A 57,348-nucleotide genomic window follows, 5' to 3' on the forward strand; every position below is an offset into this window, starting at 1 on the left:
TGCTGGCGGCCTGGGCGTCGCTGACGCTCAACTTCGTCATCCCCCGGCTGGCGCCCGGCGACCCGGCCTCGGCCATGTTCGCCCGCTTCGAGGGCCGCGTGCAGCCCGAGGCCATGGTGGCGCTGCGCGCCGCCTTCGGCTTCACCGACGCGCCCTGGTACGTCCAGTACGTCACGTACCTGAAGCACCTGCTGCGCGGGGATCTGGGCCTGTCCTACGCGTACTACCCCGCGCGCGTGTCGGAGGTGATTGGCACCGGCCTCGTCTGGACGCTGGGGCTGGCCGGCTGCGCGGTCATCATCAGCTTCACGGTGGGCTCCTTGCTGGGCGTGCTGGCCGCGTGGAACCGCGGCGGCTGGCTGGACGCGGCGGTGGCGCCGGCGCTCGCCTTCCTGGGGGCCTTCCCCTACTTCTGGCTGGCCATGCTGGCCCTGTACCTCTTCGGGTTCGGGCTGGGCTGGTTCCCGCTGCGGCACGCGTACTCGCACGACCTGGAGCCCGCGCTGTCCCTCACCTTCGCGGCGGACGTGGCGCGGCACGCCTTCCTGCCCGCGGCCTCCATCGTCGTGGCGACGCTGGGCGGGTGGATGCTGAGCATGCGCAACACCATGGTGGCCACGCTGGGCACCGACACGCTCCGGCTGGCGCACGCGAAGGGACTGCCGCCCCGGCAGGTGATGCTGCGCTACGCCGCGCGCAACGCGCTGCTGCCCAACGTCACCGGCTTCGGCATGGCGCTGGGCTTCGTGCTGAGCGGCTCGCTGCTGACGGAGATTGTCTTCTCGTACCCCGGCACCGGCTACCTGCTGATTCTCGCCGTGCGCAACCAGGACTACCCCCTGATGCAGGGGCTCTTCCTGACCATCACCTTCGCCGTGCTCGCCGCGAACTTCGCCGTGGACCTGCTGTGTCTGTGGCTGGACCCGAGGACCCGCGCCCATGCGTGACCTTCTTCGACGGCTGCCGCGCCACCGAAAGGCGGCGGTGGGCGGGAGCATCCTGCTGGGTTTCATCCTCCTGGCCCTCGTGGGGCCCTGGCTCGTGAGCGACCCCACGGAGCTGGTGGGCCGTCCCCACCAGCCGCCCTCGGCCGCGCACTGGTTCGGCACCACGGGCCAGGGCCAGGACGTGCTGGCGCAGACGGTGGTGGGCGCGCGCGAGACGCTGGCCATCGGCTTCGCGGTGGGCGCGCTCGTCACGCTGATGGGCGCGCTCATCGGCGTGACGTCCGGGTACCTGGGCCGTCGCGTGGACGACGTGCTGACGCTCACCACCAACGTCTTCCTCGTCATCCCCGGCCTGCCCCTGGCCATCGTCCTGGGCGCCTACCTGCCGTCCGGCCCGTTCCGCATGGTGGTGGTGCTGTCGCTGGCGGGCTGGGCCTGGAACGCCCGCGTCTTCCGCGCCGAGGCCATGGCGCTGCGCAACCGGGACTTCGTCTCCGCCGCGCTCGTGGCCGGGGAGAGCCGCGCGCGCATCGTCGTCCGGGAGCTGCTGCCCAACATGGCCTCGCTCCTGGGCTCGTCGTTCATCGGCAACACGCTCTACGCGGTGGGCGCGCAGGTGGGCCTGGAGTTCCTCGGCCTGGGCGACGTGGGCTCGGTGACGTGGGGCACCAACCTCTACTGGGCCGGCAACGACGCGGCGCTGCTGACGCGCTCGTGGTGGGTCTTCGTGCCCACGGGCGTGTGCATCGCGCTGGTGGGCTTCTCGTTGACGCTGCTGAGCTCCGCCATCGACGAGCTGACCAACCCCGCCTTGAAGGCGCCGCCGGTGACGACCACCGCCGTGCGCTCGGTGCAGGCGGCTTCGGCGGAAGCGTCTACGCCCTCCGGCGCCCTGCTGAGCCTCCGCGACGTGTGCATCGAGTACGCCACGGAGCGCGGCCCCTCGCGCGTGGTGGACGCGGTGTCCTTCGACATCGCCCCGGGCGAGGTGTTCGGGCTGGCGGGTGAGTCCGGCAGTGGCAAGTCCACGCTGGGCTACGCGCTGCTGCGCCTGCTGCCCCCGGCCGCGAGCATCACCCAGGGCCGCATCCTGCTGGACGGCACGGACGTGACGGCGCTGGACGACGCCGCGCTGCGCGCCTTCCGTTGGAGCCAGGTGTCCATGGTCTTCCAGAGCGCGATGAGCGCGCTCAACCCGGTGCTCACGCTGGGGGACCAGTTCCACGACACGCTCGCGGCGCATGGGCGCACCACCCGCGCCGCGTCCCACGCCCGCGCGAGGGAGCTGCTGGCCATGGTGGGGCTGGCGCCGCAGCTGGTGGACGCATGGCCGCACCAGCTCTCCGGCGGCATGCGGCAGCGCGTGGGCGTCGCCCTGGCGCTGGCCCTGGAGCCGAAGCTGGTGGTGATGGACGAGCCCACCACGGCGCTGGACGTCGTGGTGCAGAAGGAGCTGCTCCAGCGCGTGCTGGAGCTGAAGCAGCGGCTGGGCTTCGCGGTGCTCTTCATCACCCATGACCTGCCGCTGCTGCTCGCGCTGTCGGACCGCGTGGGCGTCCTCCAGGGCGGCAAGCTGGTGGAGGTGGACACCGCCGAGCGCCTGCGCACGGACGCGCGCCACCCGTACACGCGCCTGCTGCTGTCCTCCTTCCCGCACCTGAGCGCGGCGGATGCGCAGGTGCCCGCCGACGTGGCGCTGGCGGCCTCGGAGCGCGCCAGGGCGCAGGCGTCCGCGCAGGGAGGTGGGCGATGAAGCGGCTCGCGTTGGCCCCCACCGCACCTTCGGGCGCGTCCGGCCCCCAAGGGGCAACCTGCCTCACGGTGGCGTTCCCCACGACGCCCAGCGCTCGCCTTGGAGGTGGACGATGAGCGCGCCCCTGCTGGAGGCCACCGGCCTGCTGCGGACAGTTCCCATCGGCGGGTTCCTGTCCCGCGCGCGCCGCACCCTCCTCAACCACGTGTCCTTCACCCTGGAGCGCGGCGAAATCGTCGCGCTGGTGGGCGAGTCCGGCAGCGGCAAGTCCACGCTGGCTCGCGTGCTGGCGCGGCTGGACTCGCCGGATGCCGGCAGCCTGCGCCTGGGCGGCGAGGACGTGCTCACCCAGGAGCGCGGCGGCGCGTCGCTCGCGTACCGAGGCCGCGTGCAGATGGTGTTCCAGGACCCCTTCGCCTCGCTCAACCCCGTCCACACCGTGGCGCACCACCTGGAGCGCCCGCTGCTGCGCCATGGCCGGGCCACGCGCGCCGAGCTGAAGGAGCGCGTCCACGCCCTGCTGGAGTCCGTGGGCCTGACACCCGCGGAGCAGTTCGCCCGGCGCCATCCGCATGAGCTGTCCGGAGGCCAGCGTCAGCGCGTGGCGGTGGCACGCGCGCTGGCGGTGGAGCCGGACGTCATCATCGCGGACGAGCCCACCTCCATGCTGGACGTGTCCACCCGCCGCGGCGTGCTCCAGCTGCTGCGGGGCCTGACGCGCGAGCGCGGCATCGGCATCCTCTTCATCACCCACGACCTCGCCAGCGCCAGGCACCTGGCCGACCGCGTCCTGGTGCTCTACGCGGGCAGCGTCGTGGAGTCCGGCAGGACGGCCGACGTGCTCGCGGCCCCACGGCACCCGTACACGCGGCTCCTGCTGTCCGCCGTGCCGGATGGCGCCGACTTCCTCCACACCCCGCTCCCCGTGCGGCCGGCCACCGGCCCCCTGCCCGCGAGCGGCTGCCCCTTCGCGCCCCGCTGTCCCCATGCCGACGCGCGCTGCCACGCCTCCCTCCCCCCGCCTCACGTTCACGCCGCGGACCACGCGGTCCGCTGCCACCTCGAATCCTCGAAAGGAGCCTCCGACAATGCGGCAGTTCCCCAATGACTTCCTGTGGGGTGTGGCCACCTCCGCCTACCAGATTGAGGGTGCCACCAGCGCCGACGGGCGAGGTGAGTCCATCTGGGACCGCTTCGCCGCCACCCCCGGCAAAATCAGCGATGGCTCGGACGGCAAGGTGGCGTGCGACCACTACCACCGCTGGCGTGAAGACGTGGAGTTGATGCGCTGGCTGGGCGTGAAGTCCTACCGCTTCTCCATGGCGTGGCCCCGCGTGCTCCCCACCGGGCGCGGCAAGGTGAACGCGGCGGGCCTCGACTTCTACTCGCGGCTGGTGGACGGGCTGCTCGAGGCGGGCATCGAGCCCTTCGTCACGCTCTACCACTGGGACCTGCCCCAGGCGCTCCAGGACCAGGGTGGCTGGCCTTCACGTGACACCGCGAGCGCCTTCGTCGAGTACGCCGACGCCGCCAGCCGCAAGCTCGGCGACCGGGTGAAGCGGTGGATTACCCACAACGAGCCCTGGTGCATCAGCGTGCTGGGCTACGGCAACGGCGAGCATGCCCCCGGCCACAAGAACTGGAGCGAGGTGCTGGCCACCGCGCATCACCTGCTCGTGTCCCACGGCCAGGCGGTGCCCGTCATCCGCGCCAACGTGAAGAACGCCCAGGTGGGCATCACCCTCAACCTCTCGCCCGCCTGGCCCGCGTCGCCCAGCGCCGAGGACGAAGAGGCGTGCCGCCGGCACGACGGCAGCTTCAACCGCTGGTTCCTGGACCCGCTCTACGGCCGTGGCTACCCGAAGGACGTGGTGGAGGACTACATCCAGGACGGGCACCTCGCCTCGCCCACGCTGGACTTCGTGCGCGAGGGCGACATGGCCACCATCGCCGTTCCCACCGACTTCCTGGGCATCAACTACTACTCGCGCGCCATCATGCGCAGCGACCGCATCCCCGAGTCGCAGAACGCGCCGCGCACCGTTCACCCCGAGCCGGAGCGCACCGACATGGACTGGGAGGTGTACGCCCCCGCCCTCACCCGGCTGCTCCAGCACCTGCACACGCACTACCAGCCCGGCCCCCTCTACATCACCGAGAACGGCTGCGCGTACGCCACCGGCCCGGGCGCGGACGGCAAGGTGCATGACGACAAGCGCGTGGCGTACCTGCGCTCGCACCTGGAGGCCTCGCTGGAGGCCATCCGCCAGGGCGTGCCGCTGGCGGGCTACTTCGCCTGGTCACTGCTGGACAACTTCGAGTGGGCCTTCGGCTACCAGAAGCGCTTTGGCATGGTCTACGTGGACTACGACACGCAGCGCCGCATCCCGAAGGACAGCGCCCACCTCTACAAGGCCCTGGTCGAGAAGAACGGGCTGGACGTGGAGCTCGCCGCGTGAACTCGCTCGCCCTCCTCACCAGCCTCGCGGTCGCGCTGACGCAGGTGCCACCGCCCTCCGGCCCGGAGACGGCAGTTCCTCCCGCCCAGTCGCCCACGGTGGCGGGCCCCGAGCCCGCCGAGCCCACCGCCGCCGAGCCGGTCACCGACAAACCCGTGGAGCAGGAGACACCGGTGCCGCCGTCGGACGCGCCGGTGGTGAGGGTGCCGCCCGTCAACGTCCACGCGGAGGCCCAGGCCGTTCGCGTCTACCGCGACGAGCGCGGCTTCAAGCTCAAGGTCAACGGCCGGGACTTCCCCATCTTCGGCATGAACTGGGGCTACACGCCCATTGGCGAGAACTACCGCTACTCGCTGTGGACGCAGAAGGAGGACTTCATCCGCGCGGTGCTGCACCGGGAGATGACGCTCCTGCGCGACATGGGCGTCAACGCCATCCGGCAGTTCGACGACATTCCGCCGCAGTGGGTGACGTACATCCACAAGAACTACGGCATCTACACCGTGGTGAACCCGCTGATGGGCCGCTACGGCACCAACGTGGACGGCGTCATGGTGCCGAACACGGACTACTCCAACCCGAACCACCGCCGGGCGCTGCTCAACGACCTGGCGCAGAAGGTGGAGAAGTACCGGGACGTGCCCGGCGTGCTGATGTGGATGCTGGGCAACGAGAACAACTACGGCCTGCACTGGACCAGCTTCGAAATCGAGGCCCTGCCCGGCCAGGAGGACACCGCCCGCGCCGAGCACCTCTACTCGCTGATGGGCGAGGCGGTGCGGACCATCAAGAAGCGCGACACCCTGCACCCGGTCTCCATCGCCAACGGCGACCTCCAGTACATCGACCTCATCGCGCGGCTGATGCCCGAGCTGGACATCCTGGGCTCCAACGTCTACCGCGGCCCCTCCGCCCGTGACTTGTTCGACGAGGTGCTGCGCAAGCTCGACAAGCCCGTCATGTTCACCGAGTTCGGCGCGGACGCCTATGACGCCAAGGCCGGCCGCGAGGACCACCTGGCGCAGGCCGAGTACCTGCGCAAGCAGTGGGAGGAAATCTACTCCCAGGCCTACGGCCAGGGCCGCGCGCAGAACGCGCTGGGCGGCTTCGTGTTCCAGTGGGTGGACGGCTGGTGGAAGTACAACCAGGAGACCAACCTCTCCATCCACGACACCACCGCGTCCTGGCCCAACGGCGGCTACGCCGCCGACTTCGTGCCCGGCCAGAACAACATGAACGAGGAGTGGTTCGGCATCTGCGCGCTGGGGCCGGAGGACGAGGCCGGCATCGCCCGCCTCCAGCCGCGCACGGCGTACTACGTCCTCCAGGCCGCCTTCCGCCTGGACCCGTATGCCCCCACCACGAACCCGGACACCATCCGCGAGCACTTCGCGTCCATCCGCCCCACGGAGATGTCGCGGGGCTACGAATCGTCGATGGCGCTGGCCCGCGCGGATGACCTGAGCGCGGTCCGCGTCTCCAACCTGCGCCTGATGATGGACAGCTCCCTGTCGCGCGGGAGCGTCGCCACGGTGCGGCCCAACCAGGTGGCCGTGGACCACACGGAGTCCATCTTCTTCGACCTCACGCTCCAGCCGACGTCCGGCGTGTATGGCCGCGCCTCGTTCAACGTCGTGGGCAACGTGGCGCAGAACCGCCTCAACAACATCTTCTACGAGAACCGCGGCATCCCCTCCGCTCCGGGAGGGGCCGGCAACCCGGCCGTGGGTGGGCAGGCACCGGTGCCCGGCGTCGGAGGCATCCCCGGTCAGCAGCAACAGCCGCTCGGCCTGGACCGGCTCGCGCTGTACCAGGCCGAGTTCAAGCTCGACCGCGCGGACTTCCAGCTGGAGGGCTTCTACCGCACCGCCCACTACCACTGGGGCGAGGAGGGCGACTTCTTCGGCCTGTACCGCGAGGCGAACTACGGCCCCGCGCTGGACATCTACAAGGGCAACGCGCCCTTCGGCGTCGTCTTCACCGGCAAGAACAACCTGGAGGGCCTCAAGATTGCCGTGGGCCCCGAGCTCTACTGGGGCGCCAACCCGTCCATCGTCGCCAAGTACCGCCGCAACGTGGGGCCGGTGACGCTGACGCTGATGCACCAGGAGGACATCGCCCGGGGCGCCACCCAGCTCACCGCCTCCGTCATCCGCGAGCGCGTGGCGCGCAGGTCCACGCTGTCACTCAACTGGGCGAAGGGCCCCATGGCGCTGGAGGTGGGCGGCATCCTCGCGGCCCCGCAGCGCGTGGGCGAGGAGTTCACCTGGACGCGCCCCACGGACGGGCCCAGCTACCTCAACAGCGGCTACGAGGTGCTGCGGGACGAAATCCGGGTGCTCGACACCCTGGGCGCCAAGGCGCGGCTCACCTACGACCTGGGCTCGGTGCGCACGTTCATCCAGGGGTCCTACCGGGGCCTGGTGGCGGACGGCGGCCCGGAGCAGGGCATCCTGCTGACGGGCTGGAGCCTGCGCGAGAGCGGCCGCGGCAACCACTTCGGCGGGCAGGCGGGCGCCGTCATCCAGGTCGGCAGCTCGTTCCAGGTGTCGCCCAACCTGCTGTACCAGAAGCCCCTCATCGGGCCCAATCCGCGCATCGAGGACGCGTTCGACCCGGAGACGGGGCGCTACTTCGCCGGCGTGCGGCCGCGCAACGTGCTGGTGGACGCCTTCACCGTGCTGGACAACCGCGAGACGCTGGGCGCCGAGCTGCTGCTCACCTTCGACCCCACGCCCGGCACCTGGTTCTGGCAGTGGGACCGCGACATGCGCGAGGACGCGCCCTTCGCCGCGGGCCTGGACCTGGTGTACCGGCGCCAGCCGACGTCACGCGACGCGGGCATCGCCATCCTCGCGGACGGCAGCATGGTGGCCTTCGGCAACGCACCCCCCGCCCGCGATGAATGGGAGGCCACGCTGCGCGTGGTGACCAACCCGATGCCGCGCCTGAAAGTCTTCGGCGCCGCCTTCGTGGGCAGCAACCAGTCCTCCGGCGAGGACGCGCGGCAGGTGCGGCGCTTCGGCGTGGATGCCTCCGCGCTGTGGGACACGGTGATGCTGACGACCCAGCTCCACTTCAACAACTGGGGCCCGTACGACTACCACCGCGTCTTCAACCTCACCTATCCCATCCAGCTCGGCGGAGACCTGTCCTACGGCCTCAAGCGCCCCATCCTGGGCACGGTGACGACGCGCTTCGGCGTGCGCGGCCTGGTGCGCATGCTGGACCAGTACTCGGAAGGCCTCAACACCATGGCCCTCGAGGAAGGACTCGAAGGCCGTGAATACGAACTGGGCGCCTATGCCATCCTGTCTCTCTAGTGGAGGACGTATGAAGACGTGGCTCCTGCTGGCCTGCGCCGGGGCTGTCACCGGCTGCTACGACCCCGCCAGCTTCGTGTATGGCGAATCGCTGGACGGGCTCACGCTCCAGCTCTACAGCGCGGACGTCGGCATCCATCCCGACACGTCCGTGCTGGAAGACCCGAACAACCCCTTCCGCCTCAGCACGCCGGGGGCGGAGACGAAGTGGGACATCCAGGCCCAGGCCGGCAGCGTGGCCGCGTTCTATTCCTGGGCCACGCTGCTCGCGCGGGAGCCGGGAGGCGAGGCCCAGTTCTACGTGGGCACCAACCTGCTCGCCGTCTACCAGAACGGTGAGGCCCCCCAGGAGACCCTGCCCCAGGTCCGCCAGCAGGCCATCCGCGCGTACCAGAACATGCTCGACGTGTTCCCGGACGCGGTGACGTACGACGCCACGGGCACCTACGCCTACGATCTGGCGACGCCCGCCTACAAGGGCATCGTCGAGATGGGCGGCATGGTGCAGGGCGGCTGGGTGCTGATGCAGACGGCCAACGGCACGGAAAGGGCGGTGCGGCCATGAAGCGCGCGAGCCTCGCGATGCTGCTGCTCCTGGCGGGCTGCCGCCCCGATCCGGGCGTGCCGGACTACACGGACCAGGGCATCGACAGACCCGACGCCGGCGAGGAGCCCGACGACGAGGTGCTGCCGGGCCCCTTCCCTTACGAACCGGGCCAGCGGCGGCTCGCCGTGGGGTTCTACGAGGGAGGCCGCTCCGAGGACGTGGCGGTGGACGGCGTCAACACGCATATCTACCTCTACGAGGGCACCCTCACCCTGGAGCCCTCCGGCACGCGCGTCGAGGGACGCCAGGCCGACCTGGTGGTCCACGCGGGCAAGACGTGGCTGGGCTTCGGCGTCCACTGGAACACGCCCCGCAACCTGGACGGATGGAAGACATTGCACGTGAGCCTCAACTCGGCCGACCCGGGCTTCGCCAATGTGTCCATTGGCATGAATGACGACGAGAGCGTCCAGCTCCCCGCGGCGCAGTATGGCTACGTGAATGACGGGCAGTGGCACCACCTGGCCATCCCCCTGGCGGACTTCGCCGCGGGCGGCGTGCAGCTCAGCGCGGTGCAGGCACCGTTCGTCTTCATCGCCGGAGCGGGCGCGGCCGCGGACACGCTGCTGCTCGACAACCTCTACTTCACCGCGGACTGAGCCTCCGATGGCCGCGAGGCTGCATCGCAGCCCGCGGCACGGCACCGCCGGGAACAGTGCCGCTCCGACGCACTGTCGAAGCGCCCGCTCCGCAAGGTCCAGCGGCGTTCCCTCCCACGCATGGGGGCGCGCGTACCTGTCGATGCGCCGGGCGCGGAGTGTGCCGAGCATCACCTATAGCCAGCCAACCTTCACGCCGGCCTTGGATCTTCAGCTCCGTTGCACTTTAGGCGTGGCTCTTATTCCGAGCACGCCTCGTGCATTGCGAGTCAGCCCGGGTCGGTAGGGTTGCGAGGTAAAGGCAAGTGAGGTGGTTTGAATCGCTGCGCGGCATGGGGTAGTTCAGCCTCCGCGAGGGCCGGAGGCCGCACCCGTTCACGCTGTCCAGCCAGCGCCCTGTCGTTGCGTTTCGAAGAGGGGGGAATCTCTATGAGTCACCTGTTGCCTGTGCACATCACCTCCCCCGAGGTGACTTTGGAGCCTCTTTGGGAGAGTCGCCTGGGGCGCATCGTCGGGACGGACGGCGAAGGCCGGCCCGTGGTGGACTTCGACGGCAACCCGGTGGGCCCTCGCGTGGCACGCAAGGCTGTGCGGTTGGACGCAGAGGGAATACAGGCGGCTGTCGAGTCACGTCAGCCGGTGGAACTCCGCTTCGAGGAGGGAGACCCGCGGCTTCCCATCATCACCGCCCTGCTGCCCGTTGCGCCTCGGGCCTCACATTCGGATGCAATTCCGGGCGCGCGGGTTGAGGCCGCCGAGTCGCCCACTCGCGTCATCCAAGGCAGGGACGGGCTCGTGCTGCGCTGCGGGGACGCTGCCGTCACCCTGCTGCGCAACGGGAAGGTCTCCCTGAAGGGGGCGTCCGTCGAGACTTCGGCGGAGGGCACCGTGCGCCTAAAAGGCATGGCGGTTCAAGTCCACGCGCAGGGTGCGCTGGGCGCCCGCGGGGGCCAGGCCGATGCAGAAAGCCATCCAGCGGCATGGCCCCACTCTGGCGACGACGCGGCGGACATCCAGGTCATCCAAAGCAGGGAGAGCCTCGTCCTACGGTGTGGCAGGGCGCGCCTGACGCTCCTGGGTAGCGGGCGAATCCTGCTGGAGGGGACCTACGTGGAGACGTGCGCTGAGGGCGTCGTCCGTCTCCAGGGCGGCTCCATCCAAATCAATTAGGGGGCGTGCCATGGTGTTGGAGGACGTGCTGGAAGAGCACCTGGACGAGGCAACTTTCCGGTGGCTGCAATGGGAAAGGGCCCTGGAGGCGCCGGACTTCACCCTCTCGGACGTGGCGCGACAGGAGGAGCAGTTGGCGGCACACCTGCATGGACTGGTGCTGGGCGGCGCGGAGGCCGCCGAGTCCTTGCTCTGGCCTGCACTGGACTCGGGAGAAGCGACGCGAATCACCGCCGCTACCTATGCACTGCTGGCCCAGGGGCACGTCGAAGCCCTCCTCAACTTCATGGCCGGTGACGCGCTCGAGGCGAGGGCGGCTGTCCGACGCGCGGTGGGGTTGACTGCGGCCCCCAACGTGGGTGAGCACCTTCTCCCGCTTCTGAGGCGGGATGACGTCTCCCTTCAGGCCCAGCTTCTGGAGGCGATGGCCTTCCGCCACGAAGCGCCTCCTGAATTGCTTGCGGAGTCCTTCCTCCACGCTGAGCCACAGGCGCGGATGGCGGCGTTACGCGCCTGCCCACCTCTTCCCGACGACACCGTGCGCCGGCTCCTCCCAGGACTCCTGGAGTCCGGGCACCCGGGGATTCGCGCCGCGGCGATGGAGGCTGGCCTCACCTCGGGCGCGCGGGTGGCCTGGGAGGCCTGCCGTCAGGCGGTGCGCGCGTGCAATGCCCACACGCCCCAGGCCATGGTGCTGCTCGCCCTCTTCGGCACCGACGCAGATGCGGCCTTGCTGGTGGACATGTTGGGGGCGCGGGACATGCGCCCGCATGCCCTCTGGGCCCTGGGCTTCAGTGGGCGCCTCGTCGCCATGGAAGCCTGTCTCGCGCTTCTGGAGGACCCCCTGGCGGCACGGCTGGCGGGGGAAGCCTTCTCCGCCATGACGGGCCTCCAGTTGGAGGGCCTCTATGCCCTCCCTCCCGGAGAGCGGCCCGAAGGAGCGCCGCTGCCACCCGAACTTCAAGAGGACCTGGACGCCGACCTGGTGCCCAAGCCCGAGGATGACCTGCCCTGGCCGTGCATTGGGGCGGTGAGGTACTGGTGGAAGGAGGCCCGTCCTCGCTTCCAGTCAGCAGGACGCTACCTGAATGGCCAGCCCCTTGAGGGGCCCGTGCTGCTGGAGGCCCTCACGCACGGCCCCATGCGGCGCCGGCACGTGCTGGCACGCGAGCTGGCCATTCGCAGCCAGGGCCAGCACCGCATTCCCACCCGGGCCTTCACCCCGCGCCAGTGGGCGGCGCTGGCTCAGGCCCGGGCGGGCTGTGCGCGCCTGAGCCTTCTGCCCCTGGAGCGCACGCTGCGCTGACACGAGGAGACGCCATGCAAATCAGCGAGAACACCACGGGCATGTCCGCGGGCCTCACCGTGGCGACGGACGCCCAGGCGCGAGAGCACTGCGTCGTCGCCGTCAAAGGCACCTTCCGCATGAACGGCTCCGGCGAGCCCCTACTGGCGGACGTGCAACGTCCGGTGGCCTACACGGACGAGCACCACGGGGCACCCGAAACGACGAGCCTCCTCCGGGAGAATGACTTCGCCTTGACGAAGCCCCTGGTGGACGTCCTCGTGTTGGGCCACGCCGTCGCCCCTCACGGGCGCGCGACGGAAGCAATGCTGGTGCGCGTGGAGATGCCGGGCCGGCAGAAGGACCTTCGCGTCACGGGGGACCGCCGCTGGGAGAAGGGGCTGACCGGCGTGAAACCCACGCCGCCCCAGCCCTTCGTCCGGATGCCGCTGCGCTACGAGCTGGCCTTTGGCGGAGTCGACACCTCCCACCCGGAGCCGAAGTACCACGGTGCGGAGCTGCGCAACCCGGTGGGCCGGGGCTTCCGGCAGAACCCGCGCGCCGCGGATGCGGTGGGGACGCCACTGCCCAACCTGGAGCACCCCCGGTACTTTCTGGACAGGTGGGATGGAAAGACAGTGCCGGTGGGCTTCGGCCCGGTGGGCCGTGGCTGGCAGCCTCGCCTCGCCCACGCCGGCACGTACGACGAGCGCTGGCTCTCGGAGGACTACCCCTTCCTTCCCCGGGACTTCAGCCCGCGCTACTTCCAGTGCGCGCCCGAGGACCAGCAACTGCCGGCCCTGCGCGGCGGAGAGGTGTTCCGCTGTCTGGGCCTGACCGAGTCCGGCCCGTGGTCGGTGACGCTGCCGCGCCTCCAGGTGCCAGTGGCCTTTCGCTTCCGCGAGTCCGACGTCAGCGCCGAGGCACGCATGGACACGGTGGTACTCGACGCGGATGCGCGCGAGGTGGTGGTGACGTGGCGTGCCTCCGTGCCGCTGGGCAAGAAGCTCTCCCATCTTCGCGAGGTGCAGGTGGGCCTGCCCCGCCCGAACTCGAAGGAAGGGCCGGTGAGGTACGTACGCGGCAAGCCCTACTTCCGGGGCCTGGGCGCCCTGGTCTCCTGGAGGCGGCGCACGCAGCGGATGGGAGGGGCGTCATGAGCGCCACGCCTCTGTACGTCGCCGCCGCGGGTATGGCCTGCCCGCTGGGACTGAGCGCCGAGTCGGCCGGTGCCGCCCTGCGTGCGCGGATGAATCGCTTCAAGCGGAGCAGCTACCACGACAACGACGGGGCGCCCATGGTCCTCTCGGAGTTGTCGACGCTCCCACCCGAGTTGCGGCGCGAGGAACGCGTCCTGGGACTGCTGGGCATGGCGGTGGCAGGCGCCGTGCGGGGCCTGGAGGACGCCGAACTCGCGCACCTGCCCCTGCTGGTGGGTACGTCCACCCCGGAGCGCCCGGGCGGTGTCCCGGAGGTGTTTCCCCGGGCCCTCGAGCACCTTGGGCAGGTCCACAGGCTTCGGTTGGAAGGCACCTTGTCCCGAAGTCTGGCCCTGGGGAATACGGCGGGACTCCGGGCGCTGGCCGAAGCCCGGCTCCTGCTGGCCCGTCACCCGCGACTTCCCGGCTGCCTGGTGGCCGCGGTGGACAGCTTCATCAACGCCTCGAGTCTCGACGGACTGCTGCGACAGGGGCGGCTGCTGCGCCCGGACAACTCGGACGGAGTGATTCCCGGCGAGGCCGCCGCCTGCCTCCTGGTGACGCGCAGGCCACGTCGCGACGACGCATGTCCGTTGCGACTGGTGGGCCTCGGCTTCGGACAAGAGCGGGCCACGCTGCCGTCGGACGAGCCGCTGCGCGGGCTGGGGCTGGCGCAGGCCTACCGGGAAGCCCTGGCCGAGGGCGGCGTCGACGTGGCCGAGGTGGACTTCCGCGTCGCTGACACCTCGGGAGAGGGCTATGGCTTCAAGGAGCTCTCCCTGGCCCTTTCGCGGCTGCTGCACACGCGCCGGGAGTCCACGCCGCTGTGGCTCCCGGCGGAGTCCCTGGGGGAGACAGGGGCGGCCTCGGGCCTGGTGGCCCTGGCCTGGGCCTCAATGGCCATGCGCCATGGCTATGCGCCCGGCCCCCGGGCCCTCATCTCCACGTCCGACTCGGCTGGAGGGAGGGCAGCAGCGGTGTTGCGCGGTCCTGACACGTACACTCCACGAGGGATGCCCTGATGAAGGTATTCGCCAATGGCAACGAGGTGGCCTGCGCCGACGGGGACGGGAAGGTGGTGGCGGCGTTCCCGGACGTGTGCATGAGTCCTCCCCCACCACCAGCGGGGCCAGTGCCGGTGCCCTACCCGAACACCTCCTTCTCCCGGGACATGAAGCAGGGCAGCAAGCGCGTCACCATCAACGGCAAGCCCGTCATGCTGAGGGACGAGTCCTATTACGCGACGTCCCCGCTGGGGAACGAGGCCGCCACCCGCAACTTCGGAGCGGGCATCATCTCCCATCAGATTACGGGGAAGACGCACTTCATCTCCTGGTCGATGGATGTCCATGTCGAGGGCAAGAATGTCCCGAGGCATATCGACCTCACGACTTCCAACCACGGCAGCAACGCGAACAACGCCGTCCCCACCCCCAACCTCGCGCAGAGCGCCACGGGCAGTCCAGGCCAGGTCACCTTCAACGCGTGCCCGTGTTGCCAGGGGCCGCTGCACGAGAACCAGAAGGACCCGGTGACGGGGCAACCCTTCGAGACCATTCCGGAGATGGAGTTCTACGGGCGTATCGCGCAATACCGGATGAATCGACGTGCGGAGATGCAGGGCATCCTCCAGCAGGTTGCGGAGGGAAAGATGCCGATGCCCTCCTGGGCGAACAAGCCCGACCCGAAGTTGGGCATCCCCGTCAAGGACAATATCATCCGCATGGGCGATGAGTGCGAGCGTGACTTCAAGAAGCTCCAGGAACTCCGACAGAAGCACCCCAACTGTCCCAACGTGCACAACCCTCCGGACCAGGGGTGCGGTGTCCATTTCAAGGTTCTGCAGCCTGGGTTGGCAGGCGACGTCAAGGGGGATGGCCGTTGGAGATCGGCCCGCAGGGAATCAATCAAATTGTGGCGAAATAAGGGGTATTCTATCGACGACGAGGATCAAGTGAATCACATGACTCCAGCAGACGCTGGTGGGTGCCCGTTCTCCATGGGCAATCTGGTTCCAAACTCAGTCCTGAAAGATGCGTGTCTGGAGATTGAAAATACTCAGACGCGGATTCAGAACATGATTCCTCCGAAGTCAGAAGAGCGTGTAAAGCTGTTCAGGTGACCCATGCGCCCCCCCTACCTTTGGAATAGCTTTATCGAAACAGGCGCCGGAGTGCATTTCACTACGCCCCCGCCTTCGGATGTCGCAGACCTGAAGCACCTTGCCAGCAACGATCCCTGGCGTATTCTCCCTTGCGTCCTCGCCAACCTCCAGCAGGGCAGGTTTGAGGTTTCTAAAAGACTTGTCGCGTTGATGCGCGAGGTCCGGGATGCGGAAGTCTGGGATGCCTGCGCAGTGCTGCTGTCCTATGCGGCTCCCTACTCTGTTATTCGCGAACTCGAGGCTTCTTCCGAGAAGTTGCTTGAGCCGAGGCGGAGTCCGTATACCCGGCGATACTTTTGCGAGGTCCTTGCTTGCTCAGGAGGCGTGTGGGGCGTGCCATATCTGATACGCCACTATCGAGAGCTGAAGGACAGAAAGGTCGAGGCTGAGGTTGAATTCTATATATCGCAGGTGCTTGAGACTGAGCCGGGACCTGTCGCACGTGGACCGCGAGTTCTGTGGGAATCGAATGGGCTGCCGCCGCCCTTTGAGGAGTCATTGCCGGTCTTGCTGACTGATGAGTATCTCAAGCAGCTTGAGGAGACCTTTCAGGAGCTAGTTTCCAGTCAAAAGCTCTACGAAAAAGAGGCGCTCGTCGAAGGAGAGCGTCTGAATATCCGGAACGTCGCCCGGCGTCTACTAAAGCGTGTGCAGACTGGCGAACGTCGAGACCGAATCGAGGATGGGAGGATGCTCCTCGAAGCCACCACTGGATTGGATTGCCGTGCGTTCTTCGACGATTCCGGCAGGCTGAAAAACCTCACTGCGGCGGCTATCGTCGAGGAGTTTTTAGAACGAGGAGACGCCGACAGGTACCAGCCAGGCGCTCGCTACTTCTTCGGCCATCGAATTCCAGATTGAGTGCGCTTGGTTGCGAGCACCGCACGCCGAGGCATCCCGAAACCGACTTCCGGAAGCGCGAAACCTTCGCCTACGCGTGCGAGGCGTACAGCCGCATCCTCGAGGCCGGCCGCAGCCCCCGAGAGCGCGTGGCCCTCGCCGAGGAGTATTCGGCCTGCGCGGCGCCTTCCGACGAGCGCGTGTCGGTGGCCGAGGTGGTGGAGCTCGTCCGAGAAGCCGCGGCGGCGAGGAATGGGTGGCAGTGCATTCTCGCGCGGTGCGCGCCGGCAGCACGGGATGCGACGCGTGTCGCGGCCGAAGGAGGGCTTTGTAGTGTTCCCCTCGGAGTCAAGACACGCGCGCCGGCGGAAATGGGCGGGTGAGAGCGGCGTGTCGGTGGGTTGCTGCTATGCGGCCTCGCGCAGGGGTGGTGGTCTGGCGAGCTTCTCCGCCCGCACCTCGGCGGGCGTCTTCCAGTCGAGCGCCTGGTGGGGGCGACGGGTGTTGTAGCGGCGCACCCACTCCTCGAGCGCAGCGCGCAGCTCGGCCGCGTTCTTCCAGTCCCGTAGCCACACCACCTCCTCCTTCATGGTGCGGATGAGGCGCTCCACCACGGCGTTGCCGGTGGGCCGGCCGACGGGGGCAAAGGTGTGCAGCACGCCCCAGAAGGCCAACAGGCGTGCGGCGTCGGCGCCGGTGTACTGCGGGCCGTGGTCGCTGCGCACCTCCAGGCCCTCGGGCACCTTGTCGGGAGTGCCGTACTCCGCCTCCAGCGCGCGCTCCACGGGAGCGAGCACGTCCGGCGCCTCCTGACTCTTTGTCACCCCCAGCGCCAGCACACTGCGGCAGCCGCAGTCGATGACGGGTACCACCGCCACCATGCCGTCCTCCTTCGTCCATGCCGTCGTGAAGTCCGTCGCCAGGCGACGGTTGGGCTCTGGCACCACCACGTGCCCGCGCGTCGTCTCTCCAGGCTCCCTGTCCCTGGCGAGCACCAGCCCGTGTGCATGCATGAGGGCCCACACGCGGCGGCGCCCCACGCGCAGCCCCTTCTCGCGTTTGAGGCTGGCCCACACCTTGCGCACGCCCCACGCGGGGTTCTCCTCCAGCACCTCGCGGATGGCCGTCAGCACCACCTCGGCGCTGGTGCCCCGAGGCGGCCTGGGCAGGCGCAGCACCTTGGCCCCGCCACCCTCCGCCTGCTCGGGCACGTCCTTGCTGGCCGCGTAGTACGCAGCCCTGCTGATGCCGAATGCCTTGCACACCTGCGGCACCGTGGCCACGCCCGCGTCAGTCTCGCGGCTTATCTGCGAGACTTCGCGGGCCGAGTAGGGCGGGGGCCACCCACCCCAATGGCCCGCTGCACCAGCGATAGCTGCACCGTCGTGTCCGCAAGCGCCTCGCGCAGATGCGCGTTCTCCCGCTCGAGCTCCAGCTCGCGCTGCGACTTGCCCGTGCCGCGCTTGAGCGCCTCGGCAATGCCGCCCAGCGCTTCGTCGCGCCACCCCTCCACCGTGGAGGGCAGTACCCCGTACTTCTTCGCCAGCTGGTCTACGCTGGCCTTGCCCGCCAGCAACGCGAGGACGGCCTGCTGCCGCTCCTCCACGCTTCTGCGCCCTGGCCGCCCGCGCACCGAAGGCGCCTCGGCAGCTGGCCCCTCCTCGCGTGCGGAGTGTGGCTCGCGTCCTCGCCCCTGCAAGGGCAAGCCGGCTGCGCCGGGCCTGTCGGCCCCTTGCACGGGCTGTGGGCGCTCGCCGTTGTTACCGCGCACCTTTATTGATGGAGCGATGAGCAGGCTGGTTGATAGCATCGGCCCCACGGTTCCCCAGTCGCGTCAAGGCCTTGGCCGCCGCCGGCGGTGCCCTCCGGGCAAGCCCCTCCGCGATTACCGCGACAGGCTCCTAGAACGTCGATCAGGTTACGGCGAGCGAGCAGGCAGGGACCAGGGGATCGACGCCAGCGTCAGAAGTGAGCAGGTAGGTCCATGGACACGGCAGGAGTGAACATGGACCGGTGGAGCCCCGAGGTCGCGTGTAGCGAGAGGGAAGAGCGGCTGCTGAAGCTGGCGGGCAAGAGCCGCAAGCTCTTGGTCTTCTTGCGGCGGCACCGCCACGAGCTATTCGACGAGGCCTTCCAGCAAGAGCTGGAGGGCATGTACCGACAGACGGGCCAGGGGGAGGCGCCTCAGCCCCCGGCCCTGCTGTGCATGGCGCTGCTGCTGCAAGGCTACCTGCAAGTCTCCGATGCGGAGGCGGTGCGGCTGTCGGCCACGGACCGGTGCTGGCGGGTGGTGCTGGGCACCCTGGAACCCGACGACGACGCGCCCGCCTTTTCGCAGGGCGGCTTGCAGCAGTTCCGCGAGCGGCTCATCCACCACGACCTGGACCGGCGCCTGCTGGAGCGCACGGTGGAGGTGGCCCGGAGGACGAGGGCCTTCGACTGGAAGAAGCTCCCAGGCACCCTCCGCCTGGCGGTAGACAGCCGCCCTTTAGAGGGAGCCGGGCGGGTTGAAGACACCTTCAACCTGCTCGGCCACGCGGGGAGGAAGCTGGCCGAGGGCGCCGCTCGACTGCTGGGCACGGACGTGGAGGAGGTGTGTCGTCAGGCTCGGGCGCCCGTGCTGCTGGGCTCCAGCGTGAAGGCCGCGCTGGACATCGACTGGAGTGACGCCGAAGCGAAGCAGGCGGCGCTGACTCGACTGGTGCGGCAGGTGGACCGGTTGGCAGCATGGGTGAATCGCCATGTGGACGGGGCCGAGGAGGCCCCGCTGCGGCGCTACATCGAAGCGCTCGTGCAGGTGAAGGCGCAAGATTTGGAGCCGGTGGAGACAGGCGGGGTGCGCCTGCGCCAGGGCGTCGCGCCAGACAGGCGTGTGTCCATTGAAGACGAACAGATGCGGCACGGGCGTAAGAGCAAGAGCAAGCGTTTCAATGGCTACAAGCAGCACATCGGCACGCACCTGGATGCCGAGCTGGTGCTGGCGTGTGCGGTGACACCGGCCAACCGCCCCGAAGAGGAGGCCACCCCGGAGTTGAAGGAGGACTTGCGGAGGCTGGGCCTGGGGCCAGTCGCGGTATTCATTGACCGGGCGTATGTAAATAGCGAGCTGACCAAGGAGGTGAAGGCGGCCGGTGGCGAGGTGGTGTGCAAGCCATGGCCCGGGCGCGGTGTGAAGCCAGGCCTGTACGGCAAGAAGGACTTCGCCGTGGACGTGAAGGCCGGCACCATTACCTGCCCGGCGGGCCAGGTAGAGACCTTCGAGCCTGGGCAGGTGGTGCAATTCGCCCCGGAGGTGTGCGGAGCGTGCGCGCTGCGCGCCCAATGCACGCAGGCGGCCTCCGGACGCGGCAGGAGCGTCCGGCTGGGCGAGGACGAGGCCCTGCAGAAGCGACTGCGGCGACTACAAGACACTCGTTCGGGGCGGGCGAAGCTGCGCGAGCGAGTGCCCGTCGAGCACCAACTCGCCCATCTGAGCCAGCGGCAGGGCCCACGGGCCCGTTACCGCGGCACCCGCAAGAACCTCTTCGACCTTCGCCGGCTCTGCGCGCTCCAGAACCTGGAGACCGTCCACCGCCGCATCGCCGAGCAACAGTGTCTTGCGGCCTGAGGTTCCACTAACCTGTTCGGCGCTCTAGCGGCGACGCCTTTGCTGGGGCCGGGCAGGCTTTACCTTCGTCTCCGGAGGCAGCGCCTCCAGCCAGGCCCGCACCGCGTCGGCCTGCGACGTCCGGCCCGAGGCCGCGAAGCGCTCACGCGCCTTCGCCGCCTCGGCCCGTGCCTCCTCGCCCTGCCCTTCCTTCCACAGGGCGCGAGCGAGCGCGAAGCCCGACTCTCCCAGCGAGTCCTCCTGAGCGCCCGTGAAGGCCACCGCCTTGCGCAGCGGCACCAGGGCCTCGCGCGTGCGCCCCAGCCCCAGCAGCGCCTGCCCCACGCCGTCGTAGGAGTACTGGAGGTCCTCGTGCTCGGGCCCCAACTGGGCGCGCTTCACCGCCAGCGCCTCTTCGTAGACCTTCAGCGCCTCTTCATTGCGCCCCAGCGCGAGCAGGCTCATTCCCTCTTCGTCGAGCGCCTCCGCCACTTTCAGGTGGGTACCGCCCAGCAGCTCGCGGTGCAGCGCCACGGAGGCGCGCGCATGCTCCAGGGCCCGCGCGAACTCCCGCTGCTCACGCAGCGCCATGGACAGGCCCTGGTGACGTCGAGCCACGTCCAGGTGACGCGGCCCCACCGCCGCCTCCGTCTGGCGCAGCGCCTCCTCCATCACCCGCACGGCCTCCGGAAAGGCGCCCACCTCCAGCAACACCCGCCCCAGCGAGAAGGTCACCCGGGCGCGCTTGGGATGTCCGGGTGGCAGCGCCTGGCTCAGCACCGTGGAGGCCTCCTCCAGCAACGCACGGGCCTCCCCCGCCTTCCCCTGCATCAGCGCGAGGTTGGCTTCGTTCACCAGCAGGTCGCCCTTCAGCACCGCGTCCCCGCCCAGGCGCTGGAGCGTCGCATTCCCCAGCCGCGCCCACTGCGAGGCGTGGTCGAAGCGCTCACGCTCCCCTTCGACGTAGAGCAACTTGTTGAGAATGGAGACCTCCAGCCGGTCCGCCCGTCCCGACGTGGCGTCATAGACGGCCTGCTCCAGCAGCCCCGCGCCCTTCCCCTTCTCCCCCAGCACGGCCTGCAGCCATCCCTGATGGAAGCGCAGCTCCGCCGTCAGCGGCGGGTACCGGGCGGCCAGCACGCGGGCCTCCACCGCGTTCGCCGCCGCCAGCGCCTGGGCGTAGCGGCTGGTGTCCACCAGCGCCTTCACCTCCGACAGCGCGCCTTCCAGCGACTCCAGCTCCGCGCGAAGCGCCGGGTCCGCGGGCCTGGGCTGCTGACTCGCCAGCGCCTCCACGTCCGCGCAGTCCTCGGGCGAGGGCAGCGCATACGCCGCGTCCAGCGCCTTCTCGACGCCGGGCGCCTCCACGCGGCCCAGGGCCTCCACCAGCGCGCGCAGGTCCTTGCGACGCCGCTCCAGGCACACCACCCGCTGGGTGTACAGCGCTTCGGGCTGCACCTCGTGAAGGCGCGTGGCCTCGCACGCCTCGGTGTGCTGGCGCGCCCAGGCGCTGGCATAGGCATCCAGCGCCTGCCCCACCCGCCCGGCCATGTCCGCGCCCAGCGGGCTGCCCGTGGCCACGAAGGCCGCGGACAGCCGCTGCCTCGCTTCGGGCCCCCAGCTGTCCGCCAGCAGCCCCTCCGCGCCCGCGCAGACGTTCGACTGCCACCACAGCGCGCCGCCCACCACGCCCACCAGCGCCGCCGTGGCCACGGCCACACCTCCCGCCCTGCGGGCCCGCGCGCGCTGCTGCTCCTGGGACAGCGCCTCCAGCAGCGCCCCCATGGAAGGGAAGCGCGCCTCGGGCTCCAGCGACAGGCCCCGCATCACCGCGCGCCGCACCCAGGCGGGGACGCGGGCGTCGTCTGGCGGCTCGTGGATGGGCGACGCCACCTGGCCGGTCCGCTCCAGGGGCGCCGTCACCTTCCCCGTCGGAGACCGCAACGCCTTCGCGGCCCGCGACAGCTCGTCCGGGTCGAAGGGACGCTGGTTGTAGAGCGCCCGGTACAGCGCCGCACAGAAGCTGAACTGGTCCGAGCGCGCGTCCAGGGCCTCGCCGCGGAACTGCTCGGGGGACATGAACGGCGGCGTCCCCAGGACGACGCCGGCCTCGGTCAGCGGCTCATGCAGCCGGCGTGACGACTCCGAGGAGGCGGGCACGCGCGCCAGCGTGGGCTGCTCGTCCAGGGGCAGGTTGTCCACGGGCCGGGCCAGCCCGAAGTCCGTGACGTAGACGCGGCCGTCGCGGCCCACCAGGACATTGGCCGGCTTGAAGTCGCGGTGCACCAGCCCGGCCGCGTGCGCGGCCTCCAGGCCCCGCCCCGCTTGCAGGTACTTCACCAGCACCTCGCGCCAGGAGCGCGGCTGCTCCCGCCGCCAGTCCGCCAGCGTGCCCCCCACCACCAGCTCCATGGTGAAGAAGACCTGCCCATCCCAGGTGCCCACCTCGTAGATGGGGATGACGTTGGGATGGGAGACGCGGGCCATGGCCTGCGCCTCGCGCAGCAGCCGCGTGCGCCCGCCCTCCTCGTCCACGTGCCGGGCCTCGACGCTCAGCAGCTTGAGGGCCACCTTGCGGTCCAGGTCCGGGTCATAGGCCGCGTACACCGCGCCCATCCCGCCCTGTCCCAGCAGCTTCAGTGGAATGAAGCGGCCCACCCGCTGGCCCAGCGGGCTCGGAGAAGACGCATGGCCAGACGCCTCGCGCGAGGAGAGAGGCTCCGCCGTGTCCGGCACGCTTCGAGGCGCCGCGCCCCGCGCGTCCGCTGACACGACCTGCGTCGACTGCTCTGGAGAAGCCTCGGCACCCGAGCCCCGGTCATCGGTGTTGGCCATGGCCGCAATTGTACCGGGAAGCGAGCGACTTCCTGCGCCCATGAAGGACTCACGCGCAACAAGACACACACCGTACCGATAATGAGAACAGGCGAAGGCAGTGTGGGAGGGTCCGCCGTGACCGTGAATGTCAGCAACGCGTTCAACTCAGTGCGTCAGGCAACGACAGCCGCGAAGCCTCAGGTCCTGACCCAGCCCATCCAACCGTCTGTCTTGAAGGACGCACTGGCACCGGAACTGGCCGCCCGGCCGGCGGGCAGCGTTGCCTCGGCGGCGCAGCGTCTGGAGCGCGACAGCTTCCAGGACACGAAGCCCGCGCCCAGGAGCGTGCCCCGGCTCACCGTTCCGGACGCGACGGACATCAGCGAGCTTCCCTATCTGCGGGACCTGGCGCCAGAGAACGAAGCGGCGCAGGCCCAGGCCGACAAGGGCTGGACGTCCACCGCCTCCATCATCGCGCAGAACTCGGACAAGGGCTGCGGCGAGGCGACGCTGGCCTTCCTGAGCCGGGCGAGCCGCAGCGTGACGAAGGGCACCCTGTGCGAGAAGGAGGAGCGCGAAGCCGTCCGGGAGAGCGCGGCGCGCGTCAGCGGGTCTCGGTCCGTCCACGCCAAGGTGGACGTCAACCTGGATGACGGCGCCACGCCCGCGGAGATGGCGACGGCGCTGGGAGGCCTGGGCATCGAAATCACCGACGGCTTCGCCGACTTCGACGCCGCGGCGACGAGCCAGGCGCTGAAGGCGGGCCAGCTCGGCATGGCGCTGGTGGACTCCAACGCCATCCTCAACGGCGCGCTCACGCCCGAGCAGCGGCGCAGCGGCCCGGGACAGCTCCACTGGGTCACCATCGACGGCATCAACAGCAACGGGACGGCGGACACGTCGGACGACCTGTTCCGCGTGAAGGACCCCGTCAACGGTGAGTACTGGGTGTCCGCGCGCGACCTGGAGAACGCCGTCCAGGCCGGCAAGGAGCACCACGGCAGCGGCGGCATCTTCGCGCTGGAGAACCGCACGAACGTGGGCAGCCCGCAGGAGCGCGACGCCCTGGCCCAGCTCAACCGCGAGCGCACGGCGTCCTTCACGGACGGCAACGGCGGGGGCAGCAAGCGCCTCAGCCTGGGTGAGTCGAGCTGAGGCGCGCGCCAACGCCTGTCTCAGTAGGTGTAATACACAGGCGGCGTGGTGCTGGTGAAGAAGTCGTAATAGGTGGCCACGTAGTTCCCGCGGTTGCCCACCTCACCCGGCAGCGGGCCATCCTTGGTCCCGTAGGCCACCAGCGTCGCGCCGCCGTCCGTCTGGTCCAGGGCGCAGGTGTGCAGGTGCGCCGTCCCGTACATGACGCCGAGGTAATCCGTGCGGACCCTGCCGAGCGTCGCCGGGTCGACGTGGTTCACCTGACAGCGCTTCATCGAGCTGCCGCTGGGCGTGGGTTTGTACGAGAAGGCCGTGGCCACGCTGTAGCTGTTGGCCAGCAGCGCGAGGTACGGCGGGTCATAGGACGTCCCCAGCGTCACGCTCCCCGCCGCATGGGCGCACGTGCCCGAGGCCGCGCGCGTCACGACGATGTCCCAGCGCGGCGGCATGGCCCCGGGCACGGACACGGAGGAGAGGGTGAACGTGCAGCCCTGCGTGGTGCCGGTGACGAGCGCGGCCGCCCGCTGCGCGAGCACCTCGCTCTCGGGGGACTCCTCGGCGGCACCACAGGCGGCCAGCGACACGGCGGCACAGCACCAGACGGCGGACTTGAAGACATGCATGCGGAGACCCCATTGCGGAGAGGATGGGGACGCATCCCCACCTCCTCCAAAAGCTGACAGAGTCCGTGTCCGCCATTCAACCCGAGCAAACTGCAACGCAATGGCATTGCAATCGGGCAGCATCAATCCATGACGTCACCGTGACCCTGGGTCCCGCGCCACCGAGCGCGCGCTGACTCAGTAGGCGTAGTAGACGGCCGGCGTGGTGCTGGTGAAGAAGTCGTAGTAGGTGGCGACGTAGTTGCTGCCGCTGCCCGTCTCACCGTAGATGCGGCCGTTCTTCGTGCCGTAGACGACCAGCGTCGCGCCGCCGTCCGTCTCGTCCAGGTTGCAGCTGTAGATGCTGCCCGAGCCGAGCCACACGGCGATGCCGGTGTTGCGCACCACCGCGAGCGTCTCGGGGTCAATCTGCTGCACGCTGCAGGTGGTGGGCGAGCTGCCGCTGGGCGAGTGCTTGCCGGTGTACGCCACCGCGATACCGTAGCTGTTCGCCAGGAGCGCGCGAGCCGGGAAGGAATAGGAGCCCGTGGACAGCGTCACGCTCGCCTCCGGCCAGGGGCACGTGCTGGACGCCGCGCGCGATATCGAGACGCTGTAGCGCGGCGGCAACGTGCCAGGCACGGTCGCGGCGGTGATGGAGTACGTACAGCCCTGCGTGGTGCCGGTGGTCAGCGCGGCCGCCTGCTGCGCCAGCGCGGCCTGCTCGGGCGTCTCGTCGGCGGCGCCACAGGCGGTGAGGGACGCGGCGGCACAGAACCAGACAGCGGACTTGAGGAATCGCATGCGGAGGCTCCAGTCGAAAGAGGGATGGGGATTCCACCCCATCCCTCCAAAACCTGACAGACTTTCCGTCTGTCATTCGACTGGCGCAATGCGCAACACCCCCGCATTGCGTCGTGACGGCGCTACTCCTTCTCGATGTCCCGGTCCCAGAGCTGGACGCGGGTGTCCTCGTCCTCCAGGCGCCGGGTGAGCTCGGCGGCGATGGCCACGGAGCGGTGCTTGCCACCGGTGCAGCCCAGGGCCACCGTGAGGTACGCCTTCCCCTCCTTCTGGTAGCGGGGGAAGAGGAAGCGGCAGAGGTCCACGACCTTGTCGAGGAACTGCTGCGTCTCCTCGCGGTCCAGCACGTAGGCGGCCACCTTCGGCACCTTGCCCGTGAGCCCCTTCAGCTCCGGGACGAAGTACGGATTGGGCAGGAAGCGCACGTCCAGGACGAGGTCCGCCTGGGGCGGCACGCCGTAGCGGTAGCCGAACGACATGATGGACAGGCTGGGGCCGGCGGCGGGCTCCGGGCTGAAGCGCGCCTGCACCATGCGCTTCAGGTCGTGCACGTTGAGCGTGGACGAGTCGATGACCTGGTCGGCCAGCTCCCGCAGGTCCCGCAGCGCCTGGCGCTCGGCCTTGATGCCCTCGGCGACGGTGCCGTTGGGCGCCAGCGGGTGGCGGCGGCGCGTCTCGCTGAAGCGGCGGATGAGGCTGTCGTCGCTGGAGTCCAGGAAGAGCACTTCCACCTGGTGCCCGGCGCGGCGGACCTCGGCGAGGATGCGCGGCGCGTCCTTGAGGAAGACGCCCTCGCGGACGTCCACCACCAGCGCCATGCGCTCGAAGTGGCCTCCACCGGCCAGCTCCGTGAGCTTGGGCAGGAGCAGCACCGGCAGGTTGTCGATGCAGAAGAAGCCCGAATCCTCCAGCGCCCGGATGGCGGTGGACTTTCCGGAGCCGGACATGCCGGTGATGATGACGATGTGTTTCGCGGGGGCGGTCACTCGACCTCTTCTCCCAGGGTGCGGCGCATCGCCCCTTCGGCGATGGCCCGATTGAGCCGCTCGGCGAACTCTCTCGCCGAGTGGTGTCCCTGAAGCTTTAGCAACTGGTTGCGGGCCGCGACCTCGATGATGGTCGCCATGTTGCGGCCCGGACGAACGGGCACCACGGACAGGGGGATGTCCACTCCCACAATCTGCAGGTGCTTGTCCTCGACGCCGAGCCGGTCGTACTCCTGGTGGGGGTCCCACTCCTGGAGCTCGATGACCAGCTCGATTTTCTTCTGCTCGCGGACCGCGGCGACGCCGAACAGGTCCTTGATGTTGATGATGCCCAGGCCCCGGATCTCCATGTGGTGCTTGATGACCGGGTTGCCCGCGCCATAGACGGCGCCCTTGCGGCGGGTGACGTCCACGATGTCGTCCGCCACCAGGCGGTGGGCCCGCATCACCAGGTCCAGGGCAATCTCGCTCTTGCCGATGCCGCTCTTGCCCAGGAGCAGGATGCCCACGCCGAACACGTCCATCAACACCCCGTGCAGGCTGCTGGACTCGGTGAGGGCCTCCTCCAGGAAGGTCTGCACCCGCATGATGAACTCGCTGGACAAGAGGGGCGTCTTCATCAGCGCCAGCCCCGCCCCTTCACACGCGGAGACGAGCGCCTGGGGAACCTCCAGGTCCTTGGTCACCACGACGCACGCGAGCTCCTCTTCGCCGAAGAGCTGCGCCAGCGCCTCGTGCTGCCGCTGCTCCGGCAGGGTGGCCAGGTACGAAATCTCCGTGTTGCCGAAGACCTGCACCCGATGCGGGTGGAGGTGCTCGGTGAATCCCGCCAGCGCCAGCCCCGGCTTCTGGATGCGCGAGGAGACCACGGTGCGTGACAACCCGCTCCGGCCGGCGACGAGCGCCAGCCGCAGGTCGTAGTCGCGGTCCTCGAGGAGCTGGGAGATGCGGATGGATTTCATCGTCAGCCCGTGGATATCACCGGTGGGCCCTTTTGAGGGGACGGCCTTCCTTGGCCCCTCAACGATGGGAAGGCAAGGGGGTGGACCGGGGCACGCCCGCCCCACCGAGGGCCTGGAAAAGCGTCTTCAGCAGGAAACGGAAGCCCACGGAGGCCATTCCCCGGGCCCCCAGCGGCTGCTAAGCCGGAATTCATGTCCGACTGTCTCTTCTGCAAGATTCGCGATGGGCTCATCCCCGCGAAGGTGGTCTACCGCGACGACGAGTGCGTGGCCTTCGAGGACATCAACCCCCAGGCGCCCACCCACGTCCTGTTCATCCCCCGCAAGCACATTCCCACGGTGAACGACATCACCCCGGAGGACCGCGCCCTGGTGGGTCACCTCTTCACCGCGGCCGCCAAGGTGGCCCAGGAGCGCGGGCACGCGGATGCGAACAACGGCTACCGGGTGGTCATGAACACCCACGCGCATGCGGGGCAGACGGTCTTCCACATCCACCTGCACCTGCTGGCGGGCCGCCCGCTGGGCTGGCCGCCGGGCTAGAGCCCCGAGGGCGAGGTGGTAACGTCTTCCCACCTCGATGCCCTTCTCGTCGGAATCGTCTCCTGGGAACCGGCGTGCCTACACGCTGCTGTCCCTGCTGCTCGCGGGCGTGGCGGGCCTGGTGAACGCCACGGGCTTCGTGGCGCTGGGCCTGCACACGTCGCACATGTCCGGGAACATGGCCACGCTGGGGGAGTCCCTGGCGTCCGGCAACGGCCCCCTGGCCTGGCTGGCCGCGCAGCTCCTGCTGGCCTTCCTCCTGGGCGCCGTGTCCGCGTCGGCGTTGCTGGAGCTGTCGCGCCAGCGGTCCCGGGGCCGTCACTCGGCCGCGCTGCTGCTGGAGGCGTTGACGCTGGGGGGTATCGGCGCCTGGCTCGCGTCCCACCCCGGCGCGCGGGAGCCGACGCTCATGTGGGGACTGGCCTACGCGATGGGGCTCCAGAACGCGCTCGTCACGCGGGTGTCGGGGGCCGTGGTGCGCACCACGCACATCACCGGCATCATCACCGACGTCGGCATCCAGCTGGTGCGGCTCGTCTCCTGGCTGCGCGAGGGCGCGCGCGGCCACGGCGTCCGGGGGCTGCGCCAGCGGCTGGGCGCGCTGCCCACGGCCATCGAGTTCGAGCGCACGCGGCTGCACCTCGGACTGGGCTCGGCCTTCCTCCTGGGCTGCACCGCGGGCCCCCTGCTCTTCGTGCGCCTTGGCGCGGCCACCCTCGCGTTGCCGTGCGCCGTGCTGGTGCTGCTGGTGGCGCTGGACCTGAGCGCCGTCGCCACCGGCTCCCAGGCGCTGCCGCGCGCCTGAGTCACTCCGCCGCGGGCTGGGCGGAGGCGGGGCCCGGCGGCCCGGAGGAGGGCTCCACGTCCTTCACGCTCGCCGAGGGCCCGCCGCGGCGGAGCACGTGCAGCACGCTGCTCTTCTCGTCCGTCCAGGTGAAGTCCGGCTCGTCCCGCAGGCCCAGGCGGCGCACCCGCGCGCTGGCCTGGGTGAAGGTGGGGCCCCAGGAGAACTCCCGGTCCGGGCTCAGCACCATCCAGTTGCTGCGCAGCGCGTCCCCCTGCGTCTCGTTGACGACCAGGGCCGCGTGAAGCCCCAGCGCTCGCGCGTGGGCCAGCGTCAGCGGCACCAGGTCCAGGTGGACGTTGCTGATGTGCATCGCCAGCACCCCGTGCGGCGCCAGGTGCGCGCGGTAGAGGGCCACGGCCTCCTGGGTGAGCAGGTGCACCGGCACGGCGTCCGAGGAGAAGGTATCCAGCGCGAGCACGTCGAAGCCCTGGGGGCCGGTGGCCTCCAGCTCGCGCTCCAGGGAGATGCGCGCGTCTCCCTCCACGAGCTCCACCTTCGCCGGCGTGTCACGCAGGTAGGAGAAGTAGCCGCCCTCGCCGCGCGCCAGGGCGATGACGGCCGGGTCGATTTCGTAGAAGCGTCCGGTGTCCTCCGCCTCGAGCAGCGCCGCGCTCGTGCCCACGCCCAGCCCCAGCACGCCCACGCGCAGGCCCGGTGGCAGCCCCACGGCCTGACGCAGCCGGCGCTGCTCGGCGATGGCCAGTCCCAGGCCCGCCTCCGGCGTGTAGTACGTGGTGGCCACGGCCTTGCGCTCCGGCGCCACGTACTGGAGGCCATGGGTGATGGCGCCGTGGAGCAGGCTGAAGCGGTGATGCTCCGGGTCTCCCACGCTCTGCTCCATCACCCGGACGACCCCGAAGAAGTTGCGTGAGGCGAAGCGCGCGCGCCCCTGCTCGCGGGCCATGGTGTACGTCAGGTGCCCGGCGACCAGGAGCAGCATGGCGCCACGCAGGACGCGCTGCAGCCGCTGCGTCCGCGTGGAGTCCTCGCCCGCCTGCTTCGCCATGCCCGCCAGCGCCACGACACAGCACGCGCCCAGGGACAGGGGGTACTCCCAGTACGCGCGGAAGACGGCGGGCGCGAGCACGCTGACGAGCAACGCGCCGAGCGCGCCGCCCATGGACACCCACAGGTAGAAGGCGCTGAGGTACCGCGGCGGAGGACGCAGCCGGTACAGCTCTCCGTGGCACACCATGCTGCCGGCGAAGAGCGCCACCGAGTAGGCCACGAGCTGGAGCGCGAGCGACGACTGCGGCCCCTGCGTCTGCGCGTGCCCCACGCCCGCCCCCGCGGCGATGAGCAGCACGGCGTAGACGGTGCGCGAATAGAGGGACTCCCGCGAGAAGGCGAGGATGAAGGTGAGCAGGTAGACGGCCAGGGGCAGCACCCATAGGAAGGGGCCCGCGGCCACGTCCTGGGAGAGCTGGTTCGTCGTCGCCAGCAGCAGCACCGACGCGCAGGTGCTCAGCGCCAGCCACGTCAGCGTGCTCCTCACCGTGGGCGGTGCCCCCGTGGCGGCGCTCGCCTCGGGCCCGGTGTCCCCCGCCACGGGCGTGGCGGTGACGGGCGTGGCCGTCGTCGCGGGAGCGGGCGCCTCGGCGGGCTGCTTCATCACCTCCAGCGCACACACCGCGCAGGCCCCTGCGAAGAAGACGAAGCCCAGGCTCCAGCCCCACGCCTGCGCGCCGCGCCCCACCCAGGGCTCCACCAGGAACGGGTAGCCCAGCAGCGCCAGCAGTGAGCCGGCGTTGGACAGCGCATAGAGCGGATAGGGCGAGCGGCCCGGGCGGGCGCGGGCGAACCAGGACTGCAACAACGGCCCGGTGGTGCTGAGCACGAAGAAGGGCAGGCCGATGGTGGCCGCCAGCATCGCCAGCAGGCGGGGCACGGCGAACGCGGTGCCCTCGGGCCGCCACTCGGGCCCGGGTGCCACCGGCGAGCCCGACAGCAGCGCGCGGGCCCCCAGCAGCAGGACCGTCACCGCCAGCAGGCCCAGATGGACGCGGGCCTGGGCGCGGGGCGCCAGCCGCGAGGCGAGCCCGTGCGAGTACGCATAGCCCCCCAGCAACACCACCTGGAAGAACAGCATGCACGCCGTCCACACGCTGGGCGTTCCGCCGTACCACGGCAACGAATAACGCCCCACCAGGGGTTGCACGCCGAACAGGAGGAAGGCGCTGGCGAAGATGGCGACGGCGTAGCGGGACATGGGCTGGTTCAGGCTTTCCCGTCCGGCAGGCCCGGTCAACTCGCCGGCGCCGGGGTGTGAAGAAGGTTCAGCGAGACGGCGCGCGCGGCGCGAAGAGCCGGGCCCCCGACGGCGCGAGCGCGGTCTCCATCGGCAGGCCGTAGAGTGATTCCAGCGCCTCGCGCTCCAGCACCTCGCCCGCTCGGCCCCGCGCGAGCACCCGCCCCTCCCGGAGGAGCAGCACATGGGTGGCGAAGGCCGCGGCGAGGTTCACGTCGTGCAGCACCGCCACCGCGCCCAGCCCCCTGTCCACCCGCGCGCGCACGCGGTCCAGCGAGCCCACCTGATGGGCCACGTCCAGGAAGGCCGTGGGTTCATCGAGCAGGAGGAGCTCGGGCTGCTGCACCAGCCCGCGGGCCAGCATCAACATGCGGCGCTCGCCTCCGGACAGCGCCTCCGCCGGCCGGTCCGCCAGGTGCGCGATGCCGAGCTCCGTCATCACCTCGCGCGCGAGCGCCACGTCGCCCGCGGACGGCAGGCCCCACAGGCCCAGGTGCGGACTGCGGCCCATCAGCACCAGCTCCAGACCGCTGAAGCCCTCGGCGGCTTCGAAGGTCTGCGGCACCCACGCGACCTTGCGGGCGAGCGCGCGAGGCGCCCAGTCCGCTCGCGCCTGCCCCAGCAGGTGGACCTCACCGCGCGTCCAGGGCCCCATGCCGAGCACCGCGCGCAGCAACGTGCTCTTCCCCGTGCCGTTGGGGCCGAGCACCGCCCACAGCTCGCCGGGACGCACCTCGCAGTCCACGCCATGGAGGATGGGACGCGGGCCATAACCCGCGACCAGCCCCCGGGTAACGAGCAGTGGCTCCACGGGACTAGTACAGCTCCTTCTGCTTCTGCAGCAGGTAGCGCTTCATCGCGCGGACCTTGCGCAGAGCCTCCGGGTCGTCACTGGCGCCAGCGGCCTCCACCTCGCTCTTCACCTCGGCGTACCGCGTGCACCAGAGGCCCAGCACCACGCACGAGTGCTCCGCGTTGAGCTTGGTGAAGAGCGCGTTCGTCTCGCGCCACTCCTTCTCCAGCGTGGTGAGCGGCCGGGAGCGAGGCGTGCGCACCCTGCGAACCGGCGGTGCCCGCTTCGCCGGCGCCGCTTCGACCTTCGGTGCATCCAGCGGCGCCAGGAAGGAATCGTCGAGCCCGTCGCCCGCCTTGGCGGCATCCGTGGACGTGGCGGCCGCCTGCGCGGGCTTCCCCGCGGCAGCGGCGCCCGGTGCCGTCGCATCCGCCGGAGCAGTCTTCCCCGCGGCCGAGGTGCCCGGTGCCGTGGCATCCGCCTGCGTGGACTTCCCCGCGGCAGCCACGGCCGGAGCCGTGGCATCCACCGGAACAGGCTTCGCTGCGGCAGCCACGCCCGGCGCCGTGACATCCGCCTGCGTGGACTTCCCCGCGGCAGCCGCGCCCGGAGCCGTGGCATTCGTCGGCGCGGGCTGCCCCGTAGCAGGGGTTGTCGGCGCGGCATTGCCCGTGCGCGCCTGTCCGTTCGCGTTCGCACCCTGGGCCGCGAGCGCCGCCTGTCCCTGGAGGGGCAGAGGCTCGGCAGGGGGCGGGCCCTGCGGCTCCTGCACCATGAACGTCCCCAGCAGCTTCGTGCGCAGCTCGGCTGGGCCGAGGAAGAAAGCACCTCCCACCAGCATGAGGAGGAACAACACGCTCAACGCGACCAGCAGCGGCCCCCTGCGCCGCGCGGGAGGCTCGGGCATCGCCGTGCGGCGGGTCTCCTCCTTGGCGAGGCGCTCCGCGGAACGCTTCTCCGGGCGGACGGGCATCGTCGTGCGCCGCGTCTCCTCATTCGCGGTGAGGGAGATGGGAGCATCGCCGTCCTCTCCCTCGCCGTCGTCCGCCTCGACGGGAACGGGCGCCGGACGCACGGCGGAGACAGAGCCCGTCCTCCGGGAAGCACCGACTGGCGCCATGCCCCCAGAGGAGGCTCGCACCCGTCGCGCCTGGGTCCTGGGGCGCGAGACACCGGACCGCTCCTCCGGCGCGTCGTCGGAGCTCTCCGCGTCACGCAGGAGACCGGCATCCAGGACGACCCGCGGCTGCGTGTCGTCGTGGCGGGTGACGCGCGGGTCGGTGTCGCCCTGGTGCGCAACGCGCGGCTGCGTGTCGTCGTGACGCTCGGTGCGGGATGGGCGGTGGATGCGCGGGTGCGTGTCCGCATTGGCAATGCGTGCCGCGGCGTCCTCGTGGCCCACGTCATCAGTGGAGAGCCCCGACACGTCCGGCGAGGACTCCTCGTCCCACGCGTCGTGGTCGGCCTCGTCGCCGTGATGCTGAGACTCCGTGGCGCCGGCTTCGGCCCCCGCGATGGCCTCATCCTCTGGCGAGAGGGCCTGTGAGCCATGCGCGGGCGTGGGGTCCACCGGCGCGCCGTCCAGGCCAGCACTGGCATGCACGAGGGATGCGTCCGGGGACACCAGCGCGGGAACGGCGGGCACACCGCGCGAGGCCGTCGTCACGGCGGGCGTGGCGCGCGAGGGCGTCGCCCCCGACGGAGGCGGAGGCGCCACCGCGGACATCGCGCGAGAAGGCGTCGCGCCCGCAGGCGGAGGTGGCACGGCGGACATCACCGCGGAGGCCGTTCGGGCCTGCGTCGCGCCCGTGGAAGGCGACGCGGCCATGCCCGCCGAAGAGTGGGTGCGTCCGCCCAGCGCTGGCATGCCCGTGGAGGACAGACTGCGGGGGGAAGACGTGCCCTGCTGCGCTCCCACTGCGGCCATGCCGGTTGATGAAAGGCGACGCGACTCACCGTTGGCATCGGGTGAGCCCACGGGAATGCCCGCTGACGGCAGGCTGCGCGACGAACCGCCTGACTGCGGCGACACCGCCGGCATCTCCACCGCCGAGTGGCTGCGCGACGGGCCACCATCCTGCGGCGACACCGCCGGCATCTCCACCGCCGAGTGGCTGCGCGACGAACCGCCTGACTGCGGCGACACCGCCGGCATCTCCACCGCAGGTAGGCTGTGTAACGGCCTGTCGAGATGGGGCGACACCTCGGCCATGCCCGCCGACGACATGCTGGGGGATGGTCCCTCACCTCGCGGCGCATCCTCGCCGGCCATGTCCGGAGAAGCCGGGGGCCACGACGACAGCTCGATGTGCGGTGCGCCCACCGCGGGCAACGGCTGCGACGGCGTCGCATGCGGCGGAGGCGGAGGCACGGCCGCCATCATCACGGAGGCCGTTCGAGGCACCACCGCGCCCTGAGGAATCGGCTCGCCGGAAGCCATCGAAGGCAGTGCCGCTTCCTCATCCTCCTGCCACGCCCCCACCTCGACCGAAGGTGAGCCTTCCTCGGGCATCGCCGAGGACGCCTCGGCAGTGGACGAAATACTGCCCGCGTCACCATCGCCCACCGCACTCGCGGGAGCAGGCACCGTGACCGCCGGCATCACCACCACCCCGGTGCGCGGCAACACCGCGCCGCCCGACGGAGGCTCCGATGCCGGTGCCGAGCGCGCCCCCGCGGCGGACGGAGGACGCGGCGACACTGTCGGCGTGGGCCCTCCCACGGAAGGCGCCGACAGCGCCCCTGGAGCTTCGGGCCGCTCCGCGGAGTCCTCCGCGAGGAGCCTCGCGCCGGACGCACCGCCGCGAAGCGCTTCAGCCTTCGAGTCCGTCGACTCCTCACCCGCCGGCGGCGTCCCGCCCAGGCTCGGCATCGCCAGCTCGGTCGGCCGCATGTGCGGTGGGAGCAGCGCCCGCGCCGCGGCCACTCCGGGTGGCACCGCCTCCGGCGGCATCACCGTCATCTGGACTTCGCGCGTCATCGCCGGCGCGCGAGGAACCGGGGCCGGCGAGGACGTCGCGCCGCCCCCACGGACATAGGCCTCGGGGCCCACCTCCACGGAAGGGGCCGTGTCCTGGCGCACACCCCGCGAGCGCGCCTCCTCCTCCAGCGCCTCCATGGGGAACGCGGGCCGGGTGGACTCGTCTATCGGCACGCCGGGACGCGTCTCACCATCCGTCACCGGTCCGCTGTCGTCACGGTTGCGCGGCGTGGGGAAGAACGACAGCGGCTCCACCGGGCCATCCAGGCGGATGGTCTTCGGCGGCAGCGTCGCGTGCGCCATCTTCGGCACCAGCGGATCATCCGGCATCGAGGCCAGCACCCGGACCTCGTCCGTGGACAGCCGGGGCACGTCCTTGAGGCTCGCCAGCAGCCGGCGCTCGGATTGGAAGTCCGCCGAGAAGAGCTCGCGCATGAAGCGGCTGACGCTCTCCGGGCCCGCGCTCGCATCAATCTCCATCAGGCAGGCCTGCAGCCGCCCGCGGAACTCCTCCGCCGTCTGGAAGCGCTGCGCGGGGTCCACCGCCAGCGCCTTGGACACCAGCGCCGTCACCGCGGGCGGCGTGAGCGGCTCCACCTGGTCCAGCGGCGCAATCCGCGGGTTCGCCACCAGGGACATGAGCTCGCCCGGGTGGATGCCGTCGAAGGGGTTCTTCCCGCAGATGAGCTCGTAGAGACACAGCCCCACCGCGTACAGGTCGCTGCGGCGGTCCACCGGCTGGTGCCGCGCCTGCTCGGGCGACATGTAGAGGAACTTGCCCAGGATGATGCTGGGGTTCGTCTTCGCCGCCGACAGCCGGCTCTTCGCGAGCCCGAAGTCGATGACCTTCACCTCCCCCTCGTAGGAGATGAGGATGTTCTGCGGCGAGATGTCCCGGTGGACGAGCTTCAGGTCCTCCCCGTCGTCGTCCTTCTTGCGGTGCGCATAGGCGAGCGCGTCCAGCACCCGGCCCATGGTGTAGAGGATGAACGTGACGGGCAGCGGCACCTGCCGGTCCCTGACGCGCGCGGCCACCTTGCGCAGGTCCTTGCCGTCCACGTGCTCCAGGGCCATGTAGGCCTCGCCCTCGTGGAGCCCCATGTCCAGCACCTGGGCGATGGAGCCGTGGCTCAAGCGCACCAGGGTGCGCGCCTCGCCCACGAAGCGCTCGACGAAGTCCGTGTCCGCCGCGAGCTGCGGAAGGATTTTCTTGATGACGCAGAGCTTCTCGAAGCCCTGCGCCCCTTCCAGCCGAGCGAGGTAGATCTCTCCCATGCCCCCCGTCGCCAGGTGCGACAGGAGCGTATACCGGCCAAAGGGCTGGGGCCGGAAGGGTCTCAACCGGGCGGGCTGGCTCGACGAGTTCATGCGGTGCGGGGGTCCACCACGACGGGGTCCGCATTGAACCCTGTCCCGGTACGCGGCAGCAACCCGTCAACCGGACGCAGGCCGCCCTAGCGGAAACCGGGGTTGGTCAGCTGGCCCACATCCTCCTCAATCACCTCGAAGGCCGCCACCTTGTCCTTCGGGGGACGGATGAGGCGCTCGCCCAGCGGATGGACATCGAAGCGAGCACCCACCGTCGCCAGGACCTTGCCGGTGATGAGCACCTGGCCGGGGCTGGCGGTGCCCGCGAGCCACCCTGCCACACCGACGCCGTCCCCCACCACGGTGTAGTCCGGGCGCACCTCGGTGCCGATCATCCCCACCAGGGCCCGGGTGCTGTGCAGGGCGATGCGCAGCTCGCAGCGTTCGTCCAGGGGCCGGCGTGCCATGGCCCGCTCCCACTCGGCGCGCAGCGCCAGGGCGGCCCGGACGGCCCGCACCGAGTCCTCGCCCTTCACGTAGGGAACGCCGAAGAGGGCGCGCAGGGACTCGCCCCGGAAGCCCTCCACGGTGGCCTCGAAGCTGTAGACGATGCCGCTCATCCGCGCGTGGAAGTCGTTGAGCATCTGCGTGGCGCGCGCGGCGCCGATGCGCATGCACAGCACCGAGAAGCCCACGAGCTCCGCGTGCAGGATGGTGAGGTTGCGCTCCTCCAGGCCGGGCAGCTTGCCGCCCTGCTTCTGGGCCTCGGCGGCGCGGCGCTCGGCCACCTCCGGCGGGTGGAAGCGCTCCAGGTTGCGCCGCAGCCGCTCCGCCGCGGGGCTGCCCTCGCGAGGCGAGAACTTCTGCACGCCGGTGGCCACCAGGTGCGCCACCGCGGTGCAGGTATCCAGCAGGGCCTCCACGCTGGCGTCGCCCTTGGCCGACAGGTTGACGTAGAGCACACCCGCATAGGGCGGCTCGGTGCCGATGGGGATGCACAGCACCCGATCCACGCCGTAGAGGATGACGCTCTCCCGGCCCGCAAAGCGGCGGTCATCGCGCACGTCGCCCACCGCGAGCGCACGGCCCTGGCGCAGGGCCTCGTCGACGATGGCGTCCGAGACAGGCACCTCCCCCTTGGCCAGCCGGCCCCGGTGGCGCACGGCGGCGGGCACCAGGGCCCCCGTGGCGTGCTTGAGCAGGACCACCGCGGTGGTCGCGTCCGTGACCTCCAGCAGCCGGTCCATGGTGGAGTCCAGGAAGGACGACAGCGTGGGGGCCGACGAGAGCGCCTCCGCGGTGCGGAACAGCAACACCAGCGTCTCCTGCCCCACGCGCGGGCTGGCGGCGGGCAGCGGCGAGGACGTGGAGAAGCTGTCATCGAAGGAGACAGGGCCCACGTTGTCGAGCAGCCGCAGCACGTCCGCGTCCTTCACGTTCTTCGCCAGCAGGACGGACGGGCCCACGTCCTGGCCGTGGCCGAAGCGCACGACGCCGCCCGCGCCCAGGTCCACCATCTCCGTGGCCGCGTTCTCCACGGTGTTGGGCTGGCGGACGGAGAGCACGTTCTCGCCCAGCGCCACCGTGTCCCCGGCGACGAGCTGCCGTGAGCCCTGCAAGGGCGCGCCGTTGATGCGGCTCCCGTTGCGGCTGCCCAGGTCCTCGATGCGCAGCACGTCACCATCGACGTACAGCCGCGCGTGCCGGCGCGAGACGAGGTCACCGCCCAGGACGATGTCGTTCTCGTCCGCGCGGCCGAGGCTCGTCACGCCCTCAGGCAGATCGTACGACGTGTCGAAGTAGCCGGGCCCGTTGATGATGATCTGCCACATCGAATGCCCGACATTACACGACTCTCCCGCCTGTTGAGAGAAGGAGACTCCGACCCGGTGCGGGTACCCGGTCACCCGGTTCACACCACGCCTCTCCGCACCGCGTCATTTCACCCGCGGTACGCGCGGCGCGAACGTTCGATCAGCGGGGCCGGTGGATGAACAGGGAGGCCCCCTGCCTCACCACGCGAAAGGCCGCGAGCGGACGGGTGGCCGGTCCGCTCAGCACCTGCCCGTCCTGGCCGAAGCGCGAGCCATGGCAGGGGCATTCCATGACGCCCTCCACCGGCACCCAGTCCACCGCGCAGTCACCGTGCGTGCAGATGCGCCAGAGCGCCGTGTAACAGCCCGGTGACGGATGCACGACGACCACGTCCAGCAGCGACTGGGGAATCCGGACCACCGAGGCGCCTCCGGGGACCTCGAGCGCGGGATGATCCGCCAGGGGCACCTCCACCCAGCCTTCCTCGGGGGAACCGGGTGTGGGCACCTCCTCGCACGCCGCACCCGGCCCTCCCGCGTCGGGAGGGTCGAGCACGATGGCTTCCCGCCACTCTCCGCCGCACCCCGCCCCGAGCGCCGCCAGGGCACAGGTGCCCTCAAGCAGCGTCCGCAGCGCGGCGCGGCGGTCCACCTCCCCCGTCATGGACAGGGGGCCTGGCCGTGGCGGGAGCCGGCTCACGGCGTGCCGCTCCCCAGGGACACGCCATTCACCACCGCGACGGCATCCAGGTCGAAGCCGCCTGAGGTGCCGCCGTAGCGGTTGTCGCCCGCATCGACGATGCGCACGTACCGCGCGCGGCTCAGGCCCACCGTGGCCAGGTCGAACCCATCGCCTCCCGCCACGGCGGGGTCCGTGGCGCTGATACCGTTGGCGGGGTTGGCCTGAACCGTGGCGACGCCAGCGCACCCCGGGTAGCCGCCCTCGGCGTCGGTGGAGGCGCAGGGGAAGTCGAACCAATTCACGCCGTCATCGCTGACGGAGACGAAGCCGCGTTCGGAGTACGTGGTCGCCCCGCCGGCAACGCGGAAGGCGTTCTCGAACACGAGCAGGTCCACGCCCGGCCCATCCACCACGGCGATGTCCGTGAAGCGGAGGACGATTTTGCCGCCCCGGCCCAGGGCGAGCACGTCCAGCGAGCCGTTGTCGGGCCCCAGCCCCGATGGAGGCCCGAGCACGATGTCCGGGAAGCGGTCCTGCCCGAAGCCCGCGCTGTCACCGGGCTCGAACAAGACGACTTCGTCCGCGTACGGGTCCTCGGGCTTCAGGCCAGCGTCGGGCGCCTGCGGTGTGGAGCCGTCCGGCTGCTGCCCGGCGTCGTCCTGCACCGGGTCCGTTCCCGCGTCCGCGTCGGCACTGGAGGAGCCGTCACCACACGCGGTGGCACCCAGGAGCACGGCGAGCACCGTGCCCCAGGCGAAGCGGTAGAGGCCGCGCTGTCTCACGGGACCGCCCGGATGCGGACCAGCCGCTCACCGTTCACGTCCTCGATGCCCACCAGCAGGTCGGAGCCCAGATGGGTCATCTGCGTCACGGAGGTGCATTGATCCACGAACGACAGCACCGGCGTGCGCGCGCCGATGGTGACCGCGCCAGGGGTCGCACCCGCGGAGAGGGCATAGCGGGACACATCGGTGGAGACGAAAATCCAGTTCGCGTCATAGGCGCCGCGCTTGACGACGACGCCATCACCGAAGGTGGCGGCCGCGTTGAAGTCGCTGCCGACATCAATCTGCGGCTGCGCGTCCAGGGCGAACGGCGTGCCGGAGGAGAGCGCCGCGCTCACGACGGAGGGAGCCACCGCGTAGGCCACGTTGATGTAATCCGGCGGAGCGGCGAAGCCGAGCATTGCGACACCGTTGTTCGCCACCGCGCTGAAGCCATTTCCGCCAGCGGTCTCTGGGAAGTCAGCCACCTTCACGGAGGCCATGGGGTCCGCGGAGGTCACCAGCGCATAGACGCCGAAGCCGTTGAGGTCGGACAACCCCATGCTGTTGATGAGGAAGGCGGTCGTCGTGTCCGCCGTGAAGGCGGCGGCGGTCATGTTGCCCGGCGAGCTGATGTAGCTCGAGTTGCCCGGCGTGACGATGTCATAGAGCGAGACCGTGCCCGCCGCGCCCGACTTCGTGTAGCCGGCCAGCAGGCGCTCGGCGTCATGAACGAGGAAGCGATTGGGGTAGACGCCCGACGTCGCCTCACGGTCCTCGGGGGCCAGGACGTTGAACAGGGGCTCGGTAGAGGGCACCAGGTCCGGCCAGATTCCCAGCGAGTAGAGCTCCGCGTTCATGCTCCCGCGCACGGCGTAGACCGTGTACGTGGGGCCCGGCGTGACGGCCACCGCCAGCACGTCATCCGGCATGGGCGCGGAGCCCGCGGTCTCGAAGCCCGCCTGGAGCTGAAGCGTGCCGAGCACCGGGTCGTACGGCGCCGTCTCACACGTGTACTCCGTGCCCGCGTCCGGGTCGGTGCCGGCGTCCGGGTCCGTGCCCGCGTCCGGCTCCGTGCCAGCGTCCGGCTCCGTCCCCGCGTCGTCCTCGGGAAGCGGCTGGATGGGCCGCGTCTCGCACTTCTCCTCGGCGCACGTCCACTGCTGGCCCTCGGGCGCGGGGCCGTTGTCGTTGCGGCAGTCGTAGGCATCCACGCATTCGGAGCCACAGCCCGTGGTGGCGACCGCCAGCACCAGGCTGGCCGTGGCGAACATCAGGGACTTCGAGCGGGCTCCTACGCGCTTCACATCGGCGTCCTTCATCGGTGTCCTCACTCCCTCTTCCGCCCCCACGGGCAGATGGGCTTCCAGGAGGACACGGCCGAAGGCAAAGCACTGGCGCACGTCGCTCGCGCCGGATGACACCCGCCCCCGCCGCCTCCCCTCGGAGGCCTCGGTGATGTCCGTGCCAGGAGGCACGGGTCTTCGGCAGGTTTTCGGACTCGCAGGCGCGGGCGCCCTGGGCACCCACCTACTTGCCGTCGCTTCCCAGCCCGCCTCGGGCCAGTGCTTCTCGTGACGGCGTTCGTTCCTGCTCACCGCTGCGGGGCAGTCCCGGACTCACACCGGGTTCCCTTGAGTCACCGTGGCTTCACGGCGACACCGAGGACGCCGGCCGGGATATGGCGGGCGCAGGCCGTTGTCAATGCTCCGGCGGGAAGCGCCTCCGTCAGCCCGCGGTGCCCAGCCGCACCCGCCGCCGCAGCAGCGCGAGGAACAGCGGCCCTCCCAGCAGCGCGGTGACGACGCCCACGGGGGGCTCGGCGCCGAAGAGCGGAAAGGCCAGCCGCGCCAGCAGGTCGGACAACACGAGGAAGGCCGCGCCCCCCAGCGCGGACAGGGGCACCAGCAGCCGTTGGTCCGGGCCAAAGGCCAGTCGCAGCAGGTGCGGCACGATGAGCCCCACGAAGCCAATCAACCCCGTGAGCGCCACCGCGCCCGCGACGCTCGCGCTGGAGGCCAGCAGCAACCAGCGGCGCGTCGCCGCCACCGGGACGCCCAGGGACGCCGCGTCATCGTCTCCGAGCGACAGGAGGTTCAGCCGCGCGGAGAGCAACCACATGACGCCAATCGCAGCGGCCTGGAGGAGCGCGGAGAGCACCAGCGTGGCGCCGCGCTCGTACCCCAGCGCGCCCGCGAGCCAGTAGAGGATTTCCCCCAGCCGGTCGGGGTCGGACAGCGTCTTCACCAGGGTGATGGCCGCGGACGCGAACGCGTTGAACACCACGCCCGTGAGCAGCGCCGCATACGGCGCGCGCGCCGCGGAGCCCCGGCTGGCGGAGAGGACGAAGAGGATGGCGGCCCCCGCGCCGAGGAAGGAGAACAGCGCGGGCGCGGAGAGTCGCGCCAGGGCGTCGCCCAGTCCCGGCGCCACTTCCCCCACGGTGGCGAGCCCCACCGCGAGCGCCAGCGTCGCGCCGAGCGCCGCGCCGCCGGACACGCCGAGCACGAACGGGTCCGCCAGCGGATTGCGCAAGAGCCCCTGGAGCGTGGCCCCCGAAGCGGCCAGGCCCGCGCCCACGATGGCGCCCAGGAGCGCGCGCGGCAGGCGCAGCGACCAGAAGATGACGGCATCGGTGGAGGCCGGGTCCGACAGCGCGGCGCGCAGGGAGATGGACTGCTCGCCGAAGCGCACGGCCACGGCCAGACAGCCCACCGCCAGCACGAGGAAGCCCACGAAGACCATCACCGCGCGCGAGGTGCGAAAACCTCCCGCTCCGCCCTGTGCACGCTGGGATGCCGCCGGCTCGCTCACGGGGTGCCCTTACCCGTTCCCTCCGGATGCAGCAAACGGAAGAGCTCCTCCAGCCCGCGCCCCAGCGAGGGCCCCGGTTGCAGCAGCGACAGCGACGGCACATCCACCCAGCGCGCGCCGGACAGGCCAGGCAATGCACGCACCTTGTCCTTGCCCACGTCCACGTCCGCGGCATCCACCACCACGCTGGCCCGGGAGCGCACCGCGCGCTCCATCGAGTACACCGGGTACGCGGAGCCCCCGTCCGCCGCCACGTTGATGCCGCCCGCGTCCCGTATCAGCTCATCCGCGAAGGAGCCGGGCCCCGCCACCACGAGCGGCTCGAAGCCATAGACGAACAGCACCCGCGGCGTGGGGAGCTTCTTCGCCGCCTCCCGGATGCGCGCGCGCGTGGCCTCGATGCCAGACACCACGGCCTCCGCCTCCTTCTCCCGTCCGAGCGCCTGCCCCACCGCGCGCATCGCCGCGAGCACGTCCGGCACCGTGTGCAGGGGCAGCAGCAACACGGGCACGCCCAGCTCCGCCATCTTCTCCACCGGGCGCTGATTGCCCGGCCCGGGCTGCACCAGGATGAGGTCCGGCTTGAGCGCCACCACCGCCTCGACGGAGGGGTCCGTGAAGCCGCCCACGCGCGGCAGCTTCGCCACCTCCTTCGCCTCGTCGAAGCGCGACACGCCCACCAGCGTGCTCCCCGCGCCCAGCGCCAGCACCATCTCCGACAGCGAGGGCGCCAGCGTCACCACCCGCCGCACCTTGGACGGCGCGGGCGGCCCCAGCGTCTGCGGTCCGCCCGTCGTGGCCTTCGCCGCCGCCCCCGCCGAGCCCGCGAGCAGGCACAGCACCGTGGCGAGCAGGACGGGGAAGCGCGAGCTGGAAGTCGTGTTCATCGGCATGGTGCGCTCATCCTCAGTGCAGGGCGGTGACGTCAATGGCGTTGGAGACGGAGCGACGAGGGTCCACCGGGCACGCCTCCAGCGCCGGCCCCTCCGCCTGCGGCGAGCTGAAGCCGCGCCGCTCCACCAGGCGGCCCTCCTCCACGGCCACCACGAAGACGCGGCCCGCGTTCGTGTCCGCCAGGTACACCGCCCCCTGCGCCACGGCGAAGCGGCTGGCCACGGAGAGGTGGCACCCCGGCGTGCCGGGCGCGCAGCCCGACGTGAGCGCGTAGGCCGCCACGGGCACGTCGTCCTTCACCAGCACCAGCCCGGAGGCGCGCACCGCGCTGGCGCTGTGCCCGTTGGCTTCGTCGTAGTCGGCCTCGCCGAGGCAGGCCACCACGAGCTGCTCACCCACCGCCTCCACGTAGCCCGCGTTGAGGCAGTCCTCCGCGCCCAGGTCGATGGCGCTCACGCTGCCGTCCGCCGGGTTGATTTTCGCGAGCATGCCCGGCCCATTGGGCCGGTAGCCGTCATAGGGATTCAGGTTGGTAAGGGCCACGTACACGCCGGCCTCCGTCGACGCGATGGAGTACGGCAGCGGCAACACCGTGCCGCCGTCGAAGGGCTTCAGGTCCAGGCCGGTGAGCGAAATCGTGTCCACCTTGCGCGGCTGCTCGGGGTTGGAGATGTCCACGCGCGCGACGGCATTGCCGTACTGGAACATGGAGCCCCCCGTCCCGAACAAGGGGATGTACAGCGTGGTGCCCCACTTCGCGATCGCCTGCGGGCTGGTGTTGGCCCCCAGGTTCACCTGCGTCACGGTGCGCAGGCCCAGGCCCGCGCCCTGGGAGGGGCCCTCCCGCTTGAGCACCTGCAAGGTGTTGTTCACCGAGTCCACGACGTAGACATAAGGCGGGTCCACGAGGATGTCGTTGGGTGAGCCCGCCACCCCGCCCAGCGAGTCCTCCTCCACCACCGAGCCCAGCGCTCCAGCGGCCGCCTGGAGGAGCTTGGACGCGGTGGCATCCGCGGCGAGCACGTAGCCATCCCACGACGCGAGCGCCTGCACACCCGAGCCGAACTGCCGCCGGGGCCCGAGCTGGTCCGTCCCGGCCTGGATGCCCACGAGCTGCCCGTTGGTGTAGCAGGCCGCCACCACGTCATAGCCGCAGCGGCCCTCGTGGCAGGTCTGCACGTCCGGGCACACGTTGCCGCAGGCGCCGCAGTTGAGCACGTCCGCGCGCACGTCCACGCACGAGTCCCCGCACCGCAGGCTGCCCTCGGAGCACCCCTCGCGGCACACGCCGGACTCGCACACGAGCCCGGCGGCGCAGGCATTGCCGCAGGCGCCGCAGTTCGCCACGTCGCTCGACGTGGCGACACATGCACCACCACACGACTCCGTCCCCGGGCGACACCCGCAAACACCGGCCTGACACGTCTGACCGTCGCCGCAGGCGTTTCCACAAGCGCCGCAGTTCGCGACGTCGCCGTCCAGGTCCACGCAGGCCTCCCCGCAGACGGACAGGCCCGAGGTACACACCGCGCCCTCATCGGGACAGCCGGTGAGGAGCAGCGCCGCCAGCGCAGCCAGCAGCAGGACCGGGGAAAGAGACTCAGGGGACGGGGGATGCGGGCGAGGCATGGGGCTCCTGAGGGGATGAAGCGGGGGACGAGGTCCCCGGTTCGAGTGCCACCGCCAGCGTCACGTAGACGGCGCGACCCGGCAGCGGGAATCCAGTGAAGTCGAAGGTCCTCACGTCGAGGAGGTTCTTCAGCTCGACGGACAGCGTGACGTCCGGACCGTGGAGGACGGTGCTGGACGCGCCCGCGCTCACCAGCGTGCGTGACGGCAGGTCGAGCGAGCCGGTGCGATTGATGCGCTGCGCGGACTGGTAGAGCACCTCGGCGCGGGCGTTGAGCCAGTCCGGCCCCGCGCGCACGCGCCCCACCCACTTGTGCCTGGGACGGTAGGGCAGGTCCTTGCCGAAGAAGCGCGGGTCTCCGTAGCGATTCTCCGTGCGCAGCCACGTGTAGCTGGTGCTGGCCAGCAACCAGGAGAAGGGCCGCGCCTCGCCCTCCAGCTCCAGGCCCCACACCCGGGCGGTGTCGAAGTTGTACGGACGCGCCATCAACGGCGGGTACAGCTCGTAGGCGATGAGGTTCTCATACAGCGCCGCGAAGCCACCCGCGGTGAGCTGCCAGCGCGGCGACGGCTCCGCGCCGTCCGTCTCCGCGCCGGACCGCCACGTCACCGCCGCGTCCGCGTACAGCGCGCGCTCCGGCTTCAGGCCCGGGTTGGGCAGCAACGTCCCCTGGCGGATGTACAGCTCCAGGAAGGACGGCGCGCGGTGGGACTGGCCGACGTTGGCGCGCAGCCCGAAGCCATGTCCCAGCTCCACGGAGGTCCCGAGCTTCGGCGACAGCAGCCAGTACGGCCCCACCCGCTCCAGCCGCAGCGACGGCACCACGTCCAGCGCGCCGTCGAGGAGCCGCAGCTCATCCATGGCCATGACGCTCGCACGCCACCACGAGGAGGACTGTGAGCCCTCCGCCTGCGTGACGCTCTCACCCGAAGCAGCCACCGTGACGGTCAGCGACTGGTGCGTCCCCAGCGGCCTGCGGCCCTCCAGCTCCAGGCCGCCCACCGAGTGCCGCTGCGCGCCGCCCGCGCCAGGGATGCGGCCCGTCACCTCCAGCCCATCGCGCCGGAAGAAGCCTCGCGCGCTCCCCTGCCCCAGCCCGTCGAGCACGCCCGACCAGCGCAGGCCCAGCGCCAGCCGGCCCAGCTCCTGGTCACCCGTGGACTGGGGGTTCTGCACGGTGCCAGGAATGGCGCGGTCCTCCATGGACAGCTCCGCGAGCGCATCCAGCCGCGAGCCACCCGCCAACCTGCGCCGGTAACGCAGCAGTGCGCCACCACCCCGCGCGTGGTTGCGCGCGCGCCGCTCGGAGACCTGCGGGTTGCCGTCCACGGCGGGGAGGTCGTCCACGTTGTAGGCGAAGTCGCCATCCGAGCGCCCCGCGTGCACCAGCAGCAGCGCCTGGCCTCCCAGCAGCGGGCCGGTGGCGGCGACGTGCCCCAGCGCCGTGTTCCAGCTCCCGTACGTCATCTCGCCGCTGGTGCGCAGGTGGGGACCGGGCGAGCGCGTGATGATGTTCACCGCGCCGCCGAGGCCGCCCGAGCCGTAGCGCGCCCCCGCGCCACCGCGCAGGACCTCGAAGCGCTCCACCAGCGCGGCGGGGATGAGGGACAGGTCCGACAGGCCGCCCGCGCCGTTGAGCGGGATGCCATCCAGGAACACGAGCACGCCGTTGGACGACGCGCCTCGCACCACCAGGCTCTTGCTCTGCCCGTAGCCGCCGGAGTCCTGCACCGCGAGCCCCACCGAGCCCACGAGCAGCTCCGCCGTGTCGCGCGCTTCCCCCGCGCGCTCCCGCGCGTCGATGACGGTGATGGCGCCCGTGGGGTCCCTGCGCTCCGGAGATTCCGGTGGGGGCGGTGTCCTGCCGCGAACCACCGTGGTGCGCGCGGGGGCGGGCTCGGCCCCGGTGTCGGGGCTGGAGGTCTCAGCGGGAGGGGCGGGCTCGGCGGCGGCCTCGACCGGCGCGCTGCCCGGCTCCACCAGAGAAGCGGCGGGCACGCTCCCGTTCGCATCCATGGCCTCGGATGGGGCCGCCGCCTCGGAAGGCTGCGCCCTGACGGGACGTGGCAGGCTGAGCGCCAGGCACACCACCGGCCCGGCGAGGAAGGTCCACCGCATGCTCCGCCTTCCACTCTCTCCGTCGAAGAGAGAAGGCCAACCGCCCGGGCCCGCGAAAGGCTCGGCCGCACCCCTGGGCAGGTCTCCTGGCTGACGGACTCTGGCGGCTGACGCACGCTGCGTCATTCCAGACGAGGACTTCCGCCTTCCCCCGGCCGCAGCAGGAGTGGCGACAAACCGAAGCCCCCGGCCCTGACCTCAGGGCTGCCCGTTCACAGTGGCGGGACCGCGCCGGACTCTCACCGGCTTCCCTCTTGAAAGCCCGACATGGGCACCCAAGGGCGCGCTCTTTGTAGGAGGTCACCTCCGGCGGGTCAAGCGCACCGGGGGCGACAGCGAGGACGCGCGCATGGATGGCTCGGCGGCATACGTCCGCAGGAACAGGAGCTCCACGTTGCCCAGCTTCAGCCGCGAGCGGCACAGCAGCGGCGCGGGACGGCCCGGCAGTATCAACACACCGTCCTGGTACGTCCCTCGCTCGCTCTCCAGGTCCGTCACGCTCCACAGCCCCGTGTGGGGTTCCCTGCGGAAACGCGCGTGCAGCCGCGACACGGAGGGCTCGGTCAGGACGAGGTCACACTCCGCGCCGCTCCCCAGCGTCACCTCGGAGGCCGTCGGATGCAGCCGGGGCCGCACCTCCAGCACGATGGGTGCCGTGGCGCGCGGCGTCGGGCGACCCGTGAGCGCGCCCGCCTCCCATGCTCGCGAGGCCGAAGGCGTGGGCTCCCACAGCAACACGGGCCAGCCCTCATCGCGCGCTCGTGTGTCGCATCGGGCCGTCTGGGACACGCGCACCCTCCTCCTCCGGGACAGGACGCGCGCAACATGGACACGCAGTCCCCGTCCCGCCAGTCCCCTCGGTGACGGGGCTTCGCGAGGCCGCATGCGTGGGACTCACACCCACGCGTGACTACGGAGCGTCGGGTGTCCCCGCGTCCTCACACCCCGTGCCCGAGTCCGGCGCCATCCCGTCGTACACACAGTCAGGCGGCACGTCCTCGGGCCCCAGCCACAGGCCTTCCTCGCCACGCAGGGCCTCGTCCTCGGAGGAGAAGGAGCCAGTCCCTCCGTCCGTGTTGCGGAGCCTCGCGACCGGATCCTCCACGGCGCAGCCGCCACTGACGGACAGCAGCGCCAGGACGAACAGGTGCGTCACGCCCAGGGACTGGGCCCTTCCGCGACGGGCATGGGATGCGAGCACGGTGCTGCTCATCGGTGTTCACCTTTCACGGGAAGATCACCAGCGCGACGCTCAAGCGGGGACGAACGGCCCAGCCCTCGCGAAGCGGTTCGAACCCCTGCGAAGCCAAGAAGCCGAGGATGGGGCGGCCGACGACGAAATCCATCGCCAGCGAGCCCTCCACGGCGAAGTACTGCGAGAAACGCCAGCGCAGGGAAGTATCCGGGCCCGTCAGGAGCGCGGGGATGAAGCGGGGGTTGGCGGGTTCCACGCCGCCAAGCCGGGCATAGGCGGTCCGTGCGAAGACGAGGATTCCCGCCCCGGCGCCCACGCCCCAGCGCCACGCTCCCGAGCGAAGCAACGGCGTGTCCAGCCAGAGGCCGAAGACGTACTGCTCCAGCTTCACCTCGGTGCGCTCATCCACCAGGCTCGTCGGGCGCCCCGCCAGGAACTGGAAGCGGAAGCGCAGCCGGGGCAGCTCCCAGCCGGACCCGAGCAGCCAGCCCTGGTAGCCCCCGGAGGTGTAGCCATCGAGCGACGCCAGGCCGCCCGCGAGGAGCTGCCACTGCACCGACGAGGTCTCGTACGTCCGGGGCGCATCCGCGGCCCGGGGAGCATCCACCGCGTCCTCCGCCAGCGCGGTGGAACCCGCGAGGAGCCCTGCCAATACGCCCAGACGCAGCAAGACGGTGCCCGATGCCATGCGAGCAACGCTACTGTCCTGGTGACGGGGGACGGAAGCCCCCCGCCCGGCGACTCGACGAACCGTTGCGCCTGACAACCTCCGCCTCACGGCACGAACGCGCGACGCTTGGCCTTGTACGTTCTCGCCACTGGCATTCCACCGGGCACGCGATGCGAGCGCCGTTTGTTACCGTCACTGCATGAGGTTCTGCGCTTCGACACGGCTTTCCTGCCTCCTTCTGACGCTCTGGTCTCTCGGGGCATGGGCAGCGGCCACGGAGAGCACATCCCCTCCCGGGGTACGGACGCGAAACGTCACGCTCACGACGGCAGCCGAGGCCGTACACGTTTCCACGGCCATCCCCACGACGCTCACCTTCGACACGCCCGTCAATGGGCGCGCGGCCGTGCTGAATGACACTACCCTGGTGGAAATCCTGGCCGTGGGTGAGCGCTCGCTCACGCTCCTGGCGCTGGAGGAACTCCGCGAGCCGGTGACGCTGCGCGTGCCGCTGTCCGACGCTTCCTCGTGGGCGGCGCCGGTCTTCAGGCTCATCAGCATGGTGGACGTGGTGGACGCACAAGTGCTGGTGTTCCAGAATATCAGCTCGCCAGAGCTAAGCTTCGTCCGCTTCCGCGGCTCTCACGCACTTTGCGTGATGCGTGTCGCGGCAAGAAGGGCACGTGGATGACTGCTCCGTCGCTGGTTCCCCGAGGGCAGGCCGATTCGCTGTCTATCGACGGCCGTCTTGAATCTTGAATTCCCTGTCCGAACAACTCGTTTGGCAGCTTGCCGAGTCTGCCTGCTCACCCGAGGGGAACCACACGAAGTGCGTGAGAGCCGCGGAACCGGGGCAACTTCAGACCGACGATTCGTCGTTCATGGCGCAGCTCGGTTACCAGCACCTCAATGCCTACGTCAGCGCGTTCAATGGCGACAAGGAATGGTTCCCGCAGGGCAAACCGCCGGCCGGGTGCAGGTGGTTTCCGCTGAGCAATTCCTGCGACGACCCCAAGTCGGCCCAGCAACTCGTCAATGCGCTGAGCGGGAATTGAAGCGGAGACGGGAGGCAGAACTCCGGCTGACTCCAATGCGATGGTTGGGGGAGGCTTCCTTGGTGGCCTCCACCCGCCTTGGATGCCCCGGATGGAATGCACTCGAGGCGGCCAACGTCACCTCCAGAGTTGATGGCGGCTGCCGGCAGTGGCCTCCCGCGGAGCGCGTCACGGGCGAGGTGACGCTTTGCGGTTCTGTGCGCATGAGCACCGCTTTCACTCCGCGCAAGGAAACGCGGTGTCCAGCTTCTTGCTGTCCTTGACGCCGGGGCCCGTCAGGGTGGCCACCACCTTCACGGAGGAGGCGCATTCGTAGGGCATCAGGAACGGCACCTGGATGACACCGCTCTGCGGAAGCGCGTGCAGCTCACGCGTCTGGGTTACCTTCCACGCGCGCCGCGCCCCCGCCTCCGACTCCTCCTTGGGCGCGCTCACCACCACCGTGAGCTTCATGGGCTTGTTGCCTTCGAAGTTGCCCTTCACCTGCACCAGGAATACTGCGTCCACGAACATCCCAAAGGGGTCCTCCACTTCCTCCAGCTTGGCGATGGCGCCTTCCACCCGGTCGAAGGCGCGCAGCTCGATTTCCCCCAAAGCCACACTCGACTTGCCCGCGCTCGCCGCCGCGGTGGACAGCAACAGGACACCTCCCAACAGCCACCCGCGCAGCTTCGTCCACGACGACATCTCGACCTCCCGTGCCTTCGCTAGTGCCGTGACTGTATTCCAAAGTCCAACCATCTCGCGCCTTGATTCGGAACGCCCTGACGGTGATAAACCGGGGACGCTTGCTGCGGGCCCTCGCCGGCCTGGTGGTGGTGAGCGAGGCGGCGGGCCAGGTCGACGTTCACCTGGCCCATGCCGGTGAGGCCGCAGCGCTCGGGCGGGAGGAGGTGGCGGCGTGAGCGCGAGTCCCGAGTCACAGCCGGCCGAGGTCGGCCTCGCCAGCGCGCACTTCCACTGTGTGCGTCGTCGGGCAGAGGTGCGCTTCCGAGAGGTGGTGCAGCAGCCAGCGCACGCGTGAGTGCAAGAGGCAGCCTGTGGTGTTGATGAGCGTCACCCGCTTCGGTGGCTCTCCCGCACTTCGTGTGGACCATAGGTTCAGACGGTGAGCAGTACGCGACGACGCAGCAGGTCGAAGTTGGCGCGGCCATACATCTGACGCTTGAGGAGCTTGAGCTTCGTGATTTGGCCCTCGGCCTGGGCGTTGCTCCAGGGAGAGGTCAGGGCGGCCCGGACGGCATCTCCGTCCTGTTCGAGGCCCTCCGCAAAGGTCTCCACCGCGCGCACACCGCACGCGCGAGCCTCGCCCAGCCACGCTTCGAAGGGCCTACAGGACCTCGTTGGTCTTGCTCTCTGTGAAACGCCCCGCGAGCGCACGAGTTCACAGAACCGCCGGGTCAATGCGACGACACGCGACGCTTCCTCGTCCTGCTCGATACGCGCCAACGTCTCGGTCTCCGTGGAGGTCAGCTCCGAGGGCCTCTTCACGCACAGCCATGCCAGTTGCTTCGGCGAGGCGAGCGCGTCGGGGCGCGTGCCCTTCGACCACCAGTTGCCGCCGAGGTAACTGCGCGCCCCTGAACGAGGCCGAACGGTCCGTCGCATCTGGAGCCAACGGTGGACCTGCCGCGAGGTGCCACGGAAGCCTTGGGCGCGAATCTCCCGCCAGAGTTCACAGGCGTTCTCACACCCTGCGGATTGTCGCCGCGTCAGGTACTTCAGATACAGGTCGAGGATGCTTGGTCCGGGCACGCGCGACGCGCGCTCGGGGAAGGCTTCGGCGGCTGCATATTTGCGCACCGTTCCTCGCGCCAGTCCCAGCGTGCGACTGATTCTCAGCAGCGGTTCCCCCGCCAGGTATCGGCGCCGGACGGCTTCGTATGCAGCGACACGCTGGGAGCGGCTCTCCTCTCGGGAGCGAGCTTCGGCGTGAGTTCGCGAGAAACTGGTGTGACGGCGTGCAAGAGGAGCGTCTCCGCTCGACACGGCTGGTAGCGCTCGAAGTCGGGGATGAGCGCCGGTCATCCAGCGTTCCATCATCTGTCGTCCATTCAGCAGCAAGTGCCAGCGGTCCGCCACCTGCCGGGCCTCTGGAGCGCCCAACTCCGCCGCGCGGGCGTACTCGGTCGACCGGTCTCTGGCGATGACTTCCACGTCGGGGTGCTGGCGCAGCCAGGCGCTCACCGTGGGAGTCGAGCGGTCTGGCAACACGTCTCGCCCGCAGTGCGCTTCCAGGTCGACAAGGATGGAGCCGTAGGTGCGCCCCTTGCGCAGCGCCCAGTCGTCGATGCCCAGGACGCGAGCGGGGCTGGGAGGAGGCAGCGGAGCGCGGCGAATCAGCCGCAGGAGGGTGTCGGGACTGGTGGGCATGGACAGAGACTTGAGCAGCCTGGCTCCAGCCTCTGCTCCCGCTGTGAGTGCAACGGCGCACTGCGCGGTGGCCAGTCGCCGTGTCCGCCGAGCCCGAGCGGCCAGCAGACGCACCGGTCGCTCCGCGAACGTGCGGCGGGAGCATTCCGGGTTTCGGCAGCAGAAGCGCCGCACGCGCAGCTCGAGTTGCACGGCGCGCCCTGCGGCGGGCAGGTCCGCCGGGCGTCGGACGTAGCTGCCATGCACCGCGGTACTGGGCGTCTGGCAGGAGGGACATCGTGCTCCCGTGCCCTCCATGCGCACCCCGAGGGCGACACCCGCCGAGCTACCGTGGGCCACCCGGTCCACCCGACACCCAGGAAGTGGGTACAGCGTTTCCATTCCCAGGATGTATTCGCCCAGTTGGTAGCTCGCCGCGCCTGCCTTTTCTCCCGAGGGGAACCACACGAAGTGCGGGAGAGCCACGGAATCGGGGCAGGCTCACCCTGCGCATGAAGCGCCCTGGCGCCCGCTAGAAGGAGGCGTCCGGCCAGCACATCCTGGACTTGCGCGCCCTGGTGCTCTCTGAGCAATGCGGCGCGCAGCATGATCAGGATGGGAGCCACACCCCTATATCCTCCTCGAAGTGAGCCATCAGTTGGACGGCCGTTACCCCATTCGAGACGGCTACAACAAAGCGTTCCCTGACCCGGCCTACTGCCGTCAAATCGCGCGCTCCATCTCGGAGTTTCTGGCAGGCGCGTTACGCTCCAACGGGCGTTGGTTCTGGCTGCCAGAGCCGTAGGGCATGGCGCCAATCGACTTGAGGACAAGCAGGCGCGCTCCGTGCGCTCTCGCCCCGTGAGAAGCCACTGGAGTCCCGCTGTCCGTCCTCGCCGCTGGACGGTTCTCACATCCGCGCACGGTGTGCGGTGAAGGCTCCGAGGAGAACGCCGCTGGCACGCCGGCTGCTCAAGCCCTCCACGACCTCAGGCGGTCAAGCCGACGAGGCAGCCGCGCCGTGGTGGCGCGATGCGGAGCGTGGAGGTGGTTGATGCTGACGGCGGGTAAGCGACTGGCGGTCTTCTCCATTCGCGAGGGCAAGGGCGGGAGCATCTGGGTGCGGGCGGGGAGCGCGTTCGTGAACAAGGACGGCTCGCTCAATGTGTTGCTGGATGTGCTGCCCCTGGACGGGAAGCTGCACGTGCGCGAGGCGGCGGAGAAGCGCGACACGGCGGGGATGAGCGGGGGCCGCTACGCGGGCGAGCTGGGGCTGGACGTGGCGCCGGTGGGGGGCCACTCGTGAGGGCCCTGTGCGCGGTGGTGGTGGGCCTGCTGCTGTGCGGGCCCGGGGCGGCGGTGGCGGCGAAGCTGCGCACGCAGCACACGGGAACGGTGAACCTGAACGAGGCCACCGCGGCGGAGCTGGATTTGCTGCCCGGCGTCGGTGAGAAGGCGGCGCAGCGCATCATCGAGCACCGCCAGAAGCGGCCCTTCAAGCGCGTGGAGGAGCTGGTCCGCGTGAAGGGCTTCGGCAAGAAGAAGTTCCTCAAGCTCAAGGCGCATCTGGCGCTGAGCGGGCCCACGACGCTGCGAGTCGAGCAGGTGCCCGCCCCTCCCGAGAGAAAGGAGGTGAGCGCGACGAACGACTGACAACGAATCTCCGGCAAAGGGGGGCCGCCGCCCGGGATTTCTCTCGTGGCCGGGGCGGCGGCCCTGTCGTTCATGAACGGGCCCATGAGGGGCAACCAGGAAGGCGCCCCCTGCGGGCGGTAGCCATCCGGGAGTGGATTGGTACCATCCGCCGCCATGAACCGACGCCTCATGAACCTGCTGACCGCGGTGCCCGTCACGGCCGCGATGGTTGCTCCGCCCGTGCTCGCCTGTACCAGCATGCTGGTCTCCAGGGGGGCCACGGTGGACGGCGCCACCTTCATCACCTACGCCGCGGACGCGCACGAGCTGTACGGCGAGCTGTACTACACGCCCGCGCGCCGTCACGCGCCCGGCGCCATGCGCGACATCATCGAGTGGGACACGGGCAAGTTCCTGGGCCGCATCCCCCAGCCCGCCGCGACGTACTCGGTGGTGGGCAACATGAACGAGCACCAGCTCTCCATCGGTGAGTCCACCTTCGGCGGCCGGGAGGAGCTCGCGGGCCCCGCGGGCATCATCGACTACGGCTCGCTCATCTACATCGCGCTGGAGCGCGCGAAGACGGCGCGCGAGGCCATCCAGGTGATGACCACGCTGGTGGCCGAGCACGGCTACGCCTCCAGCGGTGAGTCGTTCTCCATCGCCGACCCCAAGGAGGTCTGGGTCCTGGAGATGATTGGCAAGGGCAAGGGCGAGAAGGGCGCGGTGTGGGTCGCCCGCAAGCTGCCCGACGGGTTCATCTCCGCGCACGCCAACCAGGCGCGCATCGGCACGTTCCCGCTGAACGAGAAGCAGACGACGCTCTACTCCCCGGACGTCATCTCCTTCGCCCGCGCGAAGGGCTGGTTCAAGGGCGCGGACAAGGACTTCAACTTCGCGGAGACGTACAACCCCATCGACTTCGGCGGGCAGCGCTTCTCCGAGGCCCGCGTGTGGAGCATCTTCCGGCGCGCGGCGCCGTCGCTGAAGCTGGGCGCGGAGTACGCGGACGGCTCCAACCCGCAGAAGCGACTGCCGCTGTGGGTGAAGCCGGACAAGAAGCTGTCCGTGCAGGACACCATGGCGCTGATGCGCGACCACTTCGAGGGCACCCCGCTGGACATGACGAAGGACGTGGGCGCGGGGCCCTACGCGGTGCCCTACCGCTGGCGGCCGATGACGTGGGAGGTGGACGGCAAGCAGTACGTCCACGAGCGCGCCATCTCCACGCAGCAGACGGGCTTCTCCTTCGTCGCGCAGATGCGGGACTGGCTGCCGGCGCCCATTGGCGGCGTGCTCTGGTTCGGCGTGGACGACACCTTCACCACCGTCTACACGCCCATGTACGCCGGCATCCGGGAGGTGCCGCGCAACTTCGCGCAGGGCGTGGCCAGCCGCGGAGAGTTCTCCTGGGACTCGTCCTTCTGGGTGTTCAACTGGGTGTCGAACCAGGCCTACGCGCGCTGGAGCGACATGGTGCGGGACGTGCAGCGCGAGCAGGGCGCCCTGGAGGGCCAGTTCCTCGCGGACCAGGCCGACATCGAGAAGCGCGCGCAGGAGCAGTACAAGCGCAGCCCCGAGGAGGCGCGCCAGTACCTCACGGACTACTCGCTCCAGCAGGGTGAGAAGGTCCACAACCGCTGGCGCAAGCTCGGTGAGACGCTGCTCGTGAAGTACATCGACGGCAACGTGCGCGACGAGATGGGCAAGGTGAACCATCCCAGGTACCCGGACGCCTGGTACCGGCGCATCGTGCAGGAGAACGGCAAGTCGCTGGCGATGCCCGCCAAGCCCGCGGCGCCCCCCGCGGCCGCTCCGGCCCCGGTGTCCGCACCCGCGCAGAAGCCGGCGCCCAAGCCCACCGTGGCCCCCGCGCCGTAGCCACACGTCGTCCCGGAGCGGGGAGCCTCCTCCCCGCTCCACGGCCGGCACCGTGACCCGTGCGCCCCCGGCATCCGTCATCAGGCTGATGATTTCTGTTCCACCCCCCTCGGGGCACAACCTCGGCCACACCCGCGCCGAGAATGGGGAACAAGCGCACATCAGCCCCCTGGAACTTACCAGGGTGGGGGGGACAAACCATGGGTCGCATCAAGAACACCACTTCGACGACGTCCAGCAGCCCGCTCTCGCCGACGCGGACGACCAGCACGCCTCCGCCGCCTCCGCCACCGCCCACGACCCGGGCTCCGTCGACGTCGTCCGGCATCCCGACGCCGCCGGATGTCTTCGTCTCCGGGACGCGCACCAACACCGTCCGCACGCCCAGCCTCACGCCGCCGCCCCCGCCGCCTCCGTCCCTGGGTGGGCCCCGGCCCACGACGGTGGGCGGCTCGACGACGCCCGTCACCGGGACGGCGCCGAAGACCACCGTCGCCACCGGCACGCCCGTCCTCCGGGATGACTCGGTCATCGCGCCCTTCGTGGCGCAGGGCGTGCCCCGGGGCGCCATCAAGAACATCAGCGACGACGCCTTCTCCGCGCTCCAGGGCCTGGAGCGGAACAAGGGGGACGCGAGCTCCGCCGAGTTCGCCACCCTCAAGTCGGAGATTGGCCCCAAGGCCGACCTCATCCGCGCGGTGTTCGCCCAGGGCGGCCCGCACGTGAAGCCGGGTGACGCCGAGCGCATCAAGCTGGCCGGCGCGCTCAACGAGGGCTTCACCGTGGACAACGCCACCGTGCAGAACTACCGCAAGCAGATGAGCGTGCTCACGGATGGGAAGTTCGAGCCCTACGTGGAGATGGCGAACACCCACCTGACGCAGAACCTGAAGGACTACCCGAAGACGGCCACCAGCGTGGCGGACATCAACAAGCTCTCCGACGAGGGCAAGGTGTCCGTCTACAAATACACGCAGGAGAAGTTCAAGCCCTACAACGGCCAGGTCCTCTTCCCGCTGGCGAAGGGTGGCGCCGGTCCCAGCAGCGCGGCGCTGCGCAACAACCTGGATGGCATTGCCGTCACCCGCGCCGCCCTCAACGAGCTGCCCAGGTTCGAGGGCACCGTGTTCCGCGGCGACAGCAAGAAGTACTACGACGCCTACACGAAGGACGCCATCATCACCCGGGACGCCTTCACCAGCACGGCGAAGAACCCGGGCTCGAGCTTCGAGGGGGACGCCATCCTCGAAATCAAGACCAAGACGGGCCGCGACATCCAGGGGGCCTCGCTCAAGCCGGGTGAGGAAGAGGTCCTCATCCCGCCGGGCGCCACCTTCAAGGTCCTGGAGCGCGACGACAAGGGCCCCATCCTCCGCCTGAAGCTCGAGGAGATCTGAGCGCCTGCCCGCCCCGCACCCGGGCTCGATGCCCCCGGGTGCGGACGGGCCACGCCGGCCCCACCCTCCTGGGCAAGCGTGCCGCCACTGACAGGGAGGGACCTTGCCCACGCCGCAGGATGCCATCCGACACTCGGTCGTCGTCGACGCGCCGCCGGACCGGGCGTTCCAGTTCTTCACCGGAGCGCTCGGACGCTGGTGGCCCATCGCGTACACCTTCGCCGGGCCGCAATTCCAGACAGCCGCGGTGGAGCCCCACCCCGGTGGCCGCTGGTTCGAGCGCGCCGTGGACGGTCAGGAGACGGGCTGGGGCGAGGTGCGGCGCTGGGCGCCTCCACGAGAGCTGGTGCTCTCCTTCGCCATCACCCCTGACCGCCGGCCGGCGCCTCCCGGGGCCGCCAGCGAGGTCGCCGTCCGCTTCACGCCGGAGGGAACGGCCCGGACCCGCATCGAGGTCGAGCACCGTGACT

The 57,348-nt window shown here is 70.3% G+C and carries 49 protein-coding genes and 2 riboswitches (2 of these 51 only partly in view); of the genes, 26 read left to right on the forward strand and 23 right to left on the reverse strand.

The features are described from left to right. The 13 genes from VZL07_RS09375 to VZL07_RS09435 all read left to right on the forward strand — a co-directional run. Positions 1–947 carry the 3' portion of an ABC transporter permease gene (locus tag VZL07_RS09375; RefSeq protein WP_426755049.1) on the forward strand. The gene continues 34 nt to the left of window position 1, outside the view, so 947 of the gene's 981 nt are visible here — the last part of the coding sequence; its start codon lies off the left edge, out of view; the stop codon is at positions 945–947. Continuing rightward, positions 940–2,700 (forward strand): dipeptide/oligopeptide/nickel ABC transporter permease/ATP-binding protein, encoded by a 1,761-nt coding sequence (locus tag VZL07_RS09380; RefSeq protein WP_426755051.1) that lies wholly within the window; start codon positions 940–942, stop codon positions 2,698–2,700. The genes VZL07_RS09375 and VZL07_RS09380 overlap by 8 nt, the downstream gene beginning before the upstream one ends. 112 nt (positions 2,701–2,812) lie before the next feature. After that, a complete protein-coding gene (locus tag VZL07_RS09385) occupies positions 2,813–3,808 on the forward strand; it encodes an ABC transporter ATP-binding protein (RefSeq protein WP_426755053.1) in 996 nt (331 codons plus the stop codon). After that, on the forward strand, positions 3,789–5,159 hold the full coding sequence (locus tag VZL07_RS09390) for a GH1 family beta-glucosidase (RefSeq protein ID WP_426755055.1): 1,371 nt from the start codon (positions 3,789–3,791) through the stop codon (positions 5,157–5,159). The genes VZL07_RS09385 and VZL07_RS09390 overlap by 20 nt, the downstream gene beginning before the upstream one ends. After that, positions 5,156–8,482 (forward strand): glycoside hydrolase family 2 TIM barrel-domain containing protein, encoded by a 3,327-nt coding sequence (locus VZL07_RS09395; RefSeq protein WP_426755057.1) that lies wholly within the window; start codon positions 5,156–5,158, stop codon positions 8,480–8,482. The genes VZL07_RS09390 and VZL07_RS09395 overlap by 4 nt, the downstream gene beginning before the upstream one ends. Positions 8,483–8,492: 10 nt before the next feature. Next, positions 8,493–9,047, forward strand: coding sequence for a hypothetical protein (locus tag VZL07_RS09400; RefSeq protein WP_426755059.1), 555 nt, complete (start codon positions 8,493–8,495; stop codon positions 9,045–9,047). Next, complete coding sequence (locus tag VZL07_RS09405; RefSeq protein WP_426755061.1) at positions 9,044–9,688, forward strand: hypothetical protein; 645 nt, start codon at positions 9,044–9,046, stop codon at positions 9,686–9,688. Before VZL07_RS09400 ends, VZL07_RS09405 begins: the two co-directional genes overlap by 4 nt. 429 nt (positions 9,689–10,117) lie before the next feature. After that, entirely contained in the window at positions 10,118–10,858 is a 741-nt protein-coding gene (locus VZL07_RS09410) for a DUF6484 domain-containing protein (protein WP_426755063.1), read from the forward strand. A gap of 10 nt (positions 10,859–10,868) precedes the next feature. Then, positions 10,869–12,164 (forward strand): TIGR02270 family protein, encoded by a 1,296-nt coding sequence (locus VZL07_RS09415; protein ID WP_426755065.1) that lies wholly within the window; start codon positions 10,869–10,871, stop codon positions 12,162–12,164. A 14-nt stretch (positions 12,165–12,178) separates the two neighbouring features. Further along, positions 12,179–13,303, forward strand: a complete 1,125-nt coding sequence (locus VZL07_RS09420) for a DUF2169 family type VI secretion system accessory protein (RefSeq protein WP_426755066.1) — start codon at positions 12,179–12,181, stop codon at positions 13,301–13,303. Further along, positions 13,300–14,364 carry a hypothetical protein gene (locus VZL07_RS09425; protein WP_426755067.1) on the forward strand — a complete coding sequence of 355 codons (1,065 nt, stop codon included), beginning with the start codon at positions 13,300–13,302 and terminating at the stop codon, positions 14,362–14,364. Before VZL07_RS09420 ends, VZL07_RS09425 begins: the two co-directional genes overlap by 4 nt. Next, positions 14,364–15,464, forward strand: coding sequence for a PAAR-like domain-containing protein (locus tag VZL07_RS09430; protein ID WP_426755068.1), 1,101 nt, complete (start codon positions 14,364–14,366; stop codon positions 15,462–15,464). Before VZL07_RS09425 ends, VZL07_RS09430 begins: the two co-directional genes overlap by 1 nt. Before the next feature lie 3 nt (positions 15,465–15,467). Continuing rightward, the gene (locus VZL07_RS09435; RefSeq protein ID WP_426755069.1) at positions 15,468–16,367 is read left to right on the forward strand and encodes a hypothetical protein; all 900 of its coding nucleotides are present in this window, start codon (positions 15,468–15,470) and stop codon (positions 16,365–16,367) included. A 386-nt stretch (positions 16,368–16,753) separates the two neighbouring features. Here the strand turns inward: VZL07_RS09435 and VZL07_RS09440 are convergent, their stop codons facing one another. Together VZL07_RS09440 and VZL07_RS09445 are read right to left on the reverse strand one after the other, a co-directional pair. Beyond that, positions 16,754–17,629 (reverse strand): IS3 family transposase, encoded by an 876-nt coding sequence (locus VZL07_RS09440; RefSeq protein ID WP_426755070.1) that lies wholly within the window; start codon positions 17,627–17,629, stop codon positions 16,754–16,756. A 20-nt stretch (positions 17,630–17,649) separates the two neighbouring features. Further along, positions 17,650–17,952: a helix-turn-helix domain-containing protein gene (locus VZL07_RS09445; RefSeq protein ID WP_426755071.1), complete on the reverse strand. Its 303-nt coding sequence runs from the start codon at positions 17,950–17,952 to the stop codon at positions 17,650–17,652. A gap of 399 nt (positions 17,953–18,351) precedes the next feature. On the opposite strand from VZL07_RS09445, the gene VZL07_RS09450 reads away from it, so the two are divergent. Continuing rightward, entirely contained in the window at positions 18,352–19,953 is a 1,602-nt protein-coding gene (locus VZL07_RS09450; RefSeq protein ID WP_426757268.1) for an IS1182 family transposase, read from the forward strand. A gap of 24 nt (positions 19,954–19,977) precedes the next feature. On the opposite strand, the gene VZL07_RS09455 is transcribed toward VZL07_RS09450, so the two are convergent. Further along, a complete protein-coding gene (locus VZL07_RS09455; RefSeq protein WP_426755072.1) occupies positions 19,978–22,767 on the reverse strand; it encodes a protein kinase domain-containing protein in 2,790 nt (929 codons plus the stop codon). 213 nt (positions 22,768–22,980) lie between these two features. Here VZL07_RS09455 and VZL07_RS09460 point away from each other — a divergent pair, with 213 nt between their 5' ends. Beyond that, positions 22,981–23,904: a hypothetical protein gene (locus VZL07_RS09460; protein WP_426755073.1), complete on the forward strand. Its 924-nt coding sequence runs from the start codon at positions 22,981–22,983 to the stop codon at positions 23,902–23,904. A gap of 20 nt (positions 23,905–23,924) precedes the next feature. Here VZL07_RS09460 and VZL07_RS09465 read toward each other — a convergent pair whose 3' ends face one another. The 4 genes from VZL07_RS09465 to hprK form a co-directional block, all read right to left on the reverse strand. Next, positions 23,925–24,527, reverse strand: coding sequence for a hypothetical protein (locus VZL07_RS09465; RefSeq protein WP_426755074.1), 603 nt, complete (start codon positions 24,525–24,527; stop codon positions 23,925–23,927). Between the two features lie 177 nt (positions 24,528–24,704). Then, the gene (locus VZL07_RS09470) at positions 24,705–25,310 is read right to left on the reverse strand and encodes a hypothetical protein (protein ID WP_426755075.1); all 606 of its coding nucleotides are present in this window, start codon (positions 25,308–25,310) and stop codon (positions 24,705–24,707) included. A gap of 122 nt (positions 25,311–25,432) precedes the next feature. Beyond that, positions 25,433–26,296 carry an RNase adapter RapZ gene (rapZ, locus tag VZL07_RS09475; RefSeq protein ID WP_426755076.1) on the reverse strand — a complete coding sequence of 288 codons (864 nt, stop codon included), beginning with the start codon at positions 26,294–26,296 and terminating at the stop codon, positions 25,433–25,435. Then, positions 26,293–27,258 (reverse strand): HPr(Ser) kinase/phosphatase, encoded by a 966-nt coding sequence (gene hprK / locus VZL07_RS09480; RefSeq protein ID WP_426755077.1) that lies wholly within the window; start codon positions 27,256–27,258, stop codon positions 26,293–26,295. Before hprK ends, rapZ begins: the two co-directional genes overlap by 4 nt. Positions 27,259–27,450: 192 nt before the next feature. Between hprK and VZL07_RS09485 the strand changes: the two genes are divergently transcribed. Next, a complete protein-coding gene (locus tag VZL07_RS09485; RefSeq protein WP_426755078.1) occupies positions 27,451–27,801 on the forward strand; it encodes a histidine triad nucleotide-binding protein in 351 nt (116 codons plus the stop codon). Positions 27,802–27,838: 37 nt separating this feature from the next. Further along, entirely contained in the window at positions 27,839–28,606 is a 768-nt protein-coding gene (locus VZL07_RS09490; protein ID WP_426755079.1) for a YoaK family protein, read from the forward strand. Position 28,607: 1 nt separating this feature from the next. Here the strand turns inward: VZL07_RS09490 and VZL07_RS09495 are convergent, their stop codons facing one another. The 14 genes from VZL07_RS09495 to VZL07_RS09560 form a co-directional block, all read right to left on the reverse strand. Further along, a complete protein-coding gene (locus tag VZL07_RS09495; RefSeq protein ID WP_426755080.1) occupies positions 28,608–30,857 on the reverse strand; it encodes a spermidine synthase in 2,250 nt (749 codons plus the stop codon). A 67-nt stretch (positions 30,858–30,924) separates the two neighbouring features. Continuing rightward, a complete protein-coding gene (locus tag VZL07_RS09500; RefSeq protein ID WP_426755081.1) occupies positions 30,925–31,707 on the reverse strand; it encodes an ABC transporter ATP-binding protein in 783 nt (260 codons plus the stop codon). A gap of 4 nt (positions 31,708–31,711) precedes the next feature. Continuing rightward, the gene (locus VZL07_RS09505) at positions 31,712–36,037 is read right to left on the reverse strand and encodes a protein kinase domain-containing protein (protein WP_426755082.1); all 4,326 of its coding nucleotides are present in this window, start codon (positions 36,035–36,037) and stop codon (positions 31,712–31,714) included. Positions 36,038–36,123: 86 nt separating this feature from the next. Next, entirely contained in the window at positions 36,124–37,809 is a 1,686-nt protein-coding gene (locus VZL07_RS09510) for an FHA domain-containing protein (protein WP_426755084.1), read from the reverse strand. Positions 37,810–37,951: 142 nt separating this feature from the next. Beyond that, on the reverse strand, positions 37,952–38,455 hold the full coding sequence (locus tag VZL07_RS09515; protein WP_426757269.1) for a ubiquinol-cytochrome c reductase iron-sulfur subunit: 504 nt from the start codon (positions 38,453–38,455) through the stop codon (positions 37,952–37,954). A gap of 32 nt (positions 38,456–38,487) precedes the next feature. Then, complete coding sequence (locus VZL07_RS09520) at positions 38,488–39,255, reverse strand: cell surface protein (RefSeq protein WP_426755086.1); 768 nt, start codon at positions 39,253–39,255, stop codon at positions 38,488–38,490. Further along, on the reverse strand, positions 39,252–40,559 hold the full coding sequence (locus VZL07_RS09525; RefSeq protein ID WP_426755088.1) for a hypothetical protein: 1,308 nt from the start codon (positions 40,557–40,559) through the stop codon (positions 39,252–39,254). The genes VZL07_RS09520 and VZL07_RS09525 overlap by 4 nt, the downstream gene beginning before the upstream one ends. Before the next feature lie 147 nt (positions 40,560–40,706). Further along, a riboswitch (cobalamin riboswitch) is annotated at positions 40,707–40,918 on the reverse strand. Between the two features lie 47 nt (positions 40,919–40,965). Then, entirely contained in the window at positions 40,966–42,051 is a 1,086-nt protein-coding gene (locus tag VZL07_RS09530; protein ID WP_426755090.1) for a FecCD family ABC transporter permease, read from the reverse strand. Then, positions 42,048–42,938 carry an ABC transporter substrate-binding protein gene (locus VZL07_RS09535; RefSeq protein ID WP_426755092.1) on the reverse strand — a complete coding sequence of 297 codons (891 nt, stop codon included), beginning with the start codon at positions 42,936–42,938 and terminating at the stop codon, positions 42,048–42,050. Before VZL07_RS09535 ends, VZL07_RS09530 begins: the two co-directional genes overlap by 4 nt. 19 nt (positions 42,939–42,957) lie before the next feature. Then, positions 42,958–44,574: an MXAN_6577-like cysteine-rich protein gene (locus VZL07_RS09540; protein WP_426755094.1), complete on the reverse strand. Its 1,617-nt coding sequence runs from the start codon at positions 44,572–44,574 to the stop codon at positions 42,958–42,960. Further along, a complete protein-coding gene (locus VZL07_RS09545; protein WP_426755096.1) occupies positions 44,546–46,693 on the reverse strand; it encodes a TonB-dependent receptor plug domain-containing protein in 2,148 nt (715 codons plus the stop codon). Before VZL07_RS09545 ends, VZL07_RS09540 begins: the two co-directional genes overlap by 29 nt. 59 nt (positions 46,694–46,752) lie before the next feature. Continuing rightward, positions 46,753–46,987, reverse strand: a riboswitch (cobalamin riboswitch). A gap of 6 nt (positions 46,988–46,993) precedes the next feature. Then, entirely contained in the window at positions 46,994–47,482 is a 489-nt protein-coding gene (locus VZL07_RS09550) for an FHA domain-containing protein (protein ID WP_426755098.1), read from the reverse strand. A 121-nt stretch (positions 47,483–47,603) separates the two neighbouring features. Next, complete coding sequence (locus VZL07_RS09555) at positions 47,604–47,906, reverse strand: hypothetical protein (RefSeq protein ID WP_426755100.1); 303 nt, start codon at positions 47,904–47,906, stop codon at positions 47,604–47,606. Positions 47,907–47,919: 13 nt separating this feature from the next. Continuing rightward, positions 47,920–48,576, reverse strand: a complete 657-nt coding sequence (locus VZL07_RS09560) for a hypothetical protein (RefSeq protein WP_426755102.1) — start codon at positions 48,574–48,576, stop codon at positions 47,920–47,922. Between the two features lie 181 nt (positions 48,577–48,757). On the opposite strand from VZL07_RS09560, the gene VZL07_RS09565 reads away from it, so the two are divergent. Both VZL07_RS09565 and VZL07_RS09570 read left to right on the forward strand, forming a co-directional pair. After that, entirely contained in the window at positions 48,758–49,249 is a 492-nt protein-coding gene (locus VZL07_RS09565) for a DUF2381 family protein (protein ID WP_426755103.1), read from the forward strand. Between the two features lie 190 nt (positions 49,250–49,439). Then, positions 49,440–49,613 (forward strand): hypothetical protein, encoded by a 174-nt coding sequence (locus tag VZL07_RS09570; RefSeq protein ID WP_426755105.1) that lies wholly within the window; start codon positions 49,440–49,442, stop codon positions 49,611–49,613. 216 nt (positions 49,614–49,829) lie between these two features. Here the strand turns inward: VZL07_RS09570 and VZL07_RS09575 are convergent, their stop codons facing one another. Next, positions 49,830–50,300, reverse strand: a complete 471-nt coding sequence (locus tag VZL07_RS09575; RefSeq protein ID WP_426755107.1) for a hypothetical protein — start codon at positions 50,298–50,300, stop codon at positions 49,830–49,832. A gap of 62 nt (positions 50,301–50,362) precedes the next feature. Between VZL07_RS09575 and VZL07_RS09580 the strand changes: the two genes are divergently transcribed. Together VZL07_RS09580 and VZL07_RS09585 are read left to right on the forward strand one after the other, a co-directional pair. Beyond that, positions 50,363–50,518, forward strand: a complete 156-nt coding sequence (locus tag VZL07_RS09580) for a hypothetical protein (RefSeq protein ID WP_426755109.1) — start codon at positions 50,363–50,365, stop codon at positions 50,516–50,518. After that, on the forward strand, positions 50,515–50,637 hold the full coding sequence (locus VZL07_RS09585; RefSeq protein WP_426755111.1) for a hypothetical protein: 123 nt from the start codon (positions 50,515–50,517) through the stop codon (positions 50,635–50,637). Before VZL07_RS09580 ends, VZL07_RS09585 begins: the two co-directional genes overlap by 4 nt. 77 nt (positions 50,638–50,714) lie before the next feature. On the opposite strand, the gene VZL07_RS09590 is transcribed toward VZL07_RS09585, so the two are convergent. Next, on the reverse strand, positions 50,715–52,367 hold the full coding sequence (locus tag VZL07_RS09590; protein ID WP_426755113.1) for an ISL3 family transposase: 1,653 nt from the start codon (positions 52,365–52,367) through the stop codon (positions 50,715–50,717). Between the two features lie 652 nt (positions 52,368–53,019). On the opposite strand from VZL07_RS09590, the gene VZL07_RS09595 reads away from it, so the two are divergent. From VZL07_RS09595 to VZL07_RS09615, 5 genes are all read left to right on the forward strand, one after another. Continuing rightward, on the forward strand, positions 53,020–53,271 hold the full coding sequence (locus tag VZL07_RS09595) for a hypothetical protein (protein WP_426755115.1): 252 nt from the start codon (positions 53,020–53,022) through the stop codon (positions 53,269–53,271). Further along, the gene (locus VZL07_RS09600; RefSeq protein WP_426755117.1) at positions 53,268–53,618 is read left to right on the forward strand and encodes a ComEA family DNA-binding protein; all 351 of its coding nucleotides are present in this window, start codon (positions 53,268–53,270) and stop codon (positions 53,616–53,618) included. The genes VZL07_RS09595 and VZL07_RS09600 overlap by 4 nt, the downstream gene beginning before the upstream one ends. A gap of 156 nt (positions 53,619–53,774) precedes the next feature. Beyond that, complete coding sequence (locus VZL07_RS09605; RefSeq protein ID WP_426755119.1) at positions 53,775–55,481, forward strand: dipeptidase; 1,707 nt, start codon at positions 53,775–53,777, stop codon at positions 55,479–55,481. 200 nt (positions 55,482–55,681) lie between these two features. Further along, a complete protein-coding gene (locus tag VZL07_RS09610; RefSeq protein WP_426755121.1) occupies positions 55,682–56,878 on the forward strand; it encodes an ADP-ribosyltransferase domain-containing protein in 1,197 nt (398 codons plus the stop codon). Between the two features lie 103 nt (positions 56,879–56,981). Further along, positions 56,982–57,348: the 5' portion of an SRPBCC family protein gene (locus tag VZL07_RS09615; RefSeq protein WP_426755123.1), read on the forward strand. The gene runs 137 nt beyond the window's last position; 367 of the gene's 504 nt are visible here — the first part of the coding sequence; its start codon is at positions 56,982–56,984; its stop codon lies off the right edge, out of view.

Origin of the sequence: Pseudomyxococcus flavus, from assembly GCF_050038885.1 — a bacterium.
GTDB classification, from domain to species: Bacteria; Myxococcota; Myxococcia; order Myxococcales; family Myxococcaceae; genus Myxococcus; species Myxococcus flavus.

What these genes read in the sequence shown, in the direction of transcription:
- VZL07_RS09380 (WP_426755051.1), top strand. Translation starts at nt 940, where the DNA reads ATGCGTGACCTTCTTCGACGGCTGCCGCGCCACCGAAAGGCGGCGGTG.
- VZL07_RS09385 (WP_426755053.1), top strand. Translation starts at nt 2,813, where the DNA reads ATGAGCGCGCCCCTGCTGGAGGCCACCGGCCTGCTGCGGACAGTTCCC.
- VZL07_RS09390 (WP_426755055.1), top strand. Translation starts at nt 3,789, where the DNA reads ATGCGGCAGTTCCCCAATGACTTCCTGTGGGGTGTGGCCACCTCCGCC.
- VZL07_RS09400 (WP_426755059.1), top strand. Translation starts at nt 8,493, where the DNA reads ATGAAGACGTGGCTCCTGCTGGCCTGCGCCGGGGCTGTCACCGGCTGC.
- VZL07_RS09405 (WP_426755061.1), top strand. Translation starts at nt 9,044, where the DNA reads ATGAAGCGCGCGAGCCTCGCGATGCTGCTGCTCCTGGCGGGCTGCCGC.
- VZL07_RS09410 (WP_426755063.1), top strand. Translation starts at nt 10,118, where the DNA reads ATGAGTCACCTGTTGCCTGTGCACATCACCTCCCCCGAGGTGACTTTG.
- VZL07_RS09415 (WP_426755065.1), top strand. Translation starts at nt 10,869, where the DNA reads ATGGTGTTGGAGGACGTGCTGGAAGAGCACCTGGACGAGGCAACTTTC.
- VZL07_RS09420 (WP_426755066.1), top strand. Translation starts at nt 12,179, where the DNA reads ATGCAAATCAGCGAGAACACCACGGGCATGTCCGCGGGCCTCACCGTG.
- VZL07_RS09425 (WP_426755067.1), top strand. Translation starts at nt 13,300, where the DNA reads ATGAGCGCCACGCCTCTGTACGTCGCCGCCGCGGGTATGGCCTGCCCG.
- VZL07_RS09430 (WP_426755068.1), top strand. Translation starts at nt 14,364, where the DNA reads ATGAAGGTATTCGCCAATGGCAACGAGGTGGCCTGCGCCGACGGGGAC.
- VZL07_RS09435 (WP_426755069.1), top strand. Translation starts at nt 15,468, where the DNA reads ATGCGCCCCCCCTACCTTTGGAATAGCTTTATCGAAACAGGCGCCGGA.
- VZL07_RS09450 (WP_426757268.1), top strand. Translation starts at nt 18,352, where the DNA reads ATGGACCGGTGGAGCCCCGAGGTCGCGTGTAGCGAGAGGGAAGAGCGG.
- VZL07_RS09455 (WP_426755072.1), bottom strand. Translation starts at nt 22,767, where the DNA reads ATGGCCAACACCGATGACCGGGGCTCGGGTGCCGAGGCTTCTCCAGAG.
- VZL07_RS09465 (WP_426755074.1), bottom strand. Translation starts at nt 24,527, where the DNA reads ATGCATGTCTTCAAGTCCGCCGTCTGGTGCTGTGCCGCCGTGTCGCTG.
- VZL07_RS09470 (WP_426755075.1), bottom strand. Translation starts at nt 25,310, where the DNA reads ATGCGATTCCTCAAGTCCGCTGTCTGGTTCTGTGCCGCCGCGTCCCTC.
- hprK (WP_426755077.1), bottom strand. Translation starts at nt 27,258, where the DNA reads ATGAAATCCATCCGCATCTCCCAGCTCCTCGAGGACCGCGACTACGAC.
- VZL07_RS09485 (WP_426755078.1), top strand. Translation starts at nt 27,451, where the DNA reads ATGTCCGACTGTCTCTTCTGCAAGATTCGCGATGGGCTCATCCCCGCG.
- VZL07_RS09490 (WP_426755079.1), top strand. Translation starts at nt 27,839, where the DNA reads ATGCCCTTCTCGTCGGAATCGTCTCCTGGGAACCGGCGTGCCTACACG.
- VZL07_RS09495 (WP_426755080.1), bottom strand. Translation starts at nt 30,857, where the DNA reads ATGTCCCGCTACGCCGTCGCCATCTTCGCCAGCGCCTTCCTCCTGTTC.
- VZL07_RS09505 (WP_426755082.1), bottom strand. Translation starts at nt 36,037, where the DNA reads ATGAACTCGTCGAGCCAGCCCGCCCGGTTGAGACCCTTCCGGCCCCAG.
- VZL07_RS09510 (WP_426755084.1), bottom strand. Translation starts at nt 37,809, where the DNA reads ATGTGGCAGATCATCATCAACGGGCCCGGCTACTTCGACACGTCGTAC.
- VZL07_RS09515 (WP_426757269.1), bottom strand. Translation starts at nt 38,455, where the DNA reads ATGACGGGGGAGGTGGACCGCCGCGCCGCGCTGCGGACGCTGCTTGAG.
- VZL07_RS09525 (WP_426755088.1), bottom strand. Translation starts at nt 40,559, where the DNA reads ATGAAGGACGCCGATGTGAAGCGCGTAGGAGCCCGCTCGAAGTCCCTG.
- VZL07_RS09535 (WP_426755092.1), bottom strand. Translation starts at nt 42,938, where the DNA reads ATGAACACGACTTCCAGCTCGCGCTTCCCCGTCCTGCTCGCCACGGTG.
- VZL07_RS09540 (WP_426755094.1), bottom strand. Translation starts at nt 44,574, where the DNA reads ATGCCTCGCCCGCATCCCCCGTCCCCTGAGTCTCTTTCCCCGGTCCTG.
- VZL07_RS09545 (WP_426755096.1), bottom strand. Translation starts at nt 46,693, where the DNA reads ATGCGGTGGACCTTCCTCGCCGGGCCGGTGGTGTGCCTGGCGCTCAGC.
- VZL07_RS09555 (WP_426755100.1), bottom strand. Translation starts at nt 47,906, where the DNA reads ATGAGCAGCACCGTGCTCGCATCCCATGCCCGTCGCGGAAGGGCCCAG.
- VZL07_RS09560 (WP_426755102.1), bottom strand. Translation starts at nt 48,576, where the DNA reads ATGGCATCGGGCACCGTCTTGCTGCGTCTGGGCGTATTGGCAGGGCTC.
- VZL07_RS09565 (WP_426755103.1), top strand. Translation starts at nt 48,758, where the DNA reads ATGAGGTTCTGCGCTTCGACACGGCTTTCCTGCCTCCTTCTGACGCTC.
- VZL07_RS09570 (WP_426755105.1), top strand. Translation starts at nt 49,440, where the DNA reads ATGGCGCAGCTCGGTTACCAGCACCTCAATGCCTACGTCAGCGCGTTC.
- VZL07_RS09575 (WP_426755107.1), bottom strand. Translation starts at nt 50,300, where the DNA reads ATGTCGTCGTGGACGAAGCTGCGCGGGTGGCTGTTGGGAGGTGTCCTG.
- VZL07_RS09590 (WP_426755113.1), bottom strand. Translation starts at nt 52,367, where the DNA reads ATGGAAACGCTGTACCCACTTCCTGGGTGTCGGGTGGACCGGGTGGCC.
- VZL07_RS09595 (WP_426755115.1), top strand. Translation starts at nt 53,020, where the DNA reads ATGCTGACGGCGGGTAAGCGACTGGCGGTCTTCTCCATTCGCGAGGGC.
- VZL07_RS09605 (WP_426755119.1), top strand. Translation starts at nt 53,775, where the DNA reads ATGAACCGACGCCTCATGAACCTGCTGACCGCGGTGCCCGTCACGGCC.
- VZL07_RS09610 (WP_426755121.1), top strand. Translation starts at nt 55,682, where the DNA reads ATGGGTCGCATCAAGAACACCACTTCGACGACGTCCAGCAGCCCGCTC.